Below are 47,991 nucleotides of genomic sequence, written 5' to 3' on the forward strand. Positions count from 1 at the left end.
GATGAAGACTATTTGCTCAAGGTCTTGTGTGGTTAAGATGCGTTCGCCCTGAGGGTTGAACTGAAGGAGCAGCCATTGCAGGAAACTGGCAAGATTTGGTCAGCCTTTGTGTCTTAGCTTCTAATGTCTATCTCAAGGAGCTATCAAGTTTGCAAAAAACTTTCTAGTCTAGTAGTACTTGAGGTGATGTTGTAAAAAAACGTCCCTATTCTCTAGCCTTTGATAGAGGGAGAAAGTTTGCTCTATTCTGTGGGCAGAGCTTTTGGGTTAACTGCGTCAATTCTAGAAAAATAATTTGAGTAGCGAGAGGTTTCGTATGACAACGCACATTTCAACGGATGATATTAGGAAAGATAAGGGTGCGCCGCTTTGGATCAGCGTTCTCTTGATTGGTTTGGGAATCGCCGCGATCGCTGCTCCAGCAGTTTCCACTATCGTAACTGAAACCTGGATCACCCTGATCCTAATTTCTGCAGGAGCAACTAAACTATTTTATGCTTTGCAAACCCGTGAGCAAGATGGCTTTATTTGGAAGCTATTGCTAAGCGGTTTGTATATTGCTACAGGGATTATGCTACTGGTGAATCCCTTATCGGGCGTGATTACGCTTACTCTCCTGCTGGGTAGCTTCTTGTTAACAGAGGGCGTGTTCGAGATCATTTTAGCTTTCCGCGTTCGCCCCCAGCGCAACTGGCTTTCGGTACTGGTCAATGGGGTTTTTACACTGCTGCTAGGAGCTGTTATTGTATCTGAGTGGCCTGGAAATGCACCTTGGCTGTTGGGAGTTGCGATCGGTGCCAGCATTATTTCGACGGGTGTTTCGAGACTGATGCTATCGCTTAACCCACGCGTCGCCGAAGATTCTACCCATCTGTCTGATAGCCCACCTTCAGAGCAGTTTTGACTTAGGGTTTTCGTTACTTAAGGTTTGCTTAAACGATGCAGTCCTTGAGTAGCAAGTTTTTACTGGAGCTGCGGTATTGCACAGCCCTAGGCGCTCAGAGCCAATAGGTTTTTGAGAGCCGCGTAGAGTGCAACTCTCAAAAACCTATTGGTCATAACTCAATTGCGCAATACCAGGCATGGCATTTAAGCATATGGAAGTCTCTCTATTCGATCGCACGTTTAGAGACGGTGAAGGCAATATTGTGTTGGGTCAGATGCCAAATCTGCCGATCTTGGTCTGGTTTGCAGCTACCTTGCTCAAGATTGTATTGACAAGCGGCAATCTCTATGCGGGTCTAGATGCGATCGCATTTGGCAGCCTATTTACTTGGGCTTGGCAGGAGCTATTTCAGGGCGTAAATTACTTTCGCCAATCGCTAGGTTTGACTGTTTTGGTGGGCGCGATCGTGCTGAGAATCTAGACGGCTGTGAGCTATTCCCTAGAGAGTGTTCTGCTTATGACGCCTAGCTAGCTGGATATGCTCTGAATCATCTTTGACTTGCCCTGGCTTATGATTTGCGCAGTACCGCAATCTCGTATCAAATCTAAAATCCTCTTACAATTTGTACTCAATGATGGGTACAGATTGTAAGAGGACTTAAAATAGCAACGTTAAAGCTATTAGGTCAGAACTGATACAAAATCCTTATGATTCTGGTACCCAAATAGAGACTGAGCCAGCTGTACATCGAAACTCAGCCCAACCTTCCTCATTAGTTGTGACAGGTTCACTAATGTGTTCAGTAATGTCAATATAAGTGCGATTAGGCTGACCGATCTCCATATATTTGGTGCCCTCATCGCCATTGCTCAAAACGACAGCTACACCACCCGGATGATCTTCCTCGCCCAGGCGCGTCCAGCCAATACAATTGGCATGATCGAAGTAATCATATTGCTCTCCGTAGGCGTATGTCTGCCGAGCCTGTAGCATCTTATCCAGCAGGAATTGATGCTGGTCTAGCCACACTTCACACTCGGTGCCATCACTGGCAGTGTCTTTGTAATGTGCGCCATAGTAATCAGCATAGAAGATACAGGGATACCCTTCGCGTCTCAATAAAATTAGTGAATAGGCAAGCGGCTTAAACCAGGGTTCAACTACAGATTCCAACGACTGCAATGGCTGCGAATCGTGGTTCTCAACTAGGGTTACAGCTAGAGTAGGCTGTTGCTGAACCAGAGTATTATCAAAAATCTGCCGCATGTCATACTCATTGCCTGCCTGACTTGCTGCATGAAAGTTGTAATGCAGCGGCGCATCAAAGAGAGTCACTTTGCCGTTCGTATTTTCAATGAAGTTATGGAGAGCTTCAACTTCATACGACCAGTATTCACCCACTGCAAACAGCTCGCGCTGAGCGTAATTACTCACATGATCTAGCCATTCTCGGAAGAAGTCTGCTGACACATGTTTGACGGCATCGAATCGAAAACCGTCTACTCCTGTTGTGTCTACGTACCATTCTCCCCAATATTTAAGTTCTCCAGCAACCTCAGGATGGCTTGTATCTAGATCACAGCCCATCAAATAGTCAAAGTTTCCTTTCTCTAGGTCAACATCACTATCAAATTTTTTCCCTTTGAGCAGGTAGATTGCATTCTCAGATTCGTTGTAAACGTTGTAATCGATCGCATCAAAATGCCACCAGTGCCACTGCATACTGGAGTATTTTTCACCACGACCTGGAAAGGTGAAATGTGTCCAAGCCTTAATTTTTTGGTACTCTCCAATTTTTCTATTGCGGTTTTCAGGGTCAAAGGGAGTTGCTTCTGCTTCTTCTTCTGCATCAGCGCCTAGCTTATGATTGAGAACAGCATCTGCATAGATACGAATTCCCACAGCCTGTGCCGCTTTGATGGCACGAATATATTCATCCTTAGTTCCATACTTAGTACGTACAGAGCCTTTCTGATCAAACTCCCCCAAGTCAAATAAATCGTAGACTCCATAGCCTACATCCATACCGCCGCCTGTGCCTTTGTACGCAGGTGGCAGCCATAGTGCAGTCACACCAACCTTCGCCAAATCTTCAGCAGATTCTGTCAACTGATTCCACAGACTACCATCGTCTGCGTTATACCAGTGGAAGTACTGCATCATTACGCCATTAGTCTCAGACACAACTGCCTCCGGCAAAAGATAAATTTTCTTTCCTGAAACTCAACAATACGTCAAACGATAGGAGTAATCATCTATCAATCTAGCTATACGGATTCTAGCAAGATCTATCTATCGACAGATGCTATTTTTGTTTCTCTGACGGGGTCTGTAGAGGCATGGGCAGAACTTAGCGATAGCTCTTTTTCTAGGTTGTCTTGAAGTGTCTCCAGAACGGCGATCGGATCAGCCGCTTCTTGCATCACTTCTGCTTCAGGATCATGACGATCGATCACATTGGGTAAATCTGTGCGAAGTTCTTCCAGAAGCGCAATAATTTTGGCGATCTTCTGTTCCGATAGAAGATTGAGTTGCAGCATGAGCTGAGCGCGCTGTTCAGCAAAACTTTCTTGCCGAGACTGGCGCACCAATACTCCTGTTGAAATTAAAAGAGCCGCTGCATCTAAACCATAATCTGCCCAGATAAAGGATGGCAGTTTGAAGGGCATCACTTCTGTATGGTTGATGAAATCTCCCATAATCCAGATTGAGAGTCCTGCTAATAGACCATACATGAATGCCGATCGCCCGAAGAAAGCCGCAAATTCCTCTAACACCCGCTGATGAGTGGGGATATCTCGCACTTTCTGCGTGTGGAGCGCAATGATAGCCTCAATATTTTTAGTAATAGGATCAGACAGAGGAGCCGTTAGAATTCGCCGTCGACTGGCGTTAAAATTAAGTTCAGCTACGCCCAGATGACCCGATGCATCATGACTAGACGAATCATGAGTTAATCTATCATTACGCAACAAGACATCATTTGTGCGATCGCTATCGGGATCAACTGGATAGACAGTATCGTGAGCCATATAGATTTGCAGCGGTTCTGTCTTGAGTGAGTCTATTTTTACCAACTGGCTTCAGCAGATGGCTTCAGAGGATGTATGTAGTCTAGCGTATAGAGGAGATGCTAGTTAGCAGCTCTACCCCATGGGCGATCGCAGATTTTGTTAGTCAGAGGTAAATGGATGTCTACTCCGCAAAATTTTTCAGTAGGTCTACTGCCAGGATTTGATCGCATCATGTTAGAACATCGGCTGGCTGGACAGCAGCCTGATAATCTTTGTGGGCCTTACTGGGTTGCCGTGTTGCTGCGATCGCGTGGTATTACTTTAACACCTGAACAAGTTGCCCAAATGGCAGGCTCGATACTGCCTACAGGAAATCCGGAAACCTGGTTACCCAGCGGCGCAAACTCTCGGCAAGATTACTGTTTGGCACTACCCGAAGCAACAGATCTTAGAGAGGCTGGAACCTCTGCCCAGGGTCTAATGGCTGCTGTTTCAGCGCTTTCTGACAACGCCCATAGGTTTGTGCCGCTTCAGGCCGATTGGACAGTCGATCGCCTGGAAACCGTCTTACAGCTATGCCAGAATCACTCGAACTGGAATGCGATTCCGCTTTGCAACCTGCGCACCGATTCGCTCTGGGGGGCAAGTCTACCCGTTGGCGATGCGATCTCCTATCTTTCAGAGGAAGCAATTATGCCGCCGCCTGCCGACTGGAACGTGGGGCATTTCTTGGTGCTGGCAGGGATGGTGAAAGGGATGCGATCGCTAGGGCTAATCTGCGATACTTACCCCAAGTTTGGCTGGCAGGGCTATCACTTGCAGCCATTTGATGTTCTTGCCCAAGCGCTCAACCGAGGCGATGGATATGGCGGCGGCATTCTGTTATTTATATCCCAGAGTGATCAAGAAGAGGTTGAGCTACAGTTCAAACAAGAAGGATTTGCGATCGAATGCTGGGATAATGGCAGTCCGATAGTATAGTTCTCGCATTGATAGTCCTGATTTATTGATAGTCCTGATTTATTGATAGTTCTGATTTTTGTTATGGAGCTTCGTCCCCGTAACAAAAATCAAGACCTGAATACCATTACTCTCGTATTCAAGAATTTAGTAAACCTCCATATACTCTTTAGTCTCCCAGTCGGTCACATGGGCATGAAAACGAGCTAGCTCAAACTGCTTGACCGTGGTAAATAAATGCACGAAGTCTTCACCCAAGAGCGATCGCATTTCAATATCAGCATGGAGTCCTGCTAAAGCCGCCTCTAGATTAGGCGCTAGCTTGGGAAGATTGGGATTATCTTCGCTGGGTCCTTCCACAGGTGACTGTAGCTCATACTGATGCTCAATCCCCAGCAATCCGGCAGCTAGCGTAGCAGCAGCGCTCAGGTAGGGATTGCTCAAGCCAGACGCAGCCCGCATTTCCAGATGGGTACCTTCGTCGTGGGTTGCTTTAACCCGCACCATTGCCGATCGATCTTCGATGCCCCAGCTAATGTTGGAGGGTGCGAAAGTGTAGGGCTTGAGGCGGCGATAACAGTTGGGAGTAGGTCCAATCAGCGGCATCATGGCAGGCGCATGGGTCAAGATGCCCTGGATAAAAGATTTGCTAGTTTGGGATAGACCGTCGGTATCGCTAAGATCGAGAAAAGCGTTTTGTCCAGTGCGACGATCGATGAGGCTGATGTGAAAGTGGCAGCAGCATCCGGCGCGATCGGAGAAGGGCTTAGACATGAACGTTGCCTGGTACCCCATCCGATGCGCAACCTCTTTGACCGTTGTCTTAAAGGTAAAAGCTTTATCAGCTGCTGCAATACCTACAGCTGGCCCAAAATTAATCTCAAACTGTGAAGGCGCATATTCACAGTTGTGGGTAATCACATCAACGCCGGATGCCCGCAGATAGTCTAAGAGCTGATCAATCTCAGGGATATATTGGTTCCGAATATGGTTGAAAATATGAAGCCCATCAAATAACGGCTCTTTCGTATCCTGTTGTAGCAGATAAAACTCAAACTCATGTCCCATCATGACATCAAATCCCATGGCTTCCGCTTTGTGCAGCAGAGCCTTCAGCACGTAACGAGGAGCCATGGTTAGCGGGTCATCTGTGCCCCACTGCGCATCACAGATGACCTTAGCGGTGTTTTTTAGCCAAGGAACAGGTGCAAGCGTATCCAAATCGGGAATCAACATGTGGTCGCGATATTTGCGCTCCTCATGCATTCCAGAACCCGTTACCACTTTTGAAGCCGTATCGAGCGCCAGCGTTCCGCCATAGAAGTTTAGCCCCTTGCGCGTGTAGCCCTCCACCTTATCGATGGGAACTACTTTTAGCCTCGATACGCCATGCAGATCGGGCAGCTCAAAGCGGACATACTCAATGCCCTGCTCCTGAAGTGTGGCGATAAATTGGGTAATGCGATCGCCCACCAAATGCTCTGAGGCTAAAGCTTCCATAACCATTGGGATACCTTAAAAGCACAGCTTGATCTAAAAACTAAACCTTCTTCATTTCGCTGAAGCGAGTGTGAGAAGCCTCAATATCATTCTCCATTTCTTGAATCATGTTAGGGGAGCGCGATCGCAAAATCAGAAACCAGACTGCGCCCACTATCATATAAACCAGGAACAGATAGGGGAAGACATTGTAGGGAGCAGTAGGAACAGGGAAAATACTGTTCTCTCCAGGAAGACCGATACTGCCTAGAACAGGAATGAGCATGAATCCGATCGCCAGAATGGAAGATAGAACGTCTGTCCAGCGCAGCTGGTGCTCACGTCGGAGATAAATAGGAGCCGCGATTGAAATCAGAATGTAGGCAACCAGAAAACCATAGGTGGCGATCGTGCCCGTGTATGCGTAGATATCTAGCGGTCTTACGCCTACCATATTCATAATAGTTGGCACTAGAAACGTAGCAAGTGCGAACAGGGTGATTGCCACATGAGGCGTTTCATTTCTGCCATGTGCCCGACCAATGCTTCTGTGAAAGATGCCATGTCTTCCCATAGAGAAGAAAATTCGGGCACCTGCATTGATACTTGCTAGAGCACAGGCAAACATACTGACCGTTGCCCCGACAGCAATTAGTACGCCAAAAAAACCGACGCCAGCAAAATTTGCTAGGTCGCTCATAGGAGCTGCACTTTCGTTGAATTTGACCGGAGCGCCCTGAAATCCTAGCACCTCAATGTAGGACATAAACACAAAAAAGATTCCACAGATAATCGTGCTGCTAATCACTGCCCGTGGAATGTTGCGTAGAGGCTGCTTGGCCTCATCGCCCAGCGTTGTCGCGCTCTCAAACCCAACATAGCTGAATACACCCAACACCAGACCCAGAACAATGCCGCCCGGTTTGGCATCCTGAAGTGTAAGCTGAGCTGGATCAATAACGTAGCCTTTCTCGCCCAGAATAATCATACCTAGAATGATGATCAGCCCGACCGATACCGCTTCTAACACCAGCATGATAACCGTTGAAAGCTTGATGTCTTTATAGCCTACGTACCAGGCTATGCCAACGCAGATCGCAAATAGGAAAATGGGAGAGGGATTGATACCGATCGCGCCGAGGACAACCGCCCCATAGCTGGCAAATCCGCTCACCACAGCCATTGCGGTCAAGACATAGGCTAGAACCAGCGCCCAGCCTGTGAGTACGCCTGCCATAGGTCCTAGCCCGCGAGCAATGTAGGCGTACAGTGAGCCGGGTGATGCCGATCGCTTAGCAAATTGGTTAATATTGAGACCCACAAAAGTCAAGCCGATTGTCGCTAAAACGTAGGTAAACCAAGTCCCCGTTCCAGCGCTAGCAAACACTAAAGCGGCGTTGACAGTGGGCGTAACGCTAGGTGCGATATTAGCGATCGACTGGGAAATAACTTCAGAAAACGGTAGACAATCTGGACGTAAACCTGAAACCCTTGGCTTAACCTCTAATTTGGCCATGCTTAATCCCTCAATCAGTGACGGCTAGGTGAATTCTCTAAAAACCGGGTAGATAAAAACTAAGTAACTGCACCTGATTAAATCCAGAGGATAAAGCCTTGAATTCCATCTAAACCTATGCCATCCGTCAGGGCGAATTCGTAACGCTTGATACCGAGCGATCGTTTTTTACACGACACTTGCCCTCAAGATATCCCGGCAATACGCCCTCACCATGGGCGAACAATATCCCTCTTGCGTCCATAGAATTGGGAAAAAGCTTTCATCGATCGTTAGATCTCCTATGGAACGGTAGCGACCATAAATATAGCCTTGTCCCACGCCCAAGGGCTGAAACTGAGAAGAGGCTGACATTGTGCTAACCGAAAAGCTCCGTCTCGTCTCGTCTGTAATATTCCGACCTGAACCGTGCCAGAGGTCACCATGCATGAAAATACAGCCGCCCGTCGGAATGTCTGCGGTTTGTATCTGATCCTGAACTTGGGATGGCTCAAGACCTGCCTCGATCGCCCCATCCCAGAGCGGCTGGCGATAGTCTCCTAAAGGCGCATGGAGAAACTGGAAGCGATCGCTACAGAACCACAAATGAGAGCGGGGCACATACTCCAGCGCTCCAGCCGCCGCGCTTCCTAGGGATATCCAACAGGTGATCACGGTGGCAGGGTCAATACAGCTCACCGAAGTATTGTTGCGATGAAAGAGCACCTCAGGTGCACCAGGCGGCTTAATCCAACAGCTATCAGTTGCCAATCGCCCGCCCGTCCATCCCCCCAGCGTCGCATTCAACCGAGCAATTTCGGCGGACAGGGAGAGGCTGGCAATTGTGCAATCGCATCGCCAAAGACCGCTCATTTGCCGGGTAGCATTGGGCTGACTGAGATTCGGTCTACCATGCCATTCATCTGGGTAGTTACCCGTTTCTAGCTGTGTCGCAAAGAGCGGATCAAGTCGAGCATCAATGCGATCGACGACTTCTAAATCAAGGAATTTCTCTATCACTAGAAATCCCTGTGTCTGAAACTGCGCTATCTGAGCGTCGCTAAACTGTAGAGGCTGATGGGTCATCGCTAAGCACTCGCCTGATTAGAGGAAGATGCAGCAGCCTGTGCAAAAGCGTTTTCACAATAGCCTTCTATAAAAGGAGTCCGATAGCCGTCTTGCCGATAGACGATCGGGAAAAAGCTCTCATCCATTGCGTCGTCGCCAAATCGCTTGTAGCGTCCGGCAATGTAGCCTCCGGGCACATAGGCTCCTGCTGGCTTAAAGCGCGCCTCAGCGGGTACATGCACCAACACCAAGCTGCGTCTCACCACATCTGGCAGCAGATTTCTGCCAGAGCCATGCCACATATGCCCATGATGGAAAGCACAGCTTCCAGGCTTGAGCGCTAGCTGAACCACCTCAGGTGACTCAACTCCAGCGCGTTGAGCTGCTTGCTCCATTTCCCAGCGATAGCTCCTGCTGGGGGCATGAAACTCTGGCACAGTGCTAGACAGCGCCCAGCGATGTGAACCCCGCACATATTCAATCGGGCTGGCTCCCTGTACCGCATTACTGAGGGCGATCCAGCACACCACAATCTCCTGCGGCGTATGGTAGAAAGAGTACATGGAGTCCTGATGATGAGTAGTCTCAGTTGCACCATAGGGTTTGCGCCAGAGACTATCGCTTAGCAATCTTGCACCTGACCATCTGCCTAAGTCTGCGGCAATCTCGCCAATTTTTGCTGATAGCACGACCGAAGCAAAGGCGCGATCGCTCTTCCACACGTTGCTCATTTGCGCCGATGCACCCGGCTTGCCCAACTGCGGATTCCAGTACCATTCATCCGGATAAACTGAAGTGTCAAACTCGCCTGAGAACAGAGGCTCAACGCGATCGACCAACCGATGAACGGTTTCTTCATCAATCAAGTTTTCAACAATTAGAAAACCGTCCCTGTGGAAGCAATTAACTTGCTCGGCGGTTAAGGCAGATGCGGTTAAAGCAGACATTATGGAATGCAGTCTTAATACGGAATTTAGTACTGCCTAACATATCAGACTAGCTTGTCATAATATGTTGTGCAAAATACAGAAATTTTGGCTGATTGCTCAGCAGGATCAGGGAATAGAAATAAGCAATGCAATAAAAGCTCATGACCACTGCTCAACCCAGCCTTCTTGTGATTCGACATGAGGAATGCTCAAGTTTAGGACTTCTGAAAACGGCTGTGAAAGATAGGTCAATACCCATACGGTACTTAGATACTCCTAAAGGCGAAGTGCTTTCTGAAGCAATTGCCAATTATTCCCACATCGTGGTTTTGGGTGGGGTAATCAGCGCTTATGAAGATGAAACCTATCCTTTTCTACAGTATGAATTTGAGTTACTAGAATCGGCGATCGCTCAAAAAATTCCTATTTTAGGAATTTGCCTGGGTTCGCAGATTTTAGCAAAAGTCTTGGGCGCAAAGGTCTATCGCGGCGAGTCGGGACGCGAGGCAGGATGGTGCGAAATTCAGCTTTTAGAGACGGCAAAAACCGATCCGTTATTCAAAGATTTTCCGCCGCAGTTTCGGGTGTTTCAATCGCATCAGGATACGTTTGATATTCCACCCAATTGCGATCGCTTGGCTCAGAGCAGCAAATATCCCAATCAAGCTTTTCGCTATCAAGATCATGTCTGGGCAATTCAGTTTCATCTGGAAATCGACGAGAATGTCCTGAGTGATTGCTCAACCGTAATTGCTCAAGAGCTAGTGGATAGCCAGATTCAAGACACGACGATCGAGCAAATGCTGCGGGAGGCTGAACAGTACTCTCCTGCGGTCAAGCCCTTGGCGGATAGCCTTATGGAGCATTTTTTAGCCATTTAGCTCTATTAAACAGGTTGTAAAAAATACACTTCTTTAACTTAAATCTGCGGTTGTTACTGAAACTGAAACTGGGATTTTAGAGTCGATCGCACCGGACATAATAACAGCTAGTTCTGAACTCATCCGTTCCCCTCCATGCTGTTTAGTGATGCTCGGCTTTATCAAATTTTATTCCTCAGCTTATTTTTAGGAGTTGGAATCGTTGCGCGGGACTGGTCGCTGCACCCCCTCATGATTGGGGCGCTAATTGCCACCTGCTGCTGTGTCCAGTGGATCGCAGCGATTCAAGTTTCTGCTCCGTTCATTAAATCCCTTCCGAGTGCATTAGTCACCTCTTTGGGGCTGAGTTTGCTGCTGCGTGCCGATCACGTTGGTACGCTAATGTTGGCAGGCACCTTGGCGATTCTCAGCAAGTTTTGTCTGCGAGTGCAGGACAAGCATATTTTTAATCCAGGCAACTTTGGCATTGTAGCCGTGCTAACGCTGACACAGGATGCCTGGGTTTCTCCAGGGCAGTGGGGTGAAGAAGGCTGGTATGTGTTGCTGTTTCTCAGCGCGGGTGGCTTAGTGCTGGGACGGATTGGACGTTGGGATACAAGCGTCGCATTCTTGGCTTCCTACGCGGGGCTGGAGGCAGTGCGAAACCTCTGGCTGGGCTGGACATGGGATGTTTGGGCACATCGGATGATGAGCGGTTCGCTGTTGGTGTTCGCTCTGTTCATGATTACCGATCCGCGCACTGTTCCCAATGCGCGAATTGCACGAATTATTTGGGCTGGCGCGATCGCTCTTCTCACCTTCTATCTTCGCAACTTCTGGTTTATCTCAACCGCTCCTTTCTGGGCGCTGTTTAGCCTTGCGCCATTGACTATTTTACTTGATCGAATGTTCTCAGGCGATCGCTTTATCTGGCATCAAGATGCTCTAGAGCTATCTGAAGTAGATATGACCGATGAGCTTTTACCAGTCCCTTAAAACAGAAGCTCCAATATTTTTTACCTTCTCTGAAATGAAATTTCAGCTTCTAGTATGAAACTCTTTCGCGTTCTGCTGATTACCTGTTTTATTTGTTTAACAAGCTTCTTCATTGCAGCTAAAGCCTGGGCATTTTGCGGTTTTTATGTGGCTAAAGCGGATACAAAGCTATACAATCAGGCTTCGCAAGTGGCGATCGCCCGCAATGGCAATCGTACGGTTTTGACTATGGCAAATGACTATCAAGGCGATGTGAAAGATTTCGCGATTGTCATTCCTGTTCCGGTTGTCTTAGAAGAAAATCAGGTGCAAATTTCTGATCCTAAAATAGTTGAGCGATTGGATGCTTTTAGCGCTCCTCGCCTAGTGGAGTACTTTGATCCTGATCCCTGCGCACCGATATGGCGGACTGAAGATAGGTTGATGGCGCCCCAAGCGGCTTCTGCTGAGCGGGCTGCGTCTCGGCAAAGTAATGGCGCTCTGGGCGTGACGGTAGAATCTCAGTTCACGGTAGGCGAGTACGATATCGTGATTTTGAGCGCTAGAGAGTCGGGAGGCTTAGAAACTTGGCTGACCCAAAATGGCTACCGCATTCCCCAAGGCGCGAGGCAGCTCTTGCAGCCCTACATTCGTCAGCGCCTAAAGTTTTTTGTGGCAAAGGTGAACTTAGAGGTATATGAAACTTCAGGCTATCAGTCTTTACGTCCGATTCAGATCATCTATGAGTCGCCTCGATTTATGCTGCCGATTCGGCTGGGCATGGTTAATGCCCAAACTGCACAGGATCTGATTGTCTATATTCTGTCGCCCCAAGGACAGGCAGAAGTGACTAATTACCGCACGGTAAAAGTGCCTTCGGATGCAGAAGTCCCGCTGTACGTCAAAGAGGAATTCAGCGATTTTTACAAATCTATGTTTGCAACGGCTTACAACCGCGAAGGCAAGAACGTAGCTTTCGTGGAATATGCCTGGGACATGGCGGGTTGCGATCCTTGCTCGGCTGAGCCGTTGACCCCTGATGAACTGCGTCAGGCAGGCGCATTTTGGGTAACTCCAGAAACACCGCAAAATGTATTTTTGACCCGAATGCATGTGCGATATACGCGCGATCGCTTCCCTGAAGACCTAATATTTCAGCAAACGAACAACCGTGAATCCTTTCAGGGTCGCTATATTCTCCGTCATCCCTTTACGGGCGAACCCACCTGTAGCGCTGGGCAAGACTATCAACGATCGCTTCCCCGCGTTTTTGAGCGGCAGGCTCAAACCCTGGCACGTTTGACAGGCTGGGAGATTCAGGAGATCCGCGAGCGGCTACCCCAGGTGCAGAGCCGTTTTATCCCTTGGTGGCAGCATTTCTTTCAGGCGTTTTTGGGGCATGGATAAGCCGACTCAAACATTTCTGAGCGCCCATACGCAGCGCATAATTGCGGCGATCGTCTACCAGCATGGCAAAGATTTCCCACTCGTCGGGGGTAATCAGGCGATCGCCCTTATTAAGGCTATTAACCAAGGCACAAAATGTCTGGCTCTCCCCTGAGATTTCCTCAAACTGGAGGAAATGCCCCATCTTGACTGTCCAGCGTACCTTGATCTTCCACCACCGACTCCGATCTTTTAGCTCAATTTCGCCCACCTTGACACTGCGATCGAGCGATCGAATTCTGTCAGCCTGCTGGACAGCATGATAAGTCTCTAAAGCGGTGGCGGCGATCGGTTTAGCTGCGATGGGGTGGGTAGTGGGTGCAAGAGCAGGAAAAGGCAGAGTCGGGTTCATCTCAAGTTCAAAGTAGACAGGCTGCAACACCCTAAATCTTTCCTGCTGTTACCCAATACCGTATGACTTTGGTATTTTCATTCGCTCAGTCTGGCAAGATCCGTGAAATTAGTGAGAGCCTGGAGAAAAAACTATCTTCTCTGTTCTAATCCCATGCCTCTACCCGATCGCCAAGCCGCTATCCCTCTTCTGGAAGCGCTCCAAACTGCTGCCCATGCGACCCGTGCAGCCTTCCACACGCCGGGTCACAAAAAAGGGCAGGGGATTCCTGCACCGTTGGCAAATTTCTGGGGTGCAGCTGTCTTTCGAGCTGATCTGCCCGAACTGCCAGAGCTGGACAACCTCTTCGCGCCCGTCAGCGTAATTCAAGCTGCGCAAAATCTTGCCGCAGAGGCGTTTGGAGCCGATCGCTCCTGGTTTTTGGCGAATGGTTCTACCTGCGGCATTGAGGCGGCTGTGTTGGCAACTTGCAATCCTGGCGATAAGCTGATCTTGCCGCGCAATGTTCATCAGTCGGCAGTCGCAGCGCTGATTCTCTCAGGAGCCATTCCTATCTGGGTAGAACCAGAATATGATGCGACCTGGAATTTAGTGCATGGGGTGAGTCTCACTAGCCTGGAAATCGCGATCGCCCAACATCCAGATGCCAAAGCCGTTCTCATTGTTTCACCCACCTACTACGGGGTATGCAGCAATGTAGAGGCGATCGCCCAGTTGACTCATCAGTATGGGATGCCGCTTCTGGTAGATGAAGCCCATGGCGCACATTTCGCCTTTCATCCCCATCTGCCCACTCCAGCCCTGCAATCTGGAGCTGATTTAGTAGTTCAATCTACCCACAAAACCCTGTCTGCCCTGACGCAAGCCGCCATGCTGCATATTAAAGGCGATCGGGTGGATGGCGATCGGCTGACGCGCTGTTTGCAGCTTGTGCAGTCCACTAGCCCCAGTTATTTGCTGCTTGCCTCTCTGGATGCGGCTCGTCAGCAGATGGCAACCCAGGGCAAAGCCTTGTGGACTGAAACATTGAAACTGGCAGCGATCGCCCATACCCAGCTGAGCCAAATTTCCGGACTTGTGGTTTTGCCCGTCTCTAGCTCATCCGGCTTTCACGCTCTTGATCCGACCCGGATCACGGTCGATGTTTCAGGTTTAGGACTCACCGGATTTGCAGCTGATGAAATTCTCCACCAAACCCTCAACGTCACCTGTGAGTTACCTGGACTCCAGCATCTCACCTTCATCCTCACCCCCGGCAACACCCCTGAAGACATCGATCGCCTGATTCAATCTTTCAAAATCCTGGCAGTTACCGCACGCCCTTTTGCCTCCTTCCCACCTCATCTCCCTCACCTCCCCATTCCCTCACACACTCCTCTCTCCCCCCGCCAAGCTTTCTTCTCGCCCACTCACACCGTGCCGCTCTCAGAGGCGATCGCTCATTTCAGTGCCGAACTGATCTGCCCTTATCCACCCGGAATTCCGGTGCTTTTTCCGGGAGAAGTGATTACCGTCGAGGCGATCGAATACCTCCAGCACGTTCTTGCCACAGGCGGCATTCTCACGGGCTGTGCCGACTCCCAACTTCAGACTCTAAGAATTGTGAAAGAATAAACTTTTGCCAGGGGTCTAATAAAACTAAACCTAGAGTTTGCGGATATATGGCGTTAGGGTAGATAGAGAGTCCTGCCTTTCATTGAATTCTGCCCTATCAATGTCTTCTCCTCTCTGGTCATACGTTACTCCCGGCATCCCCGATCATCTGTTTGAGCGCCTGCCCGGAATTCCGCTCACTAAACGGGAAATTCGGCTACTCCTGCTCTCTTATCTGCGGCTCAAAGCAGATTCTGTCCTGTGGGACATTGGTGCCGGGACAGGCACGATCGCCGTTGAAGCTGCTTTACTCTGCCCTCAGGGCAAAATTTTTGCGATCGAGCGAGATGAAGATGTGGCGGATTTGATTCGGCGCAACTGCGATCGTTTTGGGGTGAAAAACATCGATATCGTTGAAGGGAGCGCACCAGACTGCCTCAAGACGCTATCCCTTGAACCCGATTGTGCTTACATTGGCGGCGGTCGTTCCATCAAAGCAATTCTGCAATCGGTCTGGGAGAGGCTACAGCCGCAGGGGCGCATTGTGGCAACCGCCACTAATTTGGAAAGCCTCTACGCCATTTCTGAAGCGCTATCAGAACTGCAAGTGCGAAATATTGAGGTGGTTCAGTCTGCCATCAATCGCCTAGAGATGCGAGGAACTCATCAAGTCCTGGCAGCCCTTGACCCTACGTTTGTTTTAAGTGGGGAAAAGCTCGGTTGAACAAAAATTCTGTTAATGTATGCCACAGTGTTTCTTAACTTGAGGATCGCTTAACTCAAGAAATTCTCAGCCTGAGCTTGGGACTTCAAGGATGATTTACGCTGCCAGGTTTTATCGCTTTCGTTCTACTCTCCTGCTTCCTATGTCTCTTGCGCGTCTCCTCAGTGCTATTGTTGCGATCGTCCTAGCTCTGGGAATGATTGTCCTGGGCGGCTGGTATTTCACGCTGTGTTTTGGTGTAATTGTCTATCTGGGGCTGCAAGAATATTTTGAACTAGCACGAGCAACGGGGATTGCGCCAGCCGCAAAAACGACGATCGCCATGAGCCTTTTACTCATGTTGATGGCAGAGTCTGCGCCTGCATTAGTCGATGTTCTCATGCCTTTGGCAGGGACATTCATCTGCTTCTATCTCCTGTTTCAGCCGAAACTCTCAACGATCGCCGACATTGCTTCTTCAATTCTGGGACTCTTCTACTGCGGATATTTGCCTAGCTTTTGGGTGAGGCTGCGAGGGCTGGGTAGTGCTGAGGTCAGTAATTTGCCGCTTGGGGGCTACTTTCCGGAGTGGCCGATCGCCCCTATCACAACCTTGCCCGTTGGGCTAACCGTGACGCTGCTTGCCTTTGCCTGTATTTGGGCGGCGGACATCGGAGCATACTTCATTGGCAAGTTTTTCGGGAAAACGCGATTGACGGACATTAGCCCCAAAAAAACAGTGGAAGGTGCAGTATTCGGAGTTTTGGGTAGCGTTGTAGTGGCAACGGCAGGATCTTGGTTTTTAGGCTGGGCAGGCACTCCCCTCAGCGGTATGGCACTCGGACTGTTGATTGGCATTGCCAGTCTATTGGGCGATTTAACTGAATCGATGATGAAGCGCGATGCCGGAGTCAAAGACTCAGGTCAACTGATTCCGGGGCATGGCGGCATTCTCGATCGCACCGATAGCTATGTCTTCATTGCGCCGCTAGTCTACTACTTCGTCACGTTGCTGCTGCCAATGCTTCCGTCTTAGCTTGATAAGGTTAGCGTTGCTGATTTTATCTATGAAATTTATTTTGAGAGGTGTGCGGAGCACACCTCTCAAAATAAATTTCATAGCCGGATTAAGCAATACCATGAGGTTTGGAGGGAGATTGAAGTAGTGAAATCCGCCCTTCCAAAGCAGCAAACCCTACTGACTAGAATGGAAGCGATCGCCTAACCTAATTTTGAAGCTCTAGAGCGGCTACCATTAGAGTCAGCAAGCCAGCAGGTCAGCCATGACCTTGGCATTGAGCAACAGTTTTTCTAAACTACCCCCTCACGTTTGAGCTAGACCCATGACAACCATTCTGGAACAGGGCAACATCAGTATCCATACTGACAGTATTTTCCCCATCATCAAAAAATGGCTGTATTCTGACCACGAAATTTTCTTGAGAGAACTCGTTTCTAATGCAGTGGATGCTATCCAAAAGCTGCGCATGGTCTCCCGATCGGGCGAGTATCTGGGTGAAACGGGTGAACTAGAGATTCATATTGCGATCGACAAAGAGCAGAAAACCCTCTCAATCACCGATAACGGCATCGGCATGACGGCAGAGGAGATTAAAAAGTACATCAACCAGGTGGCTTTCTCCAGCGCCGAAGAATTTGTCCAAAAGTACAAAGACAGTACCGACCAGCAAATCATTGGTCATTTTGGCTTAGGCTTCTACTCCTCCTTCATGGTTGCCTCTCGTGTTGAGATAGACAGCCTCTCCTACAAAGAAGGTGCAGAGCCGATTCACTGGTCTTGCGATGGTTCTACCCAGTTTGAACTGAGCCAATCAGAGCGAAGCGATCGCGGCACCACGATTACTCTGCACCTACAAGAGGAAGAGCTAGAGTACCTGGAAGACTACCGCATCAAGCAGTTGGTTAAAACCTACTGCGACTTCATGCCCTTCCCAATCAAGCTGGCTGATGAGCAGATCAACAAGCAAAAAGCTGCCTGGAAGGAGTCGCCCAAAGACCTGACGCAAGCAGACTACCTGGAGTTTTATCGCTACCTCTACCCTTTTCAAGAAGAGCCGTTGCTGTGGGTTCATCTCAACACCGACTATCCCTTTGTAGTCAACGGCATTCTTTACTTCCCAAAACTGAAGCCCGATGTTGACGTCACGAAAGGTCAAATCAAGCTGTTCTGCAATCAGGTATTTGTTAGCGACAACTGCGAAGAAGTGATTCCTCGCTTCCTGCTGCCTTTGCGTGGCGTAATCGACAGCTCTGATATTCCACTCAACGTCTCCCGCAGCTTTCTGCAAAACGATCGCACCGTCCGCAGAATTGCCGACTACATTGCCAAAAAAGTGGGCGATCGCCTTAAGGAACTCTATCGAGACGATCGATCGCACTATATCCGCTGCTGGCAGGACTTAGGCACCTTCGTCAAGTTTGGCTCTATGAACGATGATAAGTTCAACAAGCAGGTGGAAGATATTCTCATCTTCCAGACTACGGCTGACCTAGCTTCTGCCCCTGCCGAAATCCCTGCCGTAGAAGTTCAGTCCGCTGAGGGCGATGTATGGCAAGAAGTGCCGCCTGAAGCAGGACAGAGCAATAGCTTGGACGGCAAGGCTTACACGACCCTCAAAGAATATCTAGAGCGCAACAAAGCCCGCCACGAAAACCGAGTTTATTACTGCACCGACGCAACTTCTCAAGCCACCTACGTAGAGTTGCACAAGAGTCAGGGACTAGAAGTGCTGTTTATGGACTCATTCATTGACAGCCACTTCATTAGCTTCCTAGAGCGCGAATATTCCGATGTGCAGTTCTCCCGTGTTGATGCAGACTTAGATGAAACCCTGATCGACAAAGAAAAAGCGAGCGACATTGTTGATCCCAAGACCAATAAGACCCGTAGTGAAACCGTCAAGGAGCTGTTTGAAACTGCCCTGCACAAGCCCAAGCTGACGATTCGTACCGAAGCTCTCAAGTCTGAGAATGCTGAAGCCGCCCCCCCGGCGATCGTCCTTCTTCCTGAAGCTCTGCGCCGGATGCGTGAAATGAATGCCCTGATGATGCAGCAAGCTGTCGAATTCCCCGAAGAGCATACGCTCTTGGTCAACACGGCTCACCCACTGATTCAAAACCTGCTTAACCTTAGCCAGGGCAGCATTATTCAATCAGACGGTCAATCTCCGTCCTCAGAGCTAGCCACTCTGATTTGCCAGCATGTTTACGATCTGGCGCTGATGGCACAAAAAGGCTTCGATGCAGACGGCATGAAATCGTTTGTGGAGCGATCGAATCAGGTACTAACCCGCCTGACCAAAAACTAGGCGCTTGGTTTAAGTGCTTAGTTTAAGCGCTTAAATTCAAAGAGGTAAAAGATATCAAATTTGATATCTTTTACCTTTCCTCTAGCCTCCAGACCCTAAATCACTCTATAATGAATGACCGTGTCCATCCATTCCTTAAACCGCCATGCCTCGTCAATGTGACCTCACGGGCAAAAAGGCAAATAACGCCTACGCCGTCTCCCATTCGCACCGTCGTACCAAGAAATTGCAGGAAGCCAACTTGCAGGAAAAGCGCGTCTGGTGGTCTCAAGGCAACCGCTGGGTCAAGCTTCGCCTTTCCACTAAAGCCATCAAAACTCTTGAGCGCAAGGGTTTAGCAGCTATGGCAAAAGAAGCTGGAATTAATCTCAACAAGTATTAGATCTCTCTTTTCCCCATAGGAGAGCCAAAAAATTAATCATGTAAATGCGGAGAGTTCCTGAATGACTCCCCGCATTTTCGCGTATTGTCAACTTTATCTAAGCTCTATTGAAACAAGGGTAACTCATGTGCTTATCCCGACATTAGTCTAGCCCCAACAACCAACATCCTAAGAAGGTGATCGCTTTTTGGGTCGAATCGGGCATTATAGGTTTCATTAGCAAAGATTTTTGTAACCTCAAACCTTATGAGTGGCAGAGCCGTAGTTTTTACAGAATGTGAGCGATCGTAATTTCCCCGTTGAACTTATAGCCCTGAATTGTTAAGACAGAATCATCCATAAGTGCTCTTAAACTTCAATAGATTCTCTCTGCGCCCTGACTATCACCCATCCCAGACTTCATAATCACCTACCTTTCATCTGCCGATTATCCCACTTGTCAGGAAGACAGTTATGTCAACCCCAAAAATCATTAGAGCCGCTCAGCATCTCCTTCGACAGATTAGTCGAATGGCTCAAACCCTTACTAAAGGTTTCATTAGTGGGCTGCTCCGAAGCTGGTTAATCTTTAGTCGGCGAACTGCCACACAGGCAGGTTTTGTGTTGCCTACTACTATTCTGCTGCTGCTGGTCGTCACCCTCACCGTAGGCGCGATCGGCTATCGTACCTTTACCCGAACGCAGCAGACTATCGGTGAACGTCAGCAGCGTGTTATTTACAATGCGGCGACTCCGGCAATCGATCGTGCCAAGGCTAAAATTGAGTTCTTATTTAGCCCGGATCGCGATCGCCGAAGTGGGGGTGTACCCAGCCAAGCTCAGCTTTTAGGCATGATGCTGAATGACGGACGAGATTTGGGTGGCAATGTCCGAGTGCAGCCCCTTCCGGGTGATGATCCCTATAAGCTGCCCGGTGAGTCGCGGATTGATATTAATGGAGATGGTGTTGTAGACAACGCTTGGCGCTATAAAGCCGATCTGGATGGAGACGGCACTACCGATGGCGCTAATGATGGAACGGTGGTTTACTCCATTCTCTTCACGGCTCCTGCTGATCCAGCAACTTTGAGGAGTCAAAATGTTGCGGCTCGCGCAACGGCTCGTCCTTTCCCTTTCATCCGCAATGCTCCTTTGAGTAATGCTACTCAAGCCACAAGTGCCTGTAAGATTCGTAGCGGAACCACAACCGGAACCGGAACTGAGACGTTTGTTCCGATCAACAATGATGGTTGGTTCCCTGACGAAGTCAATACTACCAAACTGCGTAAAAACTTCCAGGTTGATGCCTATGTTTTACCCAATAGCCCCAATGGCACGATCGCCACACTAGAGTTTCAGCAAGATCGGGAGGCGACTCAAGGCTTCAAATGGGCAGCCTGGTTTAGAAATGACCTGGAAATTTTTCCCGGACCTGCCTTCAACTGGAACGGTGCTATGCACACTCAGGGCAACCTGATTGTGGGCGGCAGTAGTTTCCGAGGCTATATGATCAGCTCCAAAGATTCATGCTTGTATACTGAGGAAGCTTCAAAGCTGACGACAGCAGACATTAAGGCGGAGCCATCGAGAGAGATTCCAGCTTTTCAGGGGCAGTTCATCACAGGTACAATCCGCGACAACAATTACAACAATGGCTCCCGGTTTGACCTGTTTGCAGGGCCAGGTCGCGACCCGGTCGAGAACAGGACAATGGACGCTAACAGCGACTCCATTACGCCTACGAATGGTCGCAGACCTGCCGACTATTCCCTAGATCCAATTGGTATTCAGGCTAACGGCATTTCTGTGGGTCGAACTGTGCCTAACCCTGCGGTAGATAAAGACACGACAGGAACTCCAGCCTGGAATGAAACCAACCAGTTTTTCCCCCGGATGGTTTACGCCAATGAGGATACGCCCTATGTTGATGACACCTTCCGTGCCGACAATCGCTATGGCCCTTATCCCCGATATGGTCGAAAGAGCGATCAAATTCCAGGGTTTATTGGGGCAGATATCTCTGGAAATATTGAACTGACGGGAGATGAACCCCCTCCTGGTTCAGACAGCACCAGCGTCGGTCTAGATGGCTATTGGGAACGCCGCGCTCGCCGAGATGGGCTGAGACTGCTTGTGAGTCAGCGTCTAGAACTGGGCGATCCTGCTGGGTGGGGCGGCCCTTCTCCAGATGGAGTTGATCTGGCAAATGAGCCGCTTAAGCCCTGGGATATTTGCCCTAGCAACAGTTCAGGTCGTTGTAATGAGGCTCGACAGCGTAGATCTCTCTGGGATAATTTATCTTCTGTCCAGGCAACGGCAGTCTACCATGCTCAATCTCCCAATGGCGTTGACTTTCCGGCGGCTTGTCTGGCGACCACTGTCCATCCTGGAACTGCTGGGACGCTAGATAAGAGCGCTACATTTGAGAACTTAGCTTATGGCTTGCCCACACCAGCCTTCTCTCCTCCAGTAACGTCAGGTCGAGATCCTTATCTAGCAGCAGGTGGGCGATCGCTTATCACCAGCGATTTCTTCCGAGGTCGGGGTACCAACGGCTGGGAGTTCAGCGCTCCGCCCACAACTGCCTTCACATCTAGTGCAACTAGCAATCCCTGGATGAATGCGCTGCGCAACCTGGCGCAGTTTGCTGGAGATCCAAATGGGGGCGCTCCCTCCTTTACCTCTGTTCAGGGCGCAATTAACCAGGATCAAGTTCATCCCTATCCCTTGATGTCAATGTGGGGCGATTTCTCCATGCTGCGTCGGGTGATTGGCTTAATGGATAGCGGCGTTACCTACGCTAACCTCAGCCCTGCTGACAAAACAACGCTGCATACAGCAGGTTGTGTGATTGGTATGTTGGCATACAACGTGGACTACCTGGAAAAGTTTGATGTCGCTAATGTCGAAGCGGATACTCAAGGTCGCCTTCTGATCGGTGACGCAAATGTTACCAATCCGAGCGCTTCAAACTTTTCAACGGGCTTGAGGGGAACGCTGCGGCTAATCCTGCGGCGTAATGATCCCGCAGTTCTGGCATTGCCTGCCGCAACGCGATTGCCCGATTCCATTCGCAGACCCACTGCCCTCACTACAATAACTTCCGCTATGCTGGCAGACATGGCGTTTGAGAGTGGCTCTAACGACCCAGAAACCTTTATCCGACTGATGGAGCGTTGGCGAAACGATCCCAGCACCTCTGCGGCTCGGCGAGATGAACTGAATAAGCAAATTTATCTAGCACAGCTCATTATCAGTAAAGAGCAGGTAGCACGCGATCGCCGTTTCGGCTTTTTTCCAAACAGACTGGCAGATTCCCCGCTGGGTCGATGTACAGCTTGGGAAGGTATGCTTCCTCCATCGGGTACTGAGGAAGTAAGACGCGCTAACTCTGAACCACTATTCAGTCTTTGTTCTAGGCGCCCTCACTTTCCCGTGCTTTATTCTCTCTTTCCTGCTTACGTTCTTAGCAGCACTACTGTACCTCCAGCTACTGTAGAAGCAGGTTACTCAGGCGGCTTTCTCAACCATAGAGATCTCTCTGATTCTGTGCAGGCAGCCCTGGTTCGAGAAGCTCCTGATGACTACATCCGCACTTCCAACACTGGAGCCACCCTTCTCTATCGAGTTGTGCGACCCGAAACAGTTGCCAGCGTACCGCTAGGTATCACGGGTACGACCCTGGGGAGCGCCACCAGATCTTGGACATTGCCTGTTGTTTCCACGGGCACCAATGGTTCTACGCCCAACAGTAACCGCAATTCCTTGATCAAGATTTGTACTAACGATACCCCTTGTTCCCAGCCTACTAGCTCAACAAACCGTATTCCCCGACCAGGAGCGCTCTATCGCACGGCTTTCAAAGATGCAGCTCTATTCAACGGTCGAGAAATGCTGAGTGTCAGAACATTGGATCTAGATTTAGATCTGATGCGATCGACTGCCATTGGAACTGATTCCTGGCTCCCTAAGAGCGGTCTTGTCTATGCTTTCCGAGAGGATGCCGTCTCTGAAGCGCACATTGTCCGACCGTATCGCAGCACCTGGGAAATCTGTAAGACTGACCTCAAGCTTCGTACAGATACGAACTGTCAGATGAATACAGGGTCAGTCGATGCCTTAGCATCTACCGATCCTCCTGTGAGCAGCGATCGCAAGATCACGCCAAAACCTGTGGATTACTATGCCGATCCCGATCGTCGTCCTCACGGCTTCCGCCTTCGCAATGGCGCTTCTCTAGGTCGGACAGGGGATGATGGTCGTGGTTTAGCCTTCATCAGCCACAATCCCGTCTATGTCATGGGACACTTCAACCTACACCGCGCCCCTGGAGTAACAAGCACCGCACGAACTGATGGGCTTGAGGAGTTTATCAAGGCTCAACAGCTAGCAGATGACTTCTCTAACTTTTACACCCGCAAAGATCTCGATCTCACCTTTGCCCGTCCTGAGAGCGACCAGTGGAGACCGAGTGAAGTGCTGGCTGATGCCGTCACGCCCCTCTCGACTGAGTTCTGCGATGGCAGTATTCAAGATGGGATGTATGCGGTGACAGAGTCTCTCCTATCAAACCAAGCTCGCGATCGCTATGGGTGCAGCAGCGGCAACGTCACCTCTTACCTCAACCAAGATCGCGTTCTTCTTCCTCCGATTCTGACGGGTGCGGCAATAGGCAAAGGCGTTAAATGGATGCGCTCTACTCTGGCTGACAGCTACCCCACAACTTTGCCAAATGCCGTGCTTGAAAACCCTGCTGAGGGTGAGTCCCCTATTGTCTTCCGTAACGGCAATCCGATGACATTCAGTGGCACTATTCCCAATGAGCACCTCGCGGGTTACGCCGCTATGAACGCGGGTAAGACTCAGATTAATGCCTCCGACGGTATCCAAATGAACATGATCATGGTCAGCGGATTGATTCCTTCGCGTCCCAACCAGTCTTACGGAGGCTTGCACAACTTCCCACGATTCATAGAGAACTGGGATGGTGACGATCTGTTTATTTCGGGTGCGTTTTTACAGCTCAGTTTCAGCACTTATGCGACTGCGCCTTTTGACCAGGATCGATGGGAAGTTTCGACAACTCCTGATGGCTCTACTAATGAGGACATTGCTTACTACAGACCTCCTAATCGCCGCTGGGGATACGATGTAGGTCTGCAATATGCCAAAGCAGGTCCTGTAGCTCAGCGCTTCAAGTTTGCTGAAGCCATCCGGAGTGAGTTCTATACTGAGCCAGCCGCAAATGATCCCTATATTGCTAACTTGAGAAACTGCGCTCAACCCGCGACCTGTTCTGCCCCATGAGGAGATCATCCATGTCAGTTTCCCCTTTTCATGCTCAGCAACGGCTCCCTGTTCTCAAGGGCTTACTTGCTAGACAAAACACTGCTTCAAAAGAGCAAGGTCTAACGCTGATTGAGTGTCTGGTGGCAGTGTTTGTGATTGGCTTGACGGTGACTCTGATCACCCCGCCTCTATTTATTGCGGCTGCCACCCGCGCCCAAAATCGCCGAGCAGAACAGGCCCTCCAGATTGCTCAGGGAGAGGTCGATCGCATCCGAACCATGGTGGCGCGCGGCAACCACACGAATGCCGACCTGCCTAAGGAAATCCCAAATGGGATAGCTCTGAAAGACTACGGTACTCCCAATGGTTTTGTTGGCAGTCTGATAAAAACTCCTTCTAGTGCCTGTACTGGAAGATATGACGATAGAGCGATCGATCCCACTAAAGCCTTGAAAGTAGACGTAGATGGCGACTGCGTTGCAGATTTCTTCATGCAGGTCTTCCGAACAAGAGGAAATACAACGCAAGATCAACGTACTTCAACTCCGACTGTCACTCAGCAAAGGCCGTCAGACTTCCAGTTGGGTGTGCGTGTCTACTCTATAGTGGCAGACGGCACTGCACCCGGAAACGCTTGGGGAAATTTGGAAAGTCCGCCGCAACAGGCTTCTCTACAGATGACCAATGGCCAAGGCAATCAGCGGAGACGCCCCCTTGCTATTATCTACACCCCGTTCTCTTGGAGCGATCAGAATAGTACCCTATGCAGCTATTTCCAAAACGCTAATGGGGCACTACCCCAAGGCTGTCCGCCTCCTTAACTTACTGGTCACTCCGTCGCTCAAAGTCAATTATTTTTTGGAGGATGTGCGCCGCTCACCTTTCAAGAAACAATTAGCTTCAAAAAATCAACAGCAGCATTAGAACATAACCTGTTCGCCCCATATGAGGTGGGACACTATGGCAAACCATGACTTTTTCTCTCGACTCAAATCTCACTTGCTCAAATCTCGCGTAAAGCCTGCGCTGCTGCCCAAACGGCATTCTGGCACAAAGGGCTTTACCCTCTTGGAACTCTTGGTAACTGTGGCGATCGCTGGAGGTATCATCTCAGGTCTGATGTATATTGTCGTCGAGCTGATGGGAACCGACCAACGCGAAGCTTCTCGCTCTGAAACTCAGCGAGAGATGCAGATGGCAATGGACTACATCAGTACAGAGCTACGCGAAGCGGTTTATATCTATACAGGTTCTAATTTAGAGTGCCCAGCTAACGCAGCGACCGGAGCAATCTGTCTAACCAGCTACCTCCCTGCATCTTTGAGCAACGATAGTGTTCCTATCATCGCCTTCTGGAAACAGCAGGCATTTCCCGACACTACGGCGGGTGTCCGAGGGCAGTGCTATGGTAGTACACCGCCTGCGGGTGTTTCCTGTTTAACTGGATCTTCCTACGCCTTAATTGTCTATTCCCTCAGCAAAGCCCCCAGCACCATCTGGTCAAAAAACGCCAGAATTACCCGCTATGCATTCACTGAATTTGACACTCAAGGCAATCTCAATAGGGGTTATGTTAATCCAGGGGCATTCAATAACTTTGCAACATGGCCGATGGGCAAAGATGCACAGACTGGACAAACTACAGATCTTCGGAATGCTGCAGTTTTGAGTGGACGAACTCCAGGAACTCCGGTCGATACTCCCGGCCCTGTAGCTCTGGTTGATTTTGTTGATGTTAAGCCTCGCCAAGCTACAGTTTGCCCAAGCGAGGGAGTGAACTACTCAACATCTCCTACCGATAAAACGCTGATTGACAGAGGCTTTGGCAGCAATGTCCGCAGTTTCTATGCTTGCATCAGCATCCGTCCTCAACCCACAGGCTCTCCCGCAACTAGCCAAGAGGTGAATACTGGCGTTAATCAGGATGTCATTTTGTATCTGCGAGGCAATGCTGATGGCAGACCTGGAATCATTGGAGACGGATTCCTCCCCGCGCTAGAAACCAGGGTTCTCAGTCGGGGCGTGCTAGGAAAAACTCCTTGATCGCTGTTTGCTTGACCTTGTGTGCCTAGTGAAGTTAGAAACCTAGTAAGCTAATAAATCTAGCAAAGTTAAAAATATAGCGGAGTTATAGAGCATGGTGGAACTTAAAAATCGGTGGAGCCACAAAAATGATACGTAAATCTTCTTCGGGACATTCTACGTTTGGGTACACCTTGATAGAGATGATGACAGTTTTAGTGATCGTTGGCGTATTGTCGGCGATCGCTGCTCCAGGATGGCTTTCCTTCATGAATAGTCGTCGGGCAAATGCAGCAAGAGACCAAGTTTCTCAGGTTCTTCGACAGGCTCAAGCCCAAGCCCTTCGTACCAAACAATCGCAAACGGTAGCATTTAATGTAACTGCTGCACCTCCCACTATTACAGCATTAGGGGTGACCGATCCCATTGGTAACGGTCAGCTTGAGCCTAATTCAGTGACTTTACAAGCAAAGAATGGTGCAACGAATATCTCCACTCTCGAATTCGACACAAATGGCAACTTAAAAAATCCGGCTCTAGATCAGCAAGGGCTAAAGATCACAGTCACTGTGCCTCCTAATACAGGGGCTAAGCGTTGCGTCATTGTACAAACTTTGCTGGGCGCAATGCGATCGGCAAGCGGTACTGATTGCAACTAGGTTATTTTAACTAAATGATCTTAACTAAATGATCTCAACCAGATGCTCTCAAAAGAGATAAAGGGCTACAAGCACATTTATAGCTCTATAAAAAGTGTAAGGGCATGATTGACACACCCTTATCAAGAATCCTGAAACTGGTAATCTGACAAGGCCTCTCTAAGATAAAAATTCAGAATAAAAGCCCCACTTTCAGATACTTAAGTCAAAGACTATTGAGAATTTCTGAGCTGCTTAACCGTGAAATTCTAGCTATGAAAATTTTCTTCAGGGCGGTAGATTTTTCTCCAACAACGCTCTAAATACCCAATCTGGTGGCGATGCCAAAATTGCTTAGGGTTTAAGGTTAGCGGTACCTTATTGTCAAAGATAGGCTGAGTCAAGAACTTCCATAAAGGAAATTGAGTTTTACTGTTGTTAGGATTCATATTACGTAAATCTGGTGTGAGGAGAACTAATAAGGAATTTCTAGAAATTGAGTAGACCAGTAAACATTGGCTGACTCATTCAACTTCTATGATGTTCACTTCTAGATATAAGTTTTCCCAGATTTATCTTATGATCTCCCACAAAAGCGATTCATATCAACGAATTTTTTGACTAAAAAAGCGATCGCTTTTTTAGTCAAAACTCTAAGTGAGAATACGAATAAACATAAGTGTTATTAGATACTCCTCAGCCTTGGTTGAGTTAGTAAGAATTTATAATCTAATCCAAATTAAACCATATCCTAAGCACTGGCTAGCAACACTTAGGATATGGCTTAGTTCTGTTCTAGAGTGACAGTCAAACCTAGTTCATCGAAGCCGAATCTCTTTTTGAAAGCGACTCTTAGCAGCTTTGAATTCAGTCGAAAGCTGTTGGCTCTGTTCATCTGAGAAATTTTTGCCGATCGCCGCTAACATCGTACTTTCTTCTTGGCGAACATGATCGAGGACAGATTCTTTCAAAAGCTTGACAGCATCTTTGAATCCAGAGGATGAAACATCCATGGCTTTAATCTTATCCAGCATCTCCTTCATTTCAGCCTGTTCGCTGTAAAGTTCTTGAGTGTTGTCTTCGCCATAGAATGGACGAACAGCAGGGTAGACAACATGCTCTTCTGCTTCTGAATGGGCTGATAGATCCTTGTAAAGTTGCCCAAAGTACTCCCTGGTTTTTTGCGGATTATTGCTTCCTTCAATTTCGGCGAACAGAACGCTTACCTTCGCGTGATCTGCCCGAATGACATCCTGCACCTTCATGTCCGAGCTATCAGATGCCTGAGTGATAGCACTGCCTGCAATACCGGATAGTGCAGCCACGGCATCTTGGACTCTTGCCCATAGCCCTTGATCAGCCTCCTGTCCTGTGAGTTCTCGCACTCCCAGAACTTCCAAAACACCCTTCAGCTGCTCTTGATGTGCCCGATTCTCAAAGTTGACCGTGTTGAGAGGAGCGATCGCAACTTCAACATCTGCACCCACTTTCTGGGCAGCTTTATGTACTAACAAACCAGACATGGTTTGCTGATGCTTAAGTATTTCGTGCTGAAAGACTTTTTCGTACAGGGATAGCTTAGAACCAGACATCAGCTCTGAGAGCTTTTCAACCATTTCTGTGACATTCTCAGCTGGCTTGGACGAGACTCCGTATTGAACAATAACAGTTTCCAGAATTCCCAGATTTTTACGATCGTCTTCCAGCATCTTTTGAAAACGCTCTTGAATCTTTTGGTCGGTAATTTGGGGGCTGAGCTTCTGTTCATTTTCAATCAGCAGCCCCTGAACAACTTTCATGCTCGCTAATTTTGTAGCAATTGAAGCTCTCTTGGTGTCATCAAGTGTAGATACCATTGTGTTCTCCTACCATGTGAGATGATTGAATCTATCTAACAGTTTGGCGCTGTAAACAAATGAAGCAATCAATCTTATGAGTGATTGCGCCTTCAGCCTAAATAATGAGAGTAGATACTGAAAAGACATTCTTCAGTTACTTTTCCAGAAAATCAGCACAGCAACGCTTATTCATGCATTGCTGTGCTGATTTTTTTGAGCGGGCAGATAGGGATGGGTAACCTTTTGACTGCCCCTATCTATTACCATTTCCACCTATTAACCGTTTACTACATCGCCACCATTGGGATGAAGAATTTGCCCTGCCATGTAGGACGAATCCTTGGAGGCTAAAAACACGTAGCTAGGTGCAACTTCTTCGGGTTGACCTGCTCGCTGCATAGGTACTTGTTGACCAAACTTTTCAACTTTTTCTTCCGGAAAAGTTGAAGGAATAAGAGGAGTCCAAATCGGCCCAGGGGCGACACCATTTACCCGAATTCCTTTTTTGATCAAAGATTGGGACAGAGACCGTGTGAAGGCAACGATCGCTCCCTTCGTGGTCGAATAATCTAAGAGTTGAGCATTACCTTTATAGGCTGTAACAGAAGTAGTGTTGATGATAGTGCTACCTTCGCTCAGGTAAGGAAGTGCTGCCTTGGTCAAGTAGAACATTGAGAAAATATTGGTGCGGAATGTTCGCTCTAGCTGCTCTCCGCTGATCTGTTCAATGCTCTCCTGAGGATGCTGCTCGGCGGCATTGTTGATCAAGATATCTAGGTGCCCTAAATGAGTGACGGTCATTTCGACACTGTGTTGACAGAACTGCTCATCCCCAATGTCACCCGGCAAGAGCAGGCAAGCACGCCCTTCGGACTCAACTTGCTGCCTCGTTGCTTCTGCGTCTTCATGCTCATCCAGGTAAACGATCGCTATATCTGCTCCTTCCTTAGCAAAAGCGATCGCCACGGCGCGACCAATTCCGCTATCGCCACCCGTGATTAGCGCGACTTTCCCTTCTAGCTTGCCTTTACCTTGATAATCGTGACCCTCGGTCTGGGGTAGAGGACTCATCTCAGACTCTAAGCCGGGACGCTGTTCTTGATGCTGCTTGGGCTGTAATGGTTCAGTCGTATTCTGAGACATAGGCTTTCTCCCTTGCTTCACTCAACAGAATGGCATGTAGTTTGAAGAAGATCCTCTTGCCAAAGATATGAGTTAGGTGTTTCTAAAGGTCGATCGTTAAGTCTAACTGTCTGAAAGAGAGTGCCTATAATGGTGGAAGTTTGAGCTTTGAATCACGAGAGAATTTATGGATGAGCTAACGGGTTTGGGAGAATCTAGAGAAAATCGTGATTTGAAGTGGGATGCAGATAGTTTCTCTAAGCAGGACAAGGCTGCGTTAGACGAAAAGGTTTTAACTCAAGGGCTGCATCTTCAGGACTGGGTGCCAAACTTTGAAGTCAAAAAGGATTTTGTACCTGTAGTTGATGCATCTACTAAGCAAAAAGGAGCTATTGAAAAATTGGGGCTAACGCCTCATGTGAGATTTGGTAAAAAGATAATCAGTAAAATTAATGGGCAGCAGTCCATTGAAGTTCTAAGAATAGCTAATCTTTGTCAAAATTATTCTGAGCGGTTGAGATGGGGCTGGACTGATACGCCAAAACCTGGCGATCGCTTTGAAAGCTCTATGCTCCAAATAGGAGGATGGCTCGTGGGTAAGGCTGAGCAGCCGATCGCGATGCGCTTTTTGAGTCGCCAGTTTTTGATTGCAGAAATTCCCATCCAGATTCCTCGCCCAGATGTGATTAAAGCTCATTTTTACGATGCTAAAGCCGCTAACTGTGGCTATCAGGCTAGCCTCAACCTACAAGATTTTTCGGGTGAGGTAGAGGTAGGTTTAGAAGCCGTATTTTCAGATGGTAAGACGGCTTCTGCATGTGTTATTACTCTCTACAAATACGGCTGACGAAATGCTTTCAAGTCAGTATCTGTGAATTAATTGTTCCCAAATGGATACGTTTCTGGTTTACTAAGACCGCCTGTAACACCACCTCATTTGGAACTTCAAGAGCATTGAGGGTTCTTGAAAATCCGCTACGCTCGGCTTTGGCATGGTGAGCATAAATCCCTTGAACATCCGGGCGATGAACATTTAGAGGAATTTTTTGTATCACTTGGTTGTCATGAATGATTTCGATCGCCACCGCATCAAAATCCTTACCTAACACCCAGCCCTGAATAGGTAGCCCCAGCTTATAGTTTTTCCCCTGGGTGGGTGTATCAATCGCCCAGCCTTCCAGCCATTCTGAAGCTTCTTGAGATTTGGTAACTTGCGTAACTCCAATAGATATACAGTCTGGAATGTTCAGAGCATAATCCTCTGTTTCACGAGTTAGGTTAGGGCTGTAACAGGGATCGAGTTCTACTTTCTTCCCCCACCGCTTTCGCATCAGATCAGATTCTTGTTTCAGTCGCAGTACTTTCTCAGATGTTTTTTCATACCCACGGCTGCGTGATTCATGGTGATAGAGCTGGACGTGGGGCAAGTAAATATTGCGGTAACCTTTCTGGGTGATCTTTAAGCAAAGATCTACATCATTGTAGGCAACAGCTAGCTGCTCATCAAATCCGCCTACCTGCTCAAATACTTCTCGGCGGCACATGAGACAGGCTGCCGTAATAGCAGAGTAGTTGTTGACGGTAGCAATTTGGGTAAAGTATCCCGGTGTGTGCGCCTCAAAGTGTCGATGACCATGGTTCGCAATACCCTGGATACCTAATAAAACTCCCGCATGCTGAACCGTATTGTCAGGATAGAGCAGCAAACCTCCCACCGCGCCAATGGATTGTCGCTGAGCTTGCTCTACCATCGCCTCAATCCAATCTGAGGCAATCACCTCAGTGTCATTGTTGAGAAACAGTAGATAGCTGCCCCGTGCTTTCTTAGCAGCAAAGTTATTGATGCGTGAGAAATTGAAGGGAACATTGAATTTATAGCTTTTGAATTGCTGCGGTCGCTGACGCTGCCAAGAAGCGATCGTCTCCAGCGCCTCTCGCTCACTGCTGCCGTTATCAATCACGATTACTTCGTAATTAGGGTAGGTACTCTTACTAAAAATTGACTGAAGACAGCGATCGAGTATAGCTCCTAGATTACGGCTAGGAATAATGATGCTGACCTTGGGGTAGTCAGCAGGATGATTGGGTGTATGGTCGGGTGTGCCTGAGCAGCCAATGTGATAACGAACGGTGTATGCGCCGGGAAATCTGGCGTTACCCACCACTTTACCTGGTTCATTCCGTCGCGTTAAGGCATCTGCTATTGCTCGCTCTGCGGCTTCATAGGCGTAGGGTTTAGCCTCTACTCCCCCGGCAGCAGAATTTGCATGCATTCGCCAGTGATAGAGAATTTTGGGGATATGAAAAATCTTGTCTGTCTGTTCGGTTAAGCGCAAGACTAAGTCATAATCCTGACTCCCTTCATAGCCCAGTCGGAATCCCCCAATGCGATCGATTAGCGCGCGGCGATAAACTCCGAGGTGGCAGGTGTACATCCGCGCCAAGAATGAGTCAGGGCACCAGTCAGGCTTGAAGTAGGGATAAATCCGCTCTCCCTGCTCGTTGAGCTTGTCCTCATCTGAATAAATCATGTCTGCTTCAGGATGTTGATTCAGCAGACTAACCATTTCGTACAGCGCGTCTGGAGTCAGGACATCATCATGATCGAGTAGGGCGATAAATTCTCCAGTTGCCAGCGTTAGCGCTGAATTGGATGCTGCTGAAATATGTCCATTCTGTGTCCTGGAAATCACCTTAATTCGAGCATCTTGAGCTGCATATTGCCTCAGCAGAGCCGCAACATGGGGCAATCGAGATGCGTCATCGGCAATACATAATTCCCAGTTAGGATAGACCTGACTGAGAACAGACTCGATCGCCTCCTGCAAAAATATGGCAGGAGTGTTGTAGGTCGGCATAATGATGCTGATTAGCGGACGGTAGCTGAGAGCCGCAGCAGATTTTGCCATGGATCTCAGGTCATCCTGGCTAGGGGCATTTTGCTCTAGCCAATAGGCATAAAGATAGTCTGGGCTGCTAAGACCCACCTGATAGCCAGTGCCCTGCCGATTGTGCCGTTTCAAGACTTTCTGGAGCTGAGCGATCGCCATTGAATGGTCAGGTTGTAGCTGAAGCGCCATTTGGTAAAACACGATCGCGCCGTCCGTTCGCTCTTGCCGAGCTAGGGCATCTGCTAGACCCACATATAGATCTACATCAGGCTGAATCTCAAGGGCTTTGTGGTAGTTCTGCACTTCATCTGGATTTTGGGCGATCGCCTGACGGTAAAAATCCAGCGCCTCAGTCAAGTCTTGTTTGGCACGTAGCCGCAGCGCATCGCTGAGTTTTTGTTGAGCCTGAGATAGGTTAGGCTCTAGCTCTAGGGCGCAACGATAAGCTTCGATCGCGCCATCCCACTGGTGCTGATGGGCAAGGGACTCTCCTAAGTTGTAGTGCGACCAGTGAAAACTGGGGTTGAGGGCGATCGCCTGACGAAAAACTGCTGTAGCTTCTGACCATTCTCCCAGACGATTGAGAGCATCTCCCAAGTTGTTGTATGACCAGGAAAAATCGGCATTGAGGGCGATCGCCTGACGAAAAGCATAAACCGCTTCCGACCAACGATTCAGCCGATTTAACGCATCACCCCACTCGTGCTGTGCCAGACTGGACTGGGGCTGAAGCCCTGCCAAAGCCTGGTAGCAGGGCAGGGCTTCTATCCAATTTCCAAGCTTGACCCAGGCATCGCGTAAGCCCTGATAGCCCGCAATCTGAATCGAAATTTGATCAGGCGCGAGCTGGATGATTTTTTGGTAACAGAGAACTGCCTCCTCGTAGCGTTCGATCGCCATGAGTGCCTGCCCTAGCCCTGCGTAGAGCTGAGGATTTTTGGGATCTTTCAGCGTTGCCTGACGGTGAGCTTCCACAGCGTTTTCCCAGTCACCCTGCTGACCTAACGCCTCTCCTAAACCGTGATAGGCATCTGTATTCGCCGCATCAAGATGGACTGCCTGCCGATAGCAAACCACAGCCCAATCTGGTTTGCCGGAGCGGCAGAGGCGTTGTCCCAGCTGAATGTAATCCTGGGATGTCGCCCAAGTCGGCTGAAGTTGCAATGCTTGATACCAGCAGATGGCGGCATTTTCAGACTCACCCATTTGCTGCCATACCTGTGCTAAGTTCCAGTAGGCTCCGGCAAATTGGGGGTCGAGGGCGATCGCCTCCTGGTAGGCACTGGCCGCCTCAGAGAAGTGCTGCTGCTGAACATACAGACTGCCCAACCGAGCATAGGCTACGGCAGAAGACCGAATGGCGATCGCTTTTTTGTACACCTGCTCTGCGGCTTCCAGATTGCCCTGCTCTTGCCATGCCCATCCTGCCGTGATGTAGGCTGATGCCAGCTGTGGTTCTAGAATAGCGATCGCTTGGCTGCTTGCTGTAGCAGCGGCTATCCAGTCTTGCTGATGACATAGCACTTCACCCTGCTGTAGGTGAAATGCTGCTTCTTCAAACCAGGGCAAATCTTCTTCCTGAGTCTGCTCGAATTCCTGAGTCTGTTCAAATTCCTGAGAAAAGGCTGGAGGCAGGGCTGCTGGCATAGAATCGTCTTTCGCAGCGAGTTCTGAGACAGAATCTGCATTTTCGGCGATCGATAGCTCAATAGCTCTACGATAATAGGCGGCAGATTCTTCCAATTCACCCTGCTGACTGAGGATTTCAGCCAAGTGCTGGCAGGCTTCCCCTGAAGTTGGCTCAAGATGAACTGCACGGCGATAATAGGCGATCGCTTCCTGAATCTGTCCCTGGCTCAACAAGGCTTGACCTTGACTCAGCAACTCTGGTACTCCTAACGTCAACAGCGCCAGAGGCAATACCTCCGCTTTTTTGCTAAGCTCTGGTGCTAACGGTTCTGGCATCATCTGCTCCAAAGACTGGGGAATCAGATCCGCCTCTTCCGATGAAAAAAGTCGGTGCAGTTTGGGAAAATAGCGCTGGATAGGATTGAGCATGGTTCAGGTAAATGCAAGAAACATGAAAGGTATCAGTTGAGGTCAAGAAATTTGAAGACTGGAAAGCAAATCTCTCTAAAAGAGAGACATTTGTTCGGCTACTCTATTGTCTTCTGGCAACGATTCAAACAGATTAAAAAGACGATCGCTTCTTAATTTTTGGATAATAATTTGATAACCTTGGTGAACGATCGCCACCTGATCTTTAACAGAGCTGATGAATGCGTCAATGCCTAATCGCGTATCTTGTCCAGGATAGTTGGGATCAGTCCATTCGTAGTCATCGAAGATCATTACGCCTCCAGCTTTGACTAATTTCCAGGCGAGCTGTGCATCCATATGAACATGGTTTGCCAGGTGACAGCCATCAATATAAACGATGTCATAGGTTTCGGGAGCAAGAGTCGCCAAAATAGTGTGGGAGTCTCCTGTCAGTCGGGTGAGGCGATCGCCCGCGCCAGTCTGAGCCACATTAAACTCAAAGATCTCCTGAAAATACTGATCGATGCAGGTCAGGTTTGACATAGGGTGCGTCAAAACGTGATCGAGCAGCCAGCAAGCCGACATACCCTCGAAACTGCCGATTTCTAACGATTGCACTGGATGACCCGTAAAGGGCTTTAAGTGGGTTGCCCAAATCGAAATATTGTAGCTAAACCAGTCGTGGGTAAACTCATATTGGCGGGCTGTCCCCTCCCATCCGTTGAGTTGAATTGCCTTACGGTGCAAAGCAATCGCTTCTTCCACCTCGCCCTGATCTGCCAGCAGATTGCCCAGATGCGTGTATAGCCAGCTTGCCTCCGGCTGCCGCTGAATCTCCTGCCGATGATTGGCGATCGCGGCATCAATTTGCTGCTTACCCACCACGGAGTGCATTCTTTGCTGCTGCGTTACCTGTGCCGATAGCTGTACTGCCAAATCCCAGAAAACGATCGCTCCATCAAATTGTTGAGCCTCTGCCAGGTTACTGGCAACCTGAGCGCAAAATTGAGGATCTTTACCTTGTAAGAGGGACTGACAGTACCGTAGCGTCGATTCTAGCCCCCCTGTCTCAGCTTGGTGCCGCAAGACACATCCGAGCTGCCTGTAAACGTCCGCCAAATCTGGCTGGAGCTGAATGGCAGATAGAAATGCAGCGATCGCCTCCTGGTGATGGCGCAACGCCGTGCCAAGATGATAGTAAGTCCACGGAGATTCAGGATTGAGCGCGATTCCCTGCTGCAAGGCAACTGACGCCTCCTGCCAACGTCTTTGCTTAAGCAACACATAGCCTAAATTGTGATGCGCCCACGAGAAGCCAGGGCTGAGTTCAATAGCGCGGCGACAGGCAATTTCGGCGCGCTGCCACTGGCGCAGTGTGAGTAACGCATTGCCCAAGGCATGATGAAACTCTGCTCTATCGTCGAGTTCGGTCGATCGCTGATAATGATCCAGGGCTTCCGTCCAGTTGCCTAGATATTCTGCTAGTTTGCCGAGTCCATACCAGGAATCTGCATGATCTGAATTAATTTCTACAGCGCGCAGAAAAGCGGCTTGGGAGGCTTGCCATTGTTCCTGTTGGCTCAGCGCTACGCCCAAATTATAGTAGGCTTCATAAAAATCGGGACGGAGCTGAATACCGCGCCGATAGCAGACGATCGCCTCCTCTAATTTGCCCTGCGCCAATAGCGTATTTCCCAGAACCAGCTGATTTTTGGGATTTGCCCAGCGGGGGTTTAACGTCACGGCTTGATAGCGATGCAGGACTTCTTCGGTGCGTTGACCCAATCGCCCGTACAGGCTTGCCAAATGGCGGTGCAAATCTGCACTGGCTGAGTCATGACCGGAGTCATTGTCTGAATCGAGCTGCAGTGCTTTTTCGTAAAGGGCGATCGCTTCTTGCCACTGCTGCTGACTGGCATGGAGTTTACCCAAGTCAGCATAGGCTCTCGCTAGGTTAGGCTGCTGCTGCAAAGCACGGGTATGCCAAGTCACAGCCTCCTGGAAGTTGCCCATTCCCTGTAAGACATTTCCTAATTTTTGGCAGATCTCAGGGATGCCCGTCCCGCTGGCTAGGGCTTGCTCACAGATTGCGATCGCGTTGCTTAAGTGAGTTGTAACCATAAGTCACTCAGAATTCATCATTCGGGCGTAGGCAACAGGCTGTAGACTAACTTATTTTTCGAGGGTTGGCATATTTTAAGACAAGTTTAATTCAGGACAAGTTTAATTGCCGCAGGAGTATTTTAAGTGCTGCTAGGTCAACCCAAATATCTTCCGTTAGCGGACTGGGATACATGAGTTGCCGAATGGGATAGCAAGCTACTCCCGGAGCCGCTAAGAGATAGTGATGTAGCTTAAGGCGATCGCTAATGACCCAGTAATAGTGCCGAATATAGCTCGGCGCAACCAGCTCAACGATCGTTGTGCCAGGAGAACAGAACAGCATATTGGTCAAACCGCCGCCGTGCGGGGCAATAATCACCTCGGCTTGGGCAAATAGAGCAACCTGCTCGGCAAAGCTGAAGGTTTCTAGCGTCACTGATACGAACCCCAGATGCGACAGCTGCTGCATGACCGCAGTTTCATTAAGCACACGCCGATGATTTGCCTGGGCACGACTAATGTAAATGCGTTTGGGTAAAGCCGTTTTGGCGGCAGCGATCGGCAAAAATTCTCGCCGTAGAAACTCCAGCGCCCAAGGCTCAATCCAGCCCAAATGCCCCGTGAATGAAGGCGCAATTAACAGATCTGTCTGAATGTAGGAATGATGATCGCTTGCCAAGATCTTGTCTAGCGGAATGCCCAGCGTCTCTAAGGTCTGCTGCTGAAACGGCTGGATCGCACTGTTAATCCAGAATTTGTCGATCGCCTCCCACTCTATGCCGCTTTGCCGCAGCAATTCCAGACGAGGCAAGATGTCTACCATCCAGTGGAAGTAGTTGTGTCCTGATAATCCTGCTAGGGCGGCGACTCTGCCTGGAATCTGCTCTAGGGGGGCTAGTTCTGCACTAAAAATGTGATGGCTGGCTGGGTTGAAGCTTTGGCATCCCGGCAGTCTACCAGGATAATTCTGAGATAGATCAGAGAGCAGCTTGTGATCGGGGGTGAGAATGGCGATCGCATTACAAATTTTCCAGGAATTCTGCTGTGGCATTGCCCAAGCTTTACCGCTAGCAATGATTGCTGTAAATAAGGGTAATGTCACATTAGTAGATGCTATTGGGGCACCACAAGTATGAATACCATTTCCTAAGTGAGTCAGATGAAAGCGATCGAAAATGCGTTTGAGACAGGGAGCGCAATTGAGTCCGGCGCAGGAGGATGGAGCGGGTGCGGGGAGGAGCGGTTGTGGAGTAGAGAGGGATATGTAGCGATTGCCTGAGTGTGAATTAGAATTAAACCAGTCTTGAGTCGTAGGGATAACATCTGTGGGGTGATCGCTGGAATAGGTCAGGGTATTAGACGAGGAACAATGGGTCTCATGCAACTGATGTGGATCAAGATCTAGGACAAACTGATGAACCAGCAGAGCCGCGCTAAATCGCTCCTGTTTGATTAAGCATTCTGCCAGCTTTAGACACAGTTCCTGACGTAATTCTGAGGAGATGGACTGAAGCTTTAGCGCCTGCTGATAGAATGCTTCAGCCTGTCGATATTGCGCTGTACCGCCGTAGGCAGCTAACGTATTGCCCAAGTGAAAATAGGTTTTAGCAAGGGATGCTTGAATCGAAGGACGATCGGGTAAGCTTGCTGACTCTGCTTGAAGCAACGCCTGAAGAAAATGAGCGCAATTTCTTCGGGCTTGGCTGAGTTCATCTAACCCTTGGAGCTGAATCGCCCAATTGCAGTAGGCTTTCACCAAGGCTGTATCTGGGGCGATCGCCCGTCGCCACCACTCCAATCCTCGATCCCACTGGTTCAACGCTATCCAGGACAGACTGCCATCGCTAAAAGCCATTGCGGCCAGAACATGATCTGGAGCATCACTTTGTTGGTCACTCAGTTCGATGGCTTGCTGAAAGGAGGCGATCGCCCCCTCATGCTGCGCTTGAGCTTGCAGCGCTCTACCCAAGTTGCAATGGGCCAAGATCAGATCAGGCTGAAGCTCGATCGCTCGACGGTAGGAAGCAATGGCGGCAGCAGGATTCTGCTCAAACAAAACCTGTCCAAGATTATTGTGTAAAATCGCCCAGTCAGGCTGAAGCGCAATAGCCTGCTGATACGTTGAAATGGCTTCATCCCGGCGATCGAGCTTTGCAAGAGAGCAGCCTAGATTGTTGTACGCCTTGATGGAGCTGGGATCAAGTGCGATCGCCTGGTGGTAATGATGAATAGCTGCAATCTGCTGACCCTGCTCATCCCGCACGACTCCCAAGCTGTGATGGGCGCTAACGTAGCGTGGCGCGATCGCTAAGACCTTTTCATAACATTGTGCTGCGCCTGCAAGATTACCTTGCTGGTGCAGCACATGACCCAAGTTATAGTGCAATTCGTGGAGGCTTAGCTGCACGGACAATCAACAGAGTTTAATTTAGCCTTTTTGTTTATTTGTTTGAGGGACTCGCTGGGGGAGCCTCTCAAACAAATAGCTAATTAGAAAATCAGGAAATTACTTGCAGAGACATTGGGTCTGCTATTGAGCTGGAGAAGTGGAACGCTTGCCGCACCCTCGCGCGCAGGATTGTAATACAGAATACCAGTGTCCCTGTCGTAGACCAGTCTTGCATCTGAACTAGATGAACCAATCCCATTGATAGTCTGAAAATCAGATGCGCTGAGTCTACCAGCTCTCAATCCCGAACTTGGCAGCAGTTTCCTACTAATCTCAATTACATCTCCTCTAGGAGAAAAATCCGTGATTTGATTGAGCTGATTTCTATTGCCTACTGTTGCATCGGACTCAAAGCGGAAGCGATCGTTTCCTGGCCCACCGACGAGAGTATTGCGCCCTGCTCCCGGAAGCAAAACATCATTGCCGCCCCCCCCGCTGACAGAATCGTTGCCATTGCCACCCCTCAGGGTGTCATTTCCTAGCCCGCCTTGAAGAGCGTCGTTGCCATCGCCACCCAGCAAAACATCATTGCTGTCAGCCCCATCTAGCGTGTCGTTACCTGCCCCACCTGCGAGAGTGTCAATCCCTGCACCTCCGGATACAGAGTCAACCCCTGCACCACTATACAGGACATCATTTCCGATTCCACCTAGCACAGTGTCGTTGCCTACTCCACCGTCAACAGTGTCGTTGCCTCCACCACTATCTAGGGTATCGTTGCCAATTCCGCCAAACAAAGTGTCGGCGCCTGCACCTGTAACAACTGAATTATCACCTGCGCCTGTCTGGATTCTGTAGGGAACCGCTGTGGAAGCAGAGGTCACTCTGAAGGAGTTTCTCCCAGCGCCTCCAGTCACAATTACGGGCGTAGTAGCAGAGTCCTGACTCAATCTCGCAGGCTGCTCGTTGATGACCCGTAAACCAAACTGCGTCGTGCCTTGAGAACTCGGCTGAATAAGAACTTCTGACATTAATCACTCCTGCTAAGGCTCAACTTTAGGGTGCCACTGTGACGCAAAGCGCTGTGACACGGTTTCAAGGTGAGGGTAATTGACCTCTGATTACTCTGAGTATGCTGCTTAACTTTTTTAGGACTGCGATCGCTGAACAAGCGCGTCTTTAGCTAAGCCTAATTGGACTGAACATGACTCAACATTGACTGGTATGGATGTGACCAGTAGACGAAGATTGAATGAGCAATGCCCTGCCGACAATCCTTACGTGCTAGTGATCTTGGATAATATTAGAAGGCTGACCTGCTCGAATTAAGGTTCATAGTCCAAATTGCTTCCAAGTGTAACAGGTTTTTGAGAATTGGATGCAAAACATTTTTTACATTGAGGACAGAGCTGCACATCTACTAAGGGATAGCGATCGATCGCCACAACTTACGCCTGTAAGAATGACAAAGGCTAATGTTGATCTGACTGTACGCCCATAGTAAAAGATGTGTCTTGGAATACCCGCGTAATTTCGACGGACACCTTGCCACTAAAGTCCGGAATCGGCGGATTGACTTTAGTTAACCGCACCCGCACCTGCTTGACGCTGCCAGAGGCGAGAACAGTTTGAGCGATCGTTTCCACGAGCTTCTCAATCAGACGAAATCGCGCCGTCCGAACCAATTCTTGGATAGATTTGACATCTGCTCGATAATCATAAGTGTCTTCGATGCGATCGCTCTTTCCCGGTTCTGTAATATCTACCCAAAGCGTTAAATCTACTTCAAACCATTGACCTAAACTCTGCTCTTCAGGGAACAGACCTGTATAGCCATAGGCACGAATGCCCGTAAGCTGAATTGTATCTAGTGAACCTATGTCTTTCATAAATCTCGGTGAGTGAAGGGTTTAGCATTCGCGCCGCTGTAGGTTGCAGCAATATGACCGTCTCCAGCCACTTGATATTTGTAGGTGATTAAACCCTCTAAACCCACAGGTCCCCTAGGCGGCATTTTTTGGGTGCTAATGCCCACTTCTGCCCCAAAGCCGTAGCGAAAGCCATCTGCAAATCGAGTGGAGCAATTGTGAAACACCCCGGCGGCATCCACTTGGGACATAAATTCTGCGGCGGCTTGGCAGTCTTCGGTCACGATCGCCTCCGTGTGGCGAGAGCCGTAGGTGTTGATGTGGGCGATCGCCTCCGTCAGCGAATCCACGACTTTAATGGACAGCACTAAATCGCTGTACTCCGTTGCCCAGTCTGCCTCAGTCGCGGCTGGAATGGAGTCGGGCACCAGCTCACGGGTGCGATCGTCTCCTCGTAGCTCTACCCCGTGAGATTGCAGGGCGGCAGCTAGCTTAGGGATTTGAGATGCAAAGTCTTGATGCACCAGCAGCGTTTCGATAGCGTTGCAAGCAGAGGGATACTGTGCCTTGGCATCAACGGCGATCGCGATCGCCTTGTCCAGATCAGCAGCTTTGTCAATGTAGAGGTGACAAATGCCGTCCGCATGACCTAACACCGGAATGCGCGTGTGATCTTGGACAAAGCGAACGAAGGCATTAGAGCCTCTAGGAATAATCAAATCTACTTCTTTATCTAGCTGTAGGAGGGCGATCGTTTCTTCGCGAGTGGTCAGGAGGCGCACGGTAGCTGGATCAATGTCTGCCTGAGCAAGTCCCTGATGAATGGCATGGGTCAAGGCTTCGCAGGAGCGGATGGCTTCCCTGCCGCCCTTGAGAATCACGCCATTCCCAGACTTGATTGCCAGTGTCGCAATTTGCACCAGCGCATCGGGACGAGATTCAAAAATTACGCCCAAAACGCCTAGCGGACAGGTGATTCTCTGCATGATTAGCCCTGTATCTAGCTCTCGATGGAGCTGGATCACGCCGATCGGGTCAGGCAGTCTGCCCAGATCTCGCACCCCGGCGATCGCTCCTTTTAGCTTCCCTGCATCTAGCTTTAACCTCTCATAAAGCGGCTTCGCTAATCCTTCAGAAACCGCAGTTTCGCAGTCGAGTTGATTAGCCGTCAGAATCTCTGAGGCATGGGCTTCCAGAGCAAGAGCAATTGCCTCGATCGCGCCATTGCGAACTTCGGTAGGCAAAACAGCCAACTGACGAGCGGCTTCGCGGGTCTGGTGCGCCAACGTGGCAAGAGGTGAAAGCAGGGGAGTTGTCATGGCAGGAATACAAAATACGGATGCAAGGAGGGTAGACACTCTCATCCTAAGCTCTCACGAATCGTGCTGCCGCGCTACGCTGATTGCCCAAGTCACCCGCTGCTTGGTCCGCTCGGCAATCAGTTTCGTTCTGCTTGCATAATGCTGAGAAGGACGATCGAGCGTAATGATTTTCAATCAACTGAACATGATGTCTAGACTGACTTCAAGCCTTTTTGCCAAACCTGTGTTTCAGGTCTTCTAGAGAGAGCGATCGAGAATCTGATTGCGTTTCTGGCGGCTGAGAAGTCTGAGGTTTAGAAGTTTGGGGTTTGGAAGTTTGGGGTTTAGAAGTCTGGGGTTTTACGGGCTGGGATTTTGTGGGCTGAGATTTAGAAGTAACAGGCTGAGGGCTATTGCCGACTGCCGATCGCTCTCCTGTTCGCATGGTTAGGCTGATGCGCTTCAGCTTTTCATCGACTTCCAAGACACGCACCTTCACCACCTGCCCGACTTTGACAATCAGCTTCGGGTCGCTGACAAAGCGATCGGCTAGCTGCGACACATGCACCAGGCCATCTTGATGTACGCCGATATCTACAAATGCGCCAAAGTTTGCCACGTTGGTAATCACGCCCTCTAGCTCCATATCGGGCTTGAGATCGCTGATTTCCTTGATGCCTTCTCTAAAGGTGGCGTACTTAAATTCGGCGCGCGGGTCGCGTCCTGGTTTTTCTAGCTCTGCCAAAATATCGCGCAGGGTGGGTTCCCCGATCATCTCCGTTACGTATTTTTTGAGGTCGTTTTTTTGTATCTTCTCTGCGACTTGAGTAATCTGAGTTAAAGGCACGCTGAGGTCTTTGGCGATCGCCTCTACCACGCCATAGCTTTCGGGGTGGACTGCCGTATTGTCCAGCGGATTTTTGCCGTTGCGAATGCGGAGAAACCCTGCTGCCTGCTCAAAGGCTTTAGGCCCCAGCTTCGGCACCTTGAGCAACTCCCGCCGACTGCCAAATGCGCCGTTTTGATTGCGATAGGCGACGATGTTGTTGGCGACTGCTGCCGAAATGCCCGACACAAAGGTAAGCAGTTCTTTAGAGGCCATGTTCAAATCGACGCCCACATAGTTGACGCAGCTTTCTACCGTTTCATCCAGCTTTTTCTTCAACAACTTTTGATCCACATCATGCTGATATTGCCCCACGCCGATCGATTTGGGGTCAATCTTCACCAGCTCTGCTAAGGGATCCTGCAGCCGCCGACCGATGCTGATGGCTCCCCGCACGGTAATGTCTTGATCGGGAAATTCGGCGATCGCCACGTCACTCGCCGAATAAATCGATGCGCCTGACTCGTTAACGATGACTTTAATCGGCTTGCGTTCCATGTCTTGCAACACCTCAGCCACAAACTCATCGGTTTCGCGTCCGGCAGTGCCATTGCCGATCGCAATTAACTCAATCTGATATTTCTCGATCAGCTTTTTGATCGCCAGTCCCGCCTGCACCCGCTGGGCTGCCGCCTGATGCGGAAACACCGTCTGATATTCCAGAAACTTGCCCGTCTGATCTAAAGCCGCTACTTTACATCCGGTGCGGAATCCGGGGTCGATCGCCAAGGTCGGCTTCATGCCTGCCGGAGAAGAGAGCAACAGCTCCCGCAGGTTGGTTTCAAAAGTGGTGATCGATGCCACATCGGCTTCCAGCTTTTTGGCTGCCCGAACTTCGCCAATTAGCGAGGTTTTCATTAACCGATTGAAGGCATCCTTCAGCATCTCGCGGTAAAAGTCGCGGATGGGGCGCTGCTTGCTGTGGATCTCTTCCGATTCCAAATAGCCCAAAACTGCCGCTTCATCAAATTGCAGATCAAATTCTAGAATGCCCTCTGCCTCTCCACGACAAAGCGCCAGCAGGTTGTGAGGCGCGATCGCCTTTACCTTCGCCTGATATTGCCGATACATCTCAAACTTGGTAGAGCCTTCGGGGTGGTCGGGCTTGAGCTGCGACACAAACAGCCCCGACTCTAGCAGCTGCTCCCGGATGTGCGATCGCAAGTATGCCTGGTCAGCCACGGCTTCGGCCAGAATATCGGCAGCTCCCTTCAGCGCCTCTTCTGCCGTCTTCACGCCCTGAGTTTCAGAGACATACTTTGCGGCTTCCGGCTCTAGCGGCGTGGCGGCAGCACTCGGCTGATTCAGGGCTTTGATCCAATCCGCCAGCGGCTGCAAGCCTTTTTCACGGGCGATCGTGGCTCTGGTACGCCGCTTTGGGCGGTAGGGCAAATATAGGTCTTCTAGCTCGTTTTTTTGCAGGGATTGCGCGATCGCCTGCTCTAGCTCTGCCGTTATCTTGCCCTGATCGGCGATCGATTTGAGAATCACCGCCTTGCGTTCTTCTAGCTCGGTCAGGTAGGTGAAGCGATCGAGCAAATCCCGTAGCTGAATCTCGTTCATCTCTCCGGTGCGCTCTTTGCGGTAGCGAGCGATAAAGGGAACGGTCGCGCCTTCATCGAACAGTTGCAGAGCGCTTTCGACCTGATGGGGGGTGAGGGAAAGCTCGGTTGCCAGTAGCTGAGGAATGTTTAGCATGACGGAATCTAGCAGTTGAACGCATTCCGTATGGTAACGCGGCGATCGCCCTTATGGCTAAATAGTCATGGCTAAGTAGTCCCAAGATTAACCCACCCATATCGACACTATCGATCGGGCTATAATCACAACAGCAGAACAGCCGGAATGAATCCCCATGATTACCCGCGAAGCCCTCAAACAGCAACTCGACACCTGCACTGAAGAGCAACTCCAACAAATCGCCAACTTCATGGAATTGCTCAAACTCCATGCACAGGCATCTGATTCACCCCACAATATCCCCAAAGAGCAAGTCCTCGAAGATTTCCGCCAAGCTTGGCACGAAGCCATGACCGGACAGGGAATTCCGATCGCTCAACTATGGCAAGAGCTAGAGAGCGGCAAGTGCTAGAAAATGGATGACTCCAGTGTTACCGTTATTGCCTTACCTACGTTTACTCGCAATATTCGGACGCTCATCAAAAAGTACCGCAACATTCTCAGTGATATTCAACCGATCATTACACAGCTAGAAAATGGTGAAATCCTCGGTGATCAAGTCGCAGGTGTAGGCTATCCAGTCTTTAAACTCCGAATCAAAAACAGTGACAATTAAAAGGGGAAGAGTGGTGGTTATCGGCTGATTTACTATCTCAAAACAAACGATCAAATTTTATTGATGACGCTTTACAGCAAGTCTGACCAAGATGATGTCATAGACGGAGACTTAAAAGACATCATCGAAGAATACGAACGCAGCAATCTATAAGCTCCATCGGCAGCATTCTTAGGCATTGGAGCGATCACCCTTCTTTATCCAACAAGCCGTGAAAGCTTACCTAGCGGCTTTTTGGCATACCGTGTCATAGACGGAGACTTAAAAGACATCATCGAAGAATACGAACGCAGCAATCTATAAGCTCCATCGGCAGCATTCTTAGGCATTGGAGCGATCACCCTTCTTTATCCAACAAGCCGTGAAAGCTTACCTAGCGGCTTTTTGGCATACCGGACGTTTGCGATCGCATTGTGTCGAGTCGCAATGGCATTGTAGCGGCTGCAATAGCATTGCATCGGCTCACAATCGAATTGTAGGAGCTGCGATCGCATTGTGTGAGGTCGCAATGGCATTGTCAGCTCTGCAATTGAATGTTGAGTAGTGACAATGGGATGGGAGAGGGGGCGATCGAATTGTGGGGGTGGCGATCGAGTGGGAGAACTGTTAGAACTGTGGGCAATGGGGCGATCGGGGTACATCGCGGAATTAGGCAAGAGAGTGCGATTTTGAAGGGTGAAAGGCGATCGACTGAATTTTGTCGCTTCATTATCTGATTAAGAGTCAAGCAGACTGCCACTAGGCTAACAACCACAAGGCACCGGAACTTTGAAGCATAATGTTTCTAGCGAAAATTATCTGCCTCCGGTGATTGCAAACGTTAAATTGCTTAGGTTGTTCATCAAGGCTCTATTTGAAGATTATGGTAGGACATTTAGCATAATTGACTCATGAAGTTAAGCAAAACTCATATTCCAGACAAAAATACTTTGTGTTCTGAATTTCTTCAGCGCCATAGTATTCTTCCCACACCTATCGTTCAACGTGAACTATCTGTAATTTACTGGGTTGTTCGCACGAAACTAGAAGTTGATCATGATTTAGTTAATCGCGTAGATACCCTCAATCAGGCTGATCCAGTATGGGCATTATTAAGATCTATGCTTGATCGAATATTTGAATACATTGAGGGAGCTATATGTGCGTATGTGACTGGTTCCACAGCAGCTTCTGAGATAATATCTAGAACAACAATTGAATCAGCCGTTAATCTGTTGTTCATTCTTGTAGATAGTAGAGATGGTAGTCACCTTACTCAGTACTTATCGCATTACTTCAGTAATGAAGAAAAAGAAATTGATAGATGGCTAAATCTGGTCGATTCTCTAGACAGCGACGCGAAGAGGGTTCATCAGCTGAAAGCAATCCAAAAGAAAACGACACTCATAAGCCTGAAGAAATATATCGATCAAGCTCTTGCTGAGTTTAAATTACCTACCACAGAGCAGGCAGTAAAAAAATGGCCAAATATTGCAGAGCGGTTTAAACTTCTGGGTCTTGAACTTGACTATAGAACTGTCTATGCAGCGTTATGTTCACAAACACACAATGACGCTGAAGATTTACTTAACTATTTTGTAGTTGTATCTTTAGGGAATCGAGATTTACTAGATAAAGTGGGTCTTGAAACTGTAAATTTTAGTCGCCTAATGATGTATATGGGAGTTGAGTATTATATATCAGCAGCGGGAGGCTACGCAGTACGTTTTGAATTAAATGATGCTTTAGATGGCATATCTCAAGGGCGTAATATAATTCTCAAGGAGCTGGAAAAAATTGCAAACGAGTTGGATTCAGCAACTTAACAATATGCCCTGAGTCCGACGAAGTCAAGGGAATCGATTCTGAACTTGTGTT

At 49.2% G+C, this 47,991-nt stretch carries 36 protein-coding genes; 19 read left to right on the top strand and 17 right to left on the bottom strand.

Features of this window, described 5'->3' with window-relative positions:
- Window positions 1–316: 316 nt before the first annotated feature.
- Complete coding sequence (locus tag AC5JMP_RS12800) at window positions 317–904, top strand: HdeD family acid-resistance protein (RefSeq protein WP_495851861.1); 588 nt, start codon at window positions 317–319, stop codon at window positions 902–904.
- A 193-nt stretch (window positions 905–1,097) separates the two neighbouring features.
- Window positions 1,098–1,367, top strand: coding sequence for a hypothetical protein (locus AC5JMP_RS12805; RefSeq protein ID WP_495851896.1), 270 nt, complete (start codon window positions 1,098–1,100; stop codon window positions 1,365–1,367).
- Window positions 1,368–1,592: 225 nt separating this feature from the next.
- Here AC5JMP_RS12805 and AC5JMP_RS12810 read toward each other — a convergent pair whose 3' ends face one another.
- A complete protein-coding gene (locus tag AC5JMP_RS12810; protein WP_495851862.1) occupies window positions 1,593–3,071 on the bottom strand; it encodes an alpha-amylase in 1,479 nt (492 codons plus the stop codon).
- 104 nt (window positions 3,072–3,175) lie between these two features.
- Window positions 3,176–3,919, bottom strand: a complete 744-nt coding sequence (locus tag AC5JMP_RS12815) for a DUF1003 domain-containing protein (protein WP_495851863.1) — start codon at window positions 3,917–3,919, stop codon at window positions 3,176–3,178.
- 159 nt (window positions 3,920–4,078) lie between these two features.
- Here AC5JMP_RS12815 and AC5JMP_RS12820 point away from each other — a divergent pair, with 159 nt between their 5' ends.
- On the top strand, window positions 4,079–4,882 hold the full coding sequence (locus tag AC5JMP_RS12820; protein WP_495851864.1) for a DUF6885 family protein: 804 nt from the start codon (window positions 4,079–4,081) through the stop codon (window positions 4,880–4,882).
- A 126-nt stretch (window positions 4,883–5,008) separates the two neighbouring features.
- Here the strand turns inward: AC5JMP_RS12820 and AC5JMP_RS12825 are convergent, their stop codons facing one another.
- The 4 genes from AC5JMP_RS12825 to AC5JMP_RS12840 form a co-directional block, all read right to left on the bottom strand.
- Entirely contained in the window at window positions 5,009–6,367 is a 1,359-nt protein-coding gene (locus tag AC5JMP_RS12825) for a glutamine synthetase family protein (RefSeq protein ID WP_495851865.1), read from the bottom strand.
- A 34-nt stretch (window positions 6,368–6,401) separates the two neighbouring features.
- Window positions 6,402–7,856, bottom strand: coding sequence for an APC family permease (locus tag AC5JMP_RS12830; RefSeq protein WP_495851866.1), 1,455 nt, complete (start codon window positions 7,854–7,856; stop codon window positions 6,402–6,404).
- A gap of 168 nt (window positions 7,857–8,024) precedes the next feature.
- Window positions 8,025–8,921, bottom strand: a complete 897-nt coding sequence (locus AC5JMP_RS12835; protein WP_495851867.1) for a phytanoyl-CoA dioxygenase family protein — start codon at window positions 8,919–8,921, stop codon at window positions 8,025–8,027.
- 2 nt (window positions 8,922–8,923) lie between these two features.
- Complete coding sequence (locus AC5JMP_RS12840; protein ID WP_495851868.1) at window positions 8,924–9,850, bottom strand: phytanoyl-CoA dioxygenase family protein; 927 nt, start codon at window positions 9,848–9,850, stop codon at window positions 8,924–8,926.
- A 143-nt stretch (window positions 9,851–9,993) separates the two neighbouring features.
- Here AC5JMP_RS12840 and AC5JMP_RS12845 point away from each other — a divergent pair, with 143 nt between their 5' ends.
- From AC5JMP_RS12845 to AC5JMP_RS12855, 3 genes are all read left to right on the top strand, one after another.
- Window positions 9,994–10,713, top strand: coding sequence for a type 1 glutamine amidotransferase (locus AC5JMP_RS12845; RefSeq protein WP_495851869.1), 720 nt, complete (start codon window positions 9,994–9,996; stop codon window positions 10,711–10,713).
- A 135-nt stretch (window positions 10,714–10,848) separates the two neighbouring features.
- Window positions 10,849–11,688 carry an RnfABCDGE type electron transport complex subunit D gene (locus tag AC5JMP_RS12850; protein ID WP_495851870.1) on the top strand — a complete coding sequence of 280 codons (840 nt, stop codon included), beginning with the start codon at window positions 10,849–10,851 and terminating at the stop codon, window positions 11,686–11,688.
- Between the two features lie 54 nt (window positions 11,689–11,742).
- Window positions 11,743–13,074, top strand: coding sequence for a DUF2330 domain-containing protein (locus AC5JMP_RS12855; protein ID WP_495851871.1), 1,332 nt, complete (start codon window positions 11,743–11,745; stop codon window positions 13,072–13,074).
- Here AC5JMP_RS12855 and AC5JMP_RS12860 read toward each other — a convergent pair.
- Entirely contained in the window at window positions 13,025–13,495 is a 471-nt protein-coding gene (locus AC5JMP_RS12860) for a hypothetical protein (RefSeq protein ID WP_495851872.1), read from the bottom strand. The genes AC5JMP_RS12855 and AC5JMP_RS12860 overlap by 50 nt on opposite strands.
- A gap of 123 nt (window positions 13,496–13,618) precedes the next feature.
- Here AC5JMP_RS12860 and AC5JMP_RS12865 point away from each other — a divergent pair, with 123 nt between their 5' ends.
- From AC5JMP_RS12865 to AC5JMP_RS12905, 9 genes are all read left to right on the top strand, one after another.
- A complete protein-coding gene (locus AC5JMP_RS12865; protein WP_495851873.1) occupies window positions 13,619–15,079 on the top strand; it encodes an aminotransferase class I/II-fold pyridoxal phosphate-dependent enzyme in 1,461 nt (486 codons plus the stop codon).
- 100 nt (window positions 15,080–15,179) lie between these two features.
- On the top strand, window positions 15,180–15,782 hold the full coding sequence (cbiT, locus tag AC5JMP_RS12870; protein WP_495851874.1) for a precorrin-6Y C5,15-methyltransferase subunit CbiT: 603 nt from the start codon (window positions 15,180–15,182) through the stop codon (window positions 15,780–15,782).
- A 142-nt stretch (window positions 15,783–15,924) separates the two neighbouring features.
- Complete coding sequence (locus AC5JMP_RS12875) at window positions 15,925–16,797, top strand: phosphatidate cytidylyltransferase (protein ID WP_495851875.1); 873 nt, start codon at window positions 15,925–15,927, stop codon at window positions 16,795–16,797.
- A 307-nt stretch (window positions 16,798–17,104) separates the two neighbouring features.
- Complete coding sequence (gene htpG / locus AC5JMP_RS12880; RefSeq protein WP_495851876.1) at window positions 17,105–19,090, top strand: molecular chaperone HtpG; 1,986 nt, start codon at window positions 17,105–17,107, stop codon at window positions 19,088–19,090.
- A gap of 145 nt (window positions 19,091–19,235) precedes the next feature.
- On the top strand, window positions 19,236–19,472 hold the full coding sequence (gene rpmB / locus AC5JMP_RS12885) for a 50S ribosomal protein L28 (RefSeq protein ID WP_495851877.1): 237 nt from the start codon (window positions 19,236–19,238) through the stop codon (window positions 19,470–19,472).
- Between the two features lie 453 nt (window positions 19,473–19,925).
- Window positions 19,926–24,758, top strand: a complete 4,833-nt coding sequence (gene hpsA / locus AC5JMP_RS12890) for a hormogonium polysaccharide biosynthesis protein HpsA (protein WP_495851878.1) — start codon at window positions 19,926–19,928, stop codon at window positions 24,756–24,758.
- A gap of 11 nt (window positions 24,759–24,769) precedes the next feature.
- A complete protein-coding gene (locus tag AC5JMP_RS12895) occupies window positions 24,770–25,561 on the top strand; it encodes a type II secretion system protein (protein ID WP_495851879.1) in 792 nt (263 codons plus the stop codon).
- 139 nt (window positions 25,562–25,700) lie between these two features.
- Window positions 25,701–26,783 (top strand): prepilin-type N-terminal cleavage/methylation domain-containing protein, encoded by a 1,083-nt coding sequence (locus tag AC5JMP_RS12900; protein WP_495851880.1) that lies wholly within the window; start codon window positions 25,701–25,703, stop codon window positions 26,781–26,783.
- A gap of 128 nt (window positions 26,784–26,911) precedes the next feature.
- Window positions 26,912–27,421, top strand: a complete 510-nt coding sequence (locus tag AC5JMP_RS12905) for a prepilin-type N-terminal cleavage/methylation domain-containing protein (protein ID WP_495851881.1) — start codon at window positions 26,912–26,914, stop codon at window positions 27,419–27,421.
- A gap of 797 nt (window positions 27,422–28,218) precedes the next feature.
- On the opposite strand, the gene AC5JMP_RS12910 is transcribed toward AC5JMP_RS12905, so the two are convergent.
- Both AC5JMP_RS12910 and AC5JMP_RS12915 read right to left on the bottom strand, forming a co-directional pair.
- On the bottom strand, window positions 28,219–29,256 hold the full coding sequence (locus tag AC5JMP_RS12910; RefSeq protein ID WP_495851882.1) for a hemerythrin domain-containing protein: 1,038 nt from the start codon (window positions 29,254–29,256) through the stop codon (window positions 28,219–28,221).
- 258 nt (window positions 29,257–29,514) lie between these two features.
- On the bottom strand, window positions 29,515–30,381 hold the full coding sequence (locus AC5JMP_RS12915) for an SDR family oxidoreductase (protein ID WP_495851883.1): 867 nt from the start codon (window positions 30,379–30,381) through the stop codon (window positions 29,515–29,517).
- A gap of 166 nt (window positions 30,382–30,547) precedes the next feature.
- On the opposite strand from AC5JMP_RS12915, the gene AC5JMP_RS12920 reads away from it, so the two are divergent.
- Window positions 30,548–31,207: a hypothetical protein gene (locus AC5JMP_RS12920; protein WP_495851884.1), complete on the top strand. Its 660-nt coding sequence runs from the start codon at window positions 30,548–30,550 to the stop codon at window positions 31,205–31,207.
- Window positions 31,208–31,217: 10 nt separating this feature from the next.
- Here AC5JMP_RS12920 and AC5JMP_RS12925 read toward each other — a convergent pair whose 3' ends face one another.
- The 7 genes from AC5JMP_RS12925 to AC5JMP_RS12955 form a co-directional block, all read right to left on the bottom strand.
- Entirely contained in the window at window positions 31,218–35,309 is a 4,092-nt protein-coding gene (locus tag AC5JMP_RS12925) for a tetratricopeptide repeat protein (protein WP_495851885.1), read from the bottom strand.
- Window positions 35,310–35,384: 75 nt separating this feature from the next.
- A complete protein-coding gene (locus tag AC5JMP_RS12930; protein ID WP_495851886.1) occupies window positions 35,385–37,412 on the bottom strand; it encodes a tetratricopeptide repeat protein in 2,028 nt (675 codons plus the stop codon).
- A 91-nt stretch (window positions 37,413–37,503) separates the two neighbouring features.
- Window positions 37,504–39,801 carry a tetratricopeptide repeat protein gene (locus AC5JMP_RS12935; protein ID WP_495851887.1) on the bottom strand — a complete coding sequence of 766 codons (2,298 nt, stop codon included), beginning with the start codon at window positions 39,799–39,801 and terminating at the stop codon, window positions 37,504–37,506.
- 83 nt (window positions 39,802–39,884) lie between these two features.
- Complete coding sequence (locus AC5JMP_RS12940) at window positions 39,885–40,814, bottom strand: calcium-binding protein (RefSeq protein ID WP_495851888.1); 930 nt, start codon at window positions 40,812–40,814, stop codon at window positions 39,885–39,887.
- 441 nt (window positions 40,815–41,255) lie between these two features.
- Window positions 41,256–41,672, bottom strand: coding sequence for a dihydroneopterin aldolase (gene folB / locus AC5JMP_RS12945; protein WP_495851889.1), 417 nt, complete (start codon window positions 41,670–41,672; stop codon window positions 41,256–41,258).
- Window positions 41,669–42,970, bottom strand: a complete 1,302-nt coding sequence (locus tag AC5JMP_RS12950; protein WP_495851890.1) for a glutamate-5-semialdehyde dehydrogenase — start codon at window positions 42,968–42,970, stop codon at window positions 41,669–41,671. Before AC5JMP_RS12950 ends, folB begins: the two co-directional genes overlap by 4 nt.
- Window positions 42,971–43,175: 205 nt before the next feature.
- A complete protein-coding gene (locus AC5JMP_RS12955) occupies window positions 43,176–45,536 on the bottom strand; it encodes a Tex family protein (RefSeq protein ID WP_495851891.1) in 2,361 nt (786 codons plus the stop codon).
- 157 nt (window positions 45,537–45,693) lie between these two features.
- Here AC5JMP_RS12955 and AC5JMP_RS12960 point away from each other — a divergent pair, with 157 nt between their 5' ends.
- Complete coding sequence (locus tag AC5JMP_RS12960) at window positions 45,694–45,930, top strand: hypothetical protein (protein WP_495851892.1); 237 nt, start codon at window positions 45,694–45,696, stop codon at window positions 45,928–45,930.
- 3 nt (window positions 45,931–45,933) lie between these two features.
- A complete protein-coding gene (locus AC5JMP_RS12965; protein WP_495851893.1) occupies window positions 45,934–46,134 on the top strand; it encodes a hypothetical protein in 201 nt (66 codons plus the stop codon).
- Between the two features lie 347 nt (window positions 46,135–46,481).
- On the opposite strand, the gene AC5JMP_RS12970 is transcribed toward AC5JMP_RS12965, so the two are convergent.
- Window positions 46,482–46,790: a hypothetical protein gene (locus AC5JMP_RS12970; protein ID WP_495851894.1), complete on the bottom strand. Its 309-nt coding sequence runs from the start codon at window positions 46,788–46,790 to the stop codon at window positions 46,482–46,484.
- A gap of 234 nt (window positions 46,791–47,024) precedes the next feature.
- Between AC5JMP_RS12970 and AC5JMP_RS12975 the strand changes: the two genes are divergently transcribed.
- Window positions 47,025–47,939, top strand: coding sequence for a DUF5677 domain-containing protein (locus tag AC5JMP_RS12975; RefSeq protein ID WP_495851895.1), 915 nt, complete (start codon window positions 47,025–47,027; stop codon window positions 47,937–47,939).
- The last annotated feature ends 52 nt before the right edge of the window (window positions 47,940–47,991 follow it).

This window comes from Drouetiella sp., assembly GCF_059504425.1.

Coding starts and splice junctions, on each gene's coding strand:
- AC5JMP_RS12800 (WP_495851861.1), top strand. CDS start 317: ATGACAACGCACATTTCAACGGATGATATTAGGAAAGATAAGGGTGCG.
- AC5JMP_RS12805 (WP_495851896.1), top strand. CDS start 1,098: ATGGAAGTCTCTCTATTCGATCGCACGTTTAGAGACGGTGAAGGCAAT.
- AC5JMP_RS12815 (WP_495851863.1), bottom strand. CDS start 3,919: ATGGCTCACGATACTGTCTATCCAGTTGATCCCGATAGCGATCGCACA.
- AC5JMP_RS12820 (WP_495851864.1), top strand. CDS start 4,079: ATGTCTACTCCGCAAAATTTTTCAGTAGGTCTACTGCCAGGATTTGAT.
- AC5JMP_RS12825 (WP_495851865.1), bottom strand. CDS start 6,367: ATGGTTATGGAAGCTTTAGCCTCAGAGCATTTGGTGGGCGATCGCATT.
- AC5JMP_RS12830 (WP_495851866.1), bottom strand. CDS start 7,856: ATGGCCAAATTAGAGGTTAAGCCAAGGGTTTCAGGTTTACGTCCAGAT.
- AC5JMP_RS12835 (WP_495851867.1), bottom strand. CDS start 8,921: ATGACCCATCAGCCTCTACAGTTTAGCGACGCTCAGATAGCGCAGTTT.
- AC5JMP_RS12840 (WP_495851868.1), bottom strand. CDS start 9,850: ATGTCTGCTTTAACCGCATCTGCCTTAACCGCCGAGCAAGTTAATTGC.
- AC5JMP_RS12845 (WP_495851869.1), top strand. CDS start 9,994: ATGACCACTGCTCAACCCAGCCTTCTTGTGATTCGACATGAGGAATGC.
- AC5JMP_RS12850 (WP_495851870.1), top strand. CDS start 10,849: ATGCTGTTTAGTGATGCTCGGCTTTATCAAATTTTATTCCTCAGCTTA.
- AC5JMP_RS12855 (WP_495851871.1), top strand. CDS start 11,743: ATGAAACTCTTTCGCGTTCTGCTGATTACCTGTTTTATTTGTTTAACA.
- AC5JMP_RS12865 (WP_495851873.1), top strand. CDS start 13,619: ATGCCTCTACCCGATCGCCAAGCCGCTATCCCTCTTCTGGAAGCGCTC.
- cbiT (WP_495851874.1), top strand. CDS start 15,180: ATGTCTTCTCCTCTCTGGTCATACGTTACTCCCGGCATCCCCGATCAT.
- AC5JMP_RS12875 (WP_495851875.1), top strand. CDS start 15,925: ATGTCTCTTGCGCGTCTCCTCAGTGCTATTGTTGCGATCGTCCTAGCT.
- htpG (WP_495851876.1), top strand. CDS start 17,105: ATGACAACCATTCTGGAACAGGGCAACATCAGTATCCATACTGACAGT.
- rpmB (WP_495851877.1), top strand. CDS start 19,236: ATGCCTCGTCAATGTGACCTCACGGGCAAAAAGGCAAATAACGCCTAC.
- hpsA (WP_495851878.1), top strand. CDS start 19,926: ATGTCAACCCCAAAAATCATTAGAGCCGCTCAGCATCTCCTTCGACAG.
- AC5JMP_RS12895 (WP_495851879.1), top strand. CDS start 24,770: ATGTCAGTTTCCCCTTTTCATGCTCAGCAACGGCTCCCTGTTCTCAAG.
- AC5JMP_RS12900 (WP_495851880.1), top strand. CDS start 25,701: ATGGCAAACCATGACTTTTTCTCTCGACTCAAATCTCACTTGCTCAAA.
- AC5JMP_RS12905 (WP_495851881.1), top strand. CDS start 26,912: ATGATACGTAAATCTTCTTCGGGACATTCTACGTTTGGGTACACCTTG.
- AC5JMP_RS12910 (WP_495851882.1), bottom strand. CDS start 29,256: ATGGTATCTACACTTGATGACACCAAGAGAGCTTCAATTGCTACAAAA.
- AC5JMP_RS12915 (WP_495851883.1), bottom strand. CDS start 30,381: ATGTCTCAGAATACGACTGAACCATTACAGCCCAAGCAGCATCAAGAA.
- AC5JMP_RS12920 (WP_495851884.1), top strand. CDS start 30,548: ATGGATGAGCTAACGGGTTTGGGAGAATCTAGAGAAAATCGTGATTTG.
- AC5JMP_RS12925 (WP_495851885.1), bottom strand. CDS start 35,309: ATGCTCAATCCTATCCAGCGCTATTTTCCCAAACTGCACCGACTTTTT.
- AC5JMP_RS12930 (WP_495851886.1), bottom strand. CDS start 37,412: ATGGTTACAACTCACTTAAGCAACGCGATCGCAATCTGTGAGCAAGCC.
- AC5JMP_RS12940 (WP_495851888.1), bottom strand. CDS start 40,814: ATGTCAGAAGTTCTTATTCAGCCGAGTTCTCAAGGCACGACGCAGTTT.
- folB (WP_495851889.1), bottom strand. CDS start 41,672: ATGAAAGACATAGGTTCACTAGATACAATTCAGCTTACGGGCATTCGT.
- AC5JMP_RS12950 (WP_495851890.1), bottom strand. CDS start 42,970: ATGACAACTCCCCTGCTTTCACCTCTTGCCACGTTGGCGCACCAGACC.
- AC5JMP_RS12955 (WP_495851891.1), bottom strand. CDS start 45,536: ATGCTAAACATTCCTCAGCTACTGGCAACCGAGCTTTCCCTCACCCCC.
- AC5JMP_RS12960 (WP_495851892.1), top strand. CDS start 45,694: ATGATTACCCGCGAAGCCCTCAAACAGCAACTCGACACCTGCACTGAA.
- AC5JMP_RS12965 (WP_495851893.1), top strand. CDS start 45,934: ATGGATGACTCCAGTGTTACCGTTATTGCCTTACCTACGTTTACTCGC.
- AC5JMP_RS12975 (WP_495851895.1), top strand. CDS start 47,025: ATGAAGTTAAGCAAAACTCATATTCCAGACAAAAATACTTTGTGTTCT.